Source organism: Agrobacterium sp. LY4 (genome assembly GCF_001526585.1).
Classification (GTDB): Bacteria; Pseudomonadota; Alphaproteobacteria; order Rhizobiales; family Rhizobiaceae; genus Agrobacterium; species Agrobacterium leguminum.
Genome location: NZ_ASYA01000015.1, coordinates 56,028 through 109,510, shown reverse-complemented (window position 1 = coordinate 109,510; position 53,483 = coordinate 56,028). Strand labels below are relative to the sequence as shown.

Here is a 53,483-nt window from a genome sequence, read left to right as displayed (position 1 = left end):
AGCCGGATGAAACTTCAGTGGCAGGTCATACGGTATCCAGAATGCAACCGAAAGATTTATCGGGCGTGGGAGATGAATTTGTCCTTTGACGACATGATTAATGACACAGTGACCCTTGTGAAAAAGGACGGCACCGTCGTCAAGGAAGGCATAAAAGCCCAAGTATCCAAGGGATCGATCATCACATTCGATGCGAGCCTGCCGATTGAGCCAGGCGACCATTTTGTCCGAATCCAGCAAAGTGGGCTTGCGGAAGATTATATTGTCGTCGATCCCGGCTACATGTCCGGCATCGGCGGCAGGGCTGGCATTCCCAACCACTTCCAATCCAAAGTTCGCCGCAGCGATGCACCCATCGCGCCGCCGTCTAAGATCATCAACAACATCCACGGCCCGAATGCTCGGGTAAATATCAACTCGACTGATAACTCGACCAACACGTCGATCACGATTCAGCCGTTGGAAGTCGCGTCCCTCATCGAGAAGATCAAGCCTCATCTTTCCTCGTTACCTGACGACACCAGAACACAAATGCAGGTTCCGATAGAGCTTCTGGAAGCCGAAATCCGATCAGGCAACCCGAAGAGTTCGGTCCTAGTGGAAGGCTCGAAGTCGATGAAAATGATCGCTGAAGGCGCGGCAGGCAATCTGGTGGCGGCCGGTATCGGAGCTATGATCGGGCCTATGTTGGGCGGCTAGGTACGCTCAGCAGGTATTTCTTAGTCGTCGAATTCGGAGCCAGCATGAAGACCATATTGACCGCCGGGCTTATTTTGGCATGCGCGAGTGTGGCTTCGGCCCAGACTTTGCCGGATTACAGTGGATCGTTCCTCTGCAAGCTTACGGCCAGTGCAGGGCTTCGTCTCAACAAGGAAGCGCAGACGTGGAACGGAGTTATCTTCGACGTGCGTAGCCAGTCCATTCTGATGAAGATAGAGACGACGGGAGAGAAAGGCAGTTCGACGATCCACGCGGAATTCGGACGATATCGGATATCGTTCAAAGATTTCGGATCGAAGGATGCTCCGCTTCAGTGTGTCAGCAACTATGCTTCTGCCAAATTCGTCCGAGAAGTGCCGATCATCGACGGTCGTATCGATTGCCGCGCCTTCAGCTCACATTACCAGGTCAATCTGACGGACAAGAAAATCCAGATCATGTTTGACGGCGGCTATATGGATGACTGGAAAGAGAACCAGGATACGCCTTATGTGGCCGTGGGTGTCTGTGAGAAGGTCTCCTGAACATGACAACAGTCGCGGAATACCAAGAATAGGGCAATCGGCGGGCTGGCGGAGCGCGCGGGATTCGAACCGGCTTAAAGGAGGGCTATAGCGTAAACGTAGTTATCATCTTCACCCGGTGCGGCGCGCCATTAAAATCAACTATTTATTGATTTTCGAGTAACCAAGCATGAAGCCTTGAGCAGCTTGCTCTTCGATACGCTTGGAAGCCAACGCTTCTGAGGCCAGGGTATAAGCAATTTCAGACATCGTCATATGGCTTCAGGAAACATCGCTGATCGCACATTTACTGTACGCGCTCGCGCTCGACACAGCCGATGGGTCGCATCTGCTCGAAGCCGCGCCGCGTAATCCAGGCGACATTGAATCAAGCTTTTAATTACATAACCACATCGCTGCCGGTCAGGACAGGTTTCGCCTCCACCTCGTCTTCTGCAAGGCTGGCATTCGCCTGCAGATGCAGGCCCATTACCGCCACGAGGAGAAAAAACCAGACGAAGCCCGAGCTGAGCAAGAATAGCGTTTCCAGAAAGCCGTAGAGCAGGACATAAAGCCAGACGCCGACATAAAGCCGCGTCAGCGGGCTGTTGCGCATGGTATCATCCATTTTGCCGAGATAGTGAAGCGGCAGCAGGCAAATCCACATCAGCACTAGCCCAAGGCCTGGGATGCCGCCTGCAAGCAGCAGGTCGAAATAGCCACTGTGGGAAGCCGGCGCGGTCGTCGCCCAGGTATTGTTTTCGGTGAAGCTCGACATCAAGGCGTCGCTGCGCCAAAAGGCCTGATAGCCGTATCCGAGGATCGGACTTTTGCGGATGTAATCGATGGCGACCACCCAGATATCGGTTCTGCCCGTAAAGCTGGCATCGACACCCATCCTCGTCAGCATCTGCGAAAACACCGGGTCGACCGTGGTGCCGACGGTCACGACGGTGAAGACCAACAGAAGCAGGGCCAAGACCACATAACGCCACTGGGGCCAGTGCACGATGAACCAGCCCGACGCGACGACGATCGGCATCAGGCCGAGCACCGTCTTGCCGCCTGACTTGATCAGGAAGAACAGCGATAACAGCAGCACCAGCAGGCCGCCGATGAAGGACCAGCGCCGGCAGAGATAAATCGCCACGATGATCAGCACCGCCATGACCGAGGCAGCCTCGTTCTTGTGCTGGAAAACCCCGCGCCAGTTACCCGCCAGAAGCGGCTCCAGCGCGTCGCTTGCCTGATGGATAGATCGTGATGGCAGGACGATGACGCCGAAGTAACACAGAAACAGGATAATCATCACGCACCCGGCAAGCAGCGTGGTGAAATGCCGCTCCGTGCGTGGCAATTGCAGAAAGCCGCCGGCAAGCACACAGATGATGGCGCACATGGCAAGCCGCCGCAGCGAAAACGCCGGCGCCTCGCCTACCAGCGAGGTGAAGACAAACCAGCCGAAAATCGCCGCCATCAGCAGGCGCGGCGTGAAGACGAGGGAAAGCGAACGTTCCCTCGCCATGAATACCATGAAACTGAAAAGCAGAATGATCGCGGTGAGTTGGTTCAGCAGGTTGGACCCAGCCGCCATGGCAGAGCCCTGATAGGTCGAGGAAAGCGAAACATAGGGCGAGAAGCCGACCGTGAAATAAAGGAACGTCACATAGAACAGTGTATTCCGCCAATATCCACGCGCCTGTTCTTCGTGCGCTGCAGCCATAAGGGGGGCTTCTCTGTCTTTTTTCATGCGCGCCACATCGTACCCGATGCTTCATTCCGGTAACATGAATATCCCGCCAAAATCCTATTTTTTAGTTATTCCGAATGCACGGATGAATAGCAATGCCTTCATGAAAGAAAGAAGTGTAAGCGGAGAAGCAGGCGCTTTTTTGCAATCAAACAGTGTGCAGATCAGGAGTCGAGTTAGCCCTTTTAGGCCTCTAAATAAAAAGTGGCGCCTTTGCGACGAACTCCCAACTCATCACTTGACTGGAAGATATCAGTTCGGGCTTATTGGATTTCAACTAGGGGATGTTTTTTATTAGGGGGTATCGTGAAGGGCTCATTATTAGCCTGGCTGCTTGCCATGGTTTTGTACGCTGTGGGCTCTCCAGCTCAGGCTGTAAGTATAGACTGCGGAGAGAACCAGTCATTTTCGGCCGGGCTCGGAGGCTGGGGACCATGGTGGAGCGGGTCAGCTCCGGTCGTGGACACGTCCGTCGGCCACACGGATTCACAATCCTTGCGCTTACAGGGCGGTCCTGGCACGGCAAGCAGATACATATTGCCCACCGAATGCCCGCTCGGCATCGCTTATGTGAATTATTGGGTGCGTACCCAAACGGGTAGCGCTCGTATTTACACAAAGCTCGTTGATCAGGTGACCGACGCCGTCCTGTACGATTCGGTCAACGCCGGACCGACCATTGTGGGGACGACTTGGACAAGGATTTCGATTCCCGCCATGATCACCAATGAGACACTCATTGGCATTACCGCCGAGCCGGTTTCGCCGGCAACCAACACAACAGTTTATATTGATGACGTCGTCGTTGCGAATGATGCCTGCGCAAACCAGTCTTTCACGCAAGACACGGGCGGGTTTGTGGTTTGGTGGAGCGGCAATGCGGTGGCCAGAACCTCCCCCGGACGAACAGATAACTGGTCGCTCAAACTGAGCGGTTCTCCATATGGCACCGCCAAGCGAGATATAAGCCCCGGCGAATGCCCTCAGCCATTAACCCGAGTTGCTTATTATGTCCGAGCGGAGACGGGAAGCGCTCTTGTTCACACAAAACTCGTCGATCAGGTAACTGACGAAACACTATGGGATACCAACACCGGCCCGATTGCCGTTTCTTCAACGGCCTGGACGCGCGTCGTTATTGACGTTCCCATGCCGAATACAACATTGATCGGTATTACAGCCGAAAGACAGGATGGCGGTGCGGTCTCGGTGCTGGTCGACGATGTCATGCTGAATCCAGGCATCGCCGCCTCCCCCCCAACGCAGCCAGACAACGTACCTGTTCCCGTTCGCGATGGTTGGGCCCTGACTTTTTCGGATGAATTCTCGAATGGTACACTTGATCCCGCAAAGTGGGTGGCAATCACCACGGGCCCAACATACGGATCTAGCACGGAGGGTTTTGGCGAGACCTGGGGAACGGAGTGCTATAACGCTTCGCAAGTAGCGATCCAAAACGGATCGCTACAGTTGACCGCAAAGCAGCAGTCCGTGAGCTGCCTGGGGATCACGAAATCGTGGCTCAGCGGACTTGTCATCTCGAAGGATCGCTTTTCGCAGGCTTTTGGCCGTCTGGAGGCACGGATCAGAATGCCAGTCGCAAGGGGATCTTGGCCAGCGTTCTGGATGATGCCGCAATTGCAAAAGAACTGGGGAACCTGTGGCATGTACTGGCCCTGCGGAGGCGAAATCGACATTCTTGAATATGTGGGGCAACTCAACTCGACGACCAATGCCACTGAAGACAAAACAGTGCACAGTACTTTGCACTGGGGTACATCGACTGGTGGGCATACACAGGACTCCGGTTCGGCAAATGTTGTCCCCAGCGTCGACCGTTGGACGGTATACGCGGCTGAATGGGATACGACAGGCATCTCGTTCTTCGTCGATGACACCTTTGTCAAAAAGGTCGCGTTTCCCCTGCCCAACAGTTCAGGACTTTACACCGGGGCAGAGCCATTCAATGTTCCATTCTACTTTATATTGAACCAGTCCGTGGGAGGCGCTTGGCCGGGGACACCAGATCCCGCAGATTATCCTAACACTGTCAAAATCGACTATGTTGCGGCATATAAACGTCCATGACCGGTACGTTTATTCAATTGCATGTGCGATGGCTGTATCCAGGAAGAACAACTCTAATCACGTGTTCTTCAGATTTTAGGTATTTTTTGAACGTATACATCATAAATTCTTGTGAGCATCGTAACTACGATAATCCGGTGACTTTTTCGACATGATGCGCCGCGTTGCCTCTATCTGCATTTGAGGCGAAGGACGTGAACGGTTGAGTACTTCAGGAGTGGCAATGCAAAAGGTTTATTCCATCCAGTCTCTGAGGGCGCTCGCGGCGTTTTCGGTCTTGCTGTTTCATATAATCGGCGAACCGTTTACGATTGGAGCGGCAGGTGTGGATGTCTTTTTTGTCATCTCCGGCCTCATCATGGGATCGTTCGCGGCAACGGCGGGGCCGGGAGCGTTTTTATATCATAGGCTGGTCCGTATTGTGCCCCTATACTGGGCCGTGACCCTGGTAATGTGTGTCGGTGCGATGGCGGGCGTTTTTTCAACCTTCACCTTCACGCTCGAACATTTATGGAAATCGCTGTTTTTTATTCCATATGCAGGCGACAACGGCGAGGTGGTTCCCCTGTTGGTCGTGGGCTGGACCCTCAATCTGGAAATGTTCTTCTATATTGTCTTTGCACTTGGACTTGCTTTGCGCGCGCCGCTGGCTGTGACGGTCGGCATCCTGTCCGCCATGGCTTTGGCAGGACAGGTTTTCAACTGGCAATCCCCCTTCATGCAGACCTGGACATCGCCGCTTTTGCTGGAATTTCTTGGCGGCCTCCTGCTGTCGCGCTTCATGTTCCAGGGAATGCAAGCGGGTATCGCTGCGCTTGTCGTATCATTGACGGGTTTCGTTGCCGCAGCCCTGATAAGCGAGCAATCCGGAATGCTGCGCCTGATGACGTGGGGCGTGCCTGCCTTTTTCCTTGTGGCCGGATGCGTGTGGCTTGAGAATGCCGGATCGTGGCCAAAACGCCTGTTTAAACCCATCGAGATTGTCGGGGATTCATCCTACGCCCTTTATCTTCTGCATGGCCTGGTGATTTCAATCGTCCATAAGATACTGGCGCCCGGACTTCTCGCAGGGGTCGTCATCATCATCGTTGCGCTGACGGTGTCGGTCTTTGCGCATTTCCTGTTCGAACGGCCGCTGATCAAGCTTTTCAGACGCAGGTATGGCGGCGGGCCGCGCCGGCAAGACCAAGCCGTACCGGTGCGCTGACGCGAGGATTGGCCGGCATCGCGCATGAACAGCGTCATGCCGATACCATCATCGCCCGCAATATCCTGCACGACCTGGCGTTAGTGGAGAGCTTCGCCTTGAAGAACGGCGCCAGAACCGAAACCGCCTCATCGACGAACGTCTGTCCGTCATAGAGGTCCATGTGATTGGCCCCTTCGACGATGTGAAACGCCTTGTCCGTGCTCGCAGCACGGTCGAAGAGGTCGTCGCTCATCCACTTGCTGCCCGCCACGCTGCCGGCGACGATCTGGATCGGCTGCGTCAGATAGACGTCGGCCATGTGATAGGCATCGTAGGTGATGATCTGATTGAGGCTGCGCAGCGTTGCGAAGCCCGGCGCGGTCGCGCACTCGGCGCGCGGCGTGTGGTAATATTCCCAGGCCTGCCGCAGCTCTTCGTTCGGCGCGTCCTTTTCGGTCAGCGGCGCCAGCGGCATGGTGGCGTAACCCTTGCCTGCGGCGTCCGTCGTGCGGGCGTTCGATCCCGCCTCGACATAGGGCAGCGCGTCGATAGACCTGACGGTGTTTTCCCAGCCATTGCGGAACATCGAACCGATATTGACCGCGCTCACCGTGCCGACCGCCTTGATGCGGCGATCCTGAATGGCGGCATTGGCGGTGTAGCCCGCACCGGCGCAGATGCCCATCGCGCCGATCCGATCCCTGGCGACGTAAGGCAACGTGGTCAGATAATCGATGACGGCGCTGACATCCTCGGTGCTGACATAGGGATTTTCGAGCTGGCGCGGTTCACCGCCGCTCTCGCCCTGATAGGAACGGTCGAAGGCGATGGTGACGAAACCCTGTTCGGCGAGCTTCCTGGCGTAGGTGCCAGCGGTCTGCTCCTTCACGCCGCCGCCGGGATGCGAAACGACGACAGCCGGCCAGGTTTTCGTTTCATCGAAACCTTCGGGGAAATTGATCACGGCCGACATGACGATGGTCGGGTTGTTCGAATTGCTGAAGCTGATCTTGCCCATTTCCAGTCTCCTTCTGTTGAGCCAGCGGCGGTTTGAAATTCTTTCCGGGTATCCGCTTGCCGATGGAGGTAATCTACGTCAGAAAGATTGTGTCGATTAGACAGGGAATTCATATTGGGCCTATCACTGGAGTGATGAATGAGGCGGGATGAGATTGCCGATCTGGCGGCGTTCGTCGTCGTCGCCGAGGAGCGCAGCTTCACCAAGGCGGCAGCGCGTCTCGGCATGGCGCAGTCCGCCCTCAGCCAGATCGTGCGGCGGATCGAGGAAAGGCTCGGTGTGCGGCTTTTGTCGCGCACGACACGGAGCGTCGCGCCGACCGAAGCGGGCGAGCGGCTGATCGCGACGCTCGGTCCCATGCTGCACGATCTCGATGTGGCCGTCGCGTCGCTCGGCGATCTGCGGGATCGACCGTCTGGCACGATCCGCATCACCACCGTGGAGCACGCGGCCAAGACAATCATCGTTCCGGCAATGAAGCGGCTGCTGCCGGACAATCCCGACATCAAGGTGGAAATCACCATCGACTACGGTCTGGCCGATGTCGTTGCCGACCGCTTCGACGCGGGTGTCAGGCTCGGCGGCGACATTGCGAAGGACATGATCGCTGTGCGCATCGGACCGGACACGCCGATGGCGATTGCCGGTTCACCCGATTACTTTCAGAAACATCCGGCGCCAACGTCGCCATCGCAACTCGTCGATCATCGTGCGATCAATCTGCGGCTGCCGACATCCGGCACGCTGAACGGCTGGCGTCTCACACCCGGCGGCCGGGAGACGCGCGTTCGCATCGACGGGCCTCTGGTCCTCAACACCATCGATCTTATTCTGGACGCGACACTGGACGGGCACGGCCTCGCCTATCTGCCGCTCGATCAGGTTCAGCCGCATCTGGATGCAGGCCGACTGATGCGGGTGCTCGGCAAGTTCACGCCCGACCTGCCTGGCTATCACCTCTATTATCCCCACCGGCGGCATCCATCCGCCGCCTTCAGCCTGTTCGTCGAGACCCTGCGGTTTCGCGGGTAACATTGAGAGCGCCGGATGAAACGATCCGGCTGGGGCTGCGTCAAAAGGCCCCTGCCCGAGGGCATGAATTGGCGTTGTTGAAGCAGCCGGTTTGAGGTAGCCCTATCCTCGATAGATTGTATCAAGTAACAGACTGGAAATACTCAAATGATGGATTGGGATTGGGTAGATTTGTTCCCCTTGGTCTTCTTTCCGTTCAAGATTATCGTGTTGGGCACGGGCATGTTCTTCGCCATCAAGTGGCATCACGATCAGGCGAAGAAGGAAAAGGGCCCCAGCGGCCCGTAAGCGCCCGCCGGTCGGGCAGCGAAAAGTTCAGATTTCATCGGATGGATGTTTTCGCGCGTGAACCGGTGCCGGGGAACCCCATGGCGATGGTTGCCGATGCGGATGATCCAGCCGTCGCGAAGATGTTGCGTCTCGCACGGTGGACATCGATTTTGCCAGAACGGCTTTCGATTGCGCCACATCGTCGTTGAACGCCGGCGGGGATGCCTCCCCGCCGAAACGCATGCTGGAAGCGGACCGCCGCTTAGAACTCCTGCCAGTCGCCCTTTGCCGTATCCACAGCAGCATTGCCCGAAAAGGCCGAGGCGATCTTGCGGCCCAGCGCGCGGACCGGGGACGCCACATATTTGTCGCTGCCACCGGCGCTGCGGACCGGCGCAGGCTGGCTCTTTGGCTGATACGCGCCGTCGGCGAGCCGGAACTGGGAGAGCAGCTGGTTGAGCGACGCCACTTCCTTGGCGAGGCTGTGGCTTGCGGCATTGGTTTCTTCCACCATGGCCGCATTTTTCTGCGTGTCCTGATCCATCTGGTTGACCGCCGTATTGATCTGCTGCAGACCGGAAGACTGTTCCTGCGCAGCCTCCACGATGGAGACGACGTGCCGGTTGATTTCCTGCACTTCCGAAACGATGGTCGCCAGCGCCTTGCCGGTGTCGCCCACCAGCTGAACGCCCTGCTGCACCTGATCGTTCGAGGTGTTGATCAGCGCCTTGATCTCCTTGGCGGCATGGGCGGAGCGCTGGGCAAGCTCGCGCACTTCCTGCGCGACGACGGCAAAACCCTTGCCGGCCTCGCCCGCACGGGCGGCTTCCACGCCGGCATTCAGCGCCAGAAGGTTGGTCTGGAAGGCTATTTCGTCGATGACGCCGATGATATTGCTGATCTCATTGGCGGATTTCGCAATCTGCTCCATGGCGACCACGGCGCGGCGCACCACCTCGCCGGATTGTTCGGCGCCCGCCTTGGCACGGCTGACGATCAGGCCCGCCTCCTGCGCACGCTTGGTGGAATCCCTGACCGTCGTGGTGATTTCTTCCAGAGCGGCGGCGGTTTCCTCGACAGCCGCAGCCTGCTGCTCGGTGCGCTTGGCCAGATCGTCGGCGGCAGATTTGATCTCATCCGCACCCGCGCCGATGCCGCTGGCGTTCTGGGCCACCTTGGTCAGGGCCGCCTGCAGCTTTTCGGCGGACATGTTGAAATCGTTACGAACGGCGTCGAGCGTGGCGGTGAACGGCTGGCCGATGCGATAGGAAACATCGCCTTCCGAAAGCTTCGAAAGACCGGCTGCGAGATTGTCGACGGCGAACTTGACGTCGGCCGCTTCCCTTGCCTTCTGCTGCTCGCGCTCCATCCGGTCTTTCTCCGAGAGGCTGCGATTGGCTTCGGTTTCCTGCTCGAGACGAATGCGCTCGATGGCGTTTTCGCGGAAGACCTGCACGGCCTTCGCCATCTGGCCCACCTCGTCGCGGCGCGCCATGCCGTCGATTTCCGTCGCCGTCTCGCCGCCGGCAAGCGACACCATCCGCTCGCGCAGGCGGGCGATAGGGGTTGTGATGCCGCGGGACGCCACGAACAGCGCCAGAATGATGCCGACCGCAAAAGCGATACCGACAACCACCAGCGAGGTGAAGATGGTCGAGTTCGTCTGATCCGTCAGTTCGTCGCTTCCCTCAACGACGCCCTTGGCGAGCTTGTCCAGCAGCGCCGTTAGGGCAACCGAAGTCGCCTGAATGGAGGCGTCCGCCTTGAGCAGCTGGGCAGCGGATTCCTCATTACGGTTTGCCATACCAAGTTCGACAGCCTTGTCCGTCATGGCGGTTATGGCCTGCGACTGCGCGATGAAGGCGTCCATGGCGGCGGACTCTTCGGGAAAAACAGTCTTCACATTATTGAGACGCTGCAGGAGCGCGCCCTTGCTGTCACTGTAGGCCTGCTTGGCGGCCTTTATCTCCGGCCCGTTCACGTCATACGCCATGACCTGATAGGCGCCATAGGCCAGGGCAACCAGATTTCGGTTGGCACGCGCAAGCTCCACCAGAGCGGCGTTGTCGTTGGCGATAAAGAGCGAGTAGGCCGTGTCCGCTTCCTTGTAGCGGGTGGACATGAAGGCGGCTGCGCCAAGGCCGACGATGCAGAGCGGCAGAATGAGCGACAGGATTTTGGTGCGGATACTGGCGTTTTGAAGAAAAGACACGGAAAGCCTCACGTCATTGAAAAAACCGCTCCTTCCCCGTGCCGGAGGTGTTCGGCAAGACTGACATTGCACGTCGAACGCCCCGATCATCGAGACTTCGCTAGCCACATCATAGGCTCTGGCCGCATCTGCATCATGCATGCGCCGCAGAAAGCCGCCTGTCCCTTCCAATACGGGGAGGCCGCTCACCACGGTTGGCGCGGCGGCCCGCCAGCAGGCGGGAACGCCAGGCCAAATTCCCTGAAAAAAGCGGAAGCGAGCGAATTTTCAGCCGTCGCTCCCGGTTTATTTTCCAGTAAAATGATTATAGTCAAAAACTTTACAATTCCTTCACGCCACGGTGGGCAAAGCACGGGTGTTTTTTGCCCCCGGAGACCGGTCGTCAACTGCCCGGCGCAAAGGGCCGCGCCCTTCGCGTGGCCGCCCATCGCTGCAAGATGGCGGCCATGACGCAAGTCCGGCCATGGCGGCGAATATCATCGCGATGTCGCGATAGGCGGCGGCGAAACCGAAACGGGCAATCCATGGCTGGCTTGCCAGCGGCGAGATGAAATGCCCGAGAAACATCGAAGCGGTGACGATGCCGGCGATACGCCCGCGCAGTCTGAGCGGCGCCAGCATGATGGTGGTGGACATGATGCCCGGCATCACCACGCCAAGGCCAAACCCCACCACCGCAAGCGATGACAGCATGGCGACCAGCCCTTCGGCCATGGCGAGCAGCGCAAAACCCGTCGCCATCGACACCAGCCCGGCGGCAATGATGGCGGTCACGCTGGCCCTTGCCCGCAATCGCCCGAAATTGAGCGCCGCCAGCGCCCCGGCCAGATTGAAAATGCCGATGGCGTATCCCGCAATGCTGCCGGAAAACACTCCAAGCTCCCGCAGGAAAAACGGCAATTGCGAGGGAATGGTGTAAAACAGGGCATTGACGAGAAATACCGCCAGCGCCAGCACACCCACCAGCAGCCAGTTGACCGCAAAGTCCTGTTCGCCGCCGGTTTTTATACGGCTGTCGCTTCTGACCGGTTCCGTCAGAAAGAACAGGGCCGCCGGCAGAATGAACAAGGCGACGGCATAGACCGCGAAGGGCGCACGCCAGTGCAGATCCGCCAGCAAACCGCCGGCCACCACAAAAACCACGCCGCCGATCTGGGTAAAAGCCTGTTGCAGGCCGAGATAACGCTCCCGCGCCGGGCCTTCGAAGTAATCGCCCACCAGCGCCGTGCCGATCGTCATGATGGCGCCGATCGCCAGCCCCAGAAAGGCGCGCCCGACGAGCAGGCCGGTAAGACTTTCGGCAAAAAGGCCGGACATGCCGGAAAGGCTGTAGAGCAGGATCGCGCCGAGCAGCAGCCGCTTGCGGCCGAAGCGATCCGCCAGCACACCGGCAATGGGCGCGCAGAAAGCCACGAAAACCGAAGGCAGCGTCAGCACCATGCGGCTCATGATATCCACATGCGGCGTCGACAGGAAAGTCTGCTCGATGGCCGGCAGCGAAGGTGCGACCGTGGTTCCGGCCATGATGGTGAGCGTGGCGACGAACAGCAGCGTCACTTTCAGGGCGAGGGATTTTTCGGCCATCTCACGCCCCCTTGTAAGGCGTTGCGGACCGCGCCTGTTTCAGCGCCCGCGCCCACCAACCAAGCTTGTTCATCATCGTCTCCAGCGCGCCTGCCGCCGGCGCGCCGGCGTCGAACTGGCCGGCGGCATCGACACGATCCCAGGGATTGGCGAAGCTGACGACATCGCGGATCGTCACCGCATGCAGTTCCGCAAAGACGGGACGAAGCTGCTCGGCGGCGCGCAGGCCACCGGAAATCCCGCCATAGGACACGAAGGCCACGGGTTTGGCGCCCCATTCGTCATAGGCGGAATCGATCAGCACCTTCAGCGCGCCGGGGTAACTGCGGTTATATTCCGGTGTGACGACGATGAAGGCATCGGCGCCATCGAGGCTTTTCCGAAGCTCCCGCACCGCGGCGCGCTCGGGCGCGTGGTCCTGCGGCAGATCGAGTTCGCGCGGGTCGATGACCGCAAGCTCCAGTCCCGGCAGGGCGTCGAGCCGCTCCAGCAGCCATTTGCCGATGACATCGCAGAAGCGCGGATTGCGGGCGCTGCCGAAGATGATGCGGATGGAAAGAGTATTATCGCTCATGGAACGTCCTTCAACAGTGTGTTCCATGTCCTGATAATTCCTCAACTATAGTTGAGGTCAATAGCTGCGCAGAAAAAAAGCGGCAGGTTCAAAACCTGCCGCATCCGTCTCTTGCAGTGGCGTGGGGTGCTTCAGGCCGCCGCGCGCCGTAGCGCTGTCGCAACCTTGTGGATATGCGCCGCACCAATGCCGCAGCAGCCGCCGATCATGGTCGCGCCCGCATCCGCCCAGGAGCAGGCAAAACGGGAATAAACATCGCCGGTCAGATCGGCGCGCGTGCCATGCAGCCCTTCATTGGCGGCGGAATCGCCCTGCTCGCCTTCGAAGGCATTGGCGTAGACGCCGATTTCCAGCGACACAGCCTTTTCCGCGAAGACGGAGGCGGCCGTCTCGACGGCGGCCTTCATGACTTCCGGCTTGCTGCAATTGAACAGAAGCGCGGCGGCACCCGATTGCGCCGCCCATTCGGCGGCCGCCCTGACCGTTTCACCGGAGCGAAGCGCGGGCTCGCCGCCGGCCGCAGCCGCATCGTCGTTGAGCGTGAAGGAAATCCAGAACGGTTTGCCGCTCGCGGCAACGGCCTCGCGCACCGCCTCACCCTCGGCGATCAGGCTGAGGGTCTCGCCGAGCCAGACATCGACATGAGGCGCGAGATTGTCGACCAGCACCTTCAGATAGGCCTGCACCCGCGTGGCATCGAAATTCTGCGGCTCATAGGAACCGAAAATCGGCGGCAGCGAACCCGCCACCAGCACCCTGCGACCGGAAGCATCCGCCGCCTCGCGCGCCAGCCTGCCCGAAAGGGCGATCAGCGATGCGCCATCCTTCTGGAAACGCTCTTCGCCGATGTGGAAGGGCACCAGCGCATAAGAATTGGTGGTGACGACATCGGCGCCGGCTTCGATGAATTCCGCATGCACCTGCCGCACGATCTCGGGCGCGTCGATAAGCGCCAGCGCCGACCATTCCGGCTGTTTCAGCTCGGCCCCGAGCCGCTGCAATTCGCGGCTCATGCCGCCGTCGAGGATACGGATTGTGCTCATGGTCATACTCCCTGAATGTTTATCGCCTGACCGGCACCTGCTGTTCGACAAGGCCGAAACAGCGGGCGATGATGGCGGTGAGAATGAGATAGAAGACGGTGACGACGATCAGCGGCTCATAGACCAGAAGCGTATCCTGCCGCACCTTGTAGGCGACGGCGTAGAGGTCCATCACCGTCACGGTGAAAGCAAGCGGCGTGGCTTTAAGCTGCATCACCACCTCGCCGGCAATGGTCGGCAGCGCGATGCGGATGGCGCGCGGCAGCCAGATGCGGCGAATGAGGGTGAAACGGCCCATGCCGAAAGCCCTGCCCGCCTCCAGCTCGCCTTTCGGCACCGCCAGCAGCGCGCCGCGCAGAACTTCCGCCTCATAGGCCGCATAGTTCAGCGTGAAGCTGACGGCCGCGAAGAAGAACCCTTCGCGCAGCACCGGCCACATGAAGCTCTGGCGCAGGCCGGGGATCATCGGCAGAAGCGAGCCGACGCCGTAATAAAGCAGCCAGAGCTGGATGAGCAGCGGCGTGCCCCGGAAGAAGGTGCAATAGGCCCGCGCCAGGATTTTCGTCATCCGCCCGCCGCTCACCTGCGCAAAGGCAAGCCCGATGGCCAGAAGAAACCCGATGCTGACGGAGATGACGAGCAGCGCCACCGTCTGCCATGCACCCGAAAGAAGCAGCGGCCAATATTTCGCGACCCATGAAAAATCCATGCCGTCCCCTCCTCAGGCCAGGGCCGGCTGGCCGCGCCGCACGCGGCGTTCGAGCAGCGAAAAAACGAGGTTCGAAACAAGCGTGATGGCGAGATAAAGCAGGGCGGCGGCGAGGAAAAACAGGAAATATTGCTTGGTGCTGGCCCCGGCGAGACGCGTCGCGAGCGCCAGTTCCTGATAACCGACAACCGCCACCAGGGCGCTGTCCTTGGTCACCGCAAGCCAGAGATTGCCGAGCCCCGGCAAGGCGTTCGGCAAAAGCGCCGGCAAGACCACCCGGCGGAACCGTAAGGCGGGCGACATGCCGAAGGCGCGCGCCGCCTCGATCTGCCCGCTCGGAATGGCAAGGATCGCCCCGCGCAGCACCTCGGTCATATAAGCCCCCTGCACGAAACCCAGAACCGCAACGGCGGCGACGAAACCGTTCACCTCCAGCGGCGGCATGCCGGCGAGCAGCAGCAGTCGGTTGAGACCGTCAGTCCCGGCATAATAAAGCCCGACGATAAGGATCAGCTCGGGAACAGCGCGGATCGCGGTGGTATAGAGATTGAGCAGCAGGCCAAGCGGCCTGTTGCCCGAAAGCTTGCCGAGCGCCCCGGCCATGCCGATGGCAAGGCCGATCAGATAGGCGCCGGCGGAAATGGCAAGCGTCGATGCCGCACCCTTCAACAGGGTGCCGCCCCATCCCGGAGGATAGGGAGACAGAAGTTGCAACGTGGTTTCAAGGCTTGCCATATGCGTGACCGATCAGACCGAATTACTGCCCGTAAATATTGAAGCTGAAGTACTTCCTGGTGATCTCGTCATATTTGCCGCTGGCGCGCACGGCGGCAATTGCCGCATTCAGCTTGGCCTTGAGTTCGGTGTCTTCCTTGCGCAGGCCGCCCGAAACGCCGAGACCGAGGATTTCCTTGTCGTCGGCGACATCGCCCATGTCGGCGCAGCAATCCTTGCCCGCATCGCTCTTCACGAAAGCGTCGAGAACGATGGAATCGCCGAAGACATAGTCGATACGGCCGGCCGCAAGATCCTGAAACGCCTCGTCCAGCGTCTGGTAGGTCTTCTCATCGGCGACACCGGCGAAATATTTCTTGTAATATTCGGACTGGATGGTGGCCACCTGAATGCCGATGGTCTTGCCCTTGACGTCCTCAGCCGTCGCACCCGCCTTTTCGCCCTTGGCGCCGATCAGCTTGCTCGGCGTGTTGTAATATTTATCGGTGAAATCGATGATCTTCTGACGCTCTTCCGTGTTCGACATGGAGGACCAGATAACGTCGAATTTCTTCGTCTGCAGCGCCGGGATGAGGCCATCCCAGGAGAGCTCCACGATCGAGCATTTTTCCTTCATTTCCGCGCAGACGGCGTCCATGAGGTCGATTTCCCAGCCCTGCCACTTGCCGCTGGCATCCTTGGCGAAGAAGGGCGGATAGGCCTCGTTCATGATGCCGAAGCGCACCTCGGCGCTGGCGGTGAAGGCGGAAAACGCAAATGCCGTTCCGGCAAGCAGCGTGGCGAAGAATTTCATTCAAGTCTCTCCTGTTAAAACGGACTGTCAGGCAAAAGGGTCAATTGGCGAGCGCGCCGGTAAATTCCCGGCAGCGGGCGCTCAAGGGGTTTCCGAACACCTGCGCCGGCGGCCCCGCCTCCTCCACCCGGCCCTGATGCAAAAACACGACCTGCGAGGATACATCGCGCGCAAAGCGCATTTCGTGGGTGACAAGCAGCATGGTGCGGCCTTCCTCGGCCAGATCGCGAATGACCTTCAGAACCTCGCCCACCAGTTCCGGATCGAGCGCTGAAGTGGGTTCGTCGAACAGCATCACCGCCGGTTCCATACAGAGCGCACGCGCAATGGCGGCGCGCTGCTGCTGCCCGCCGGAAAGAAATGCCGGATAGGCGTTTTTCTTGTCATAAAGCCCAACCTTGTTCAGCAGGGCTTCGGCCTTTTCGACCGCCTCCTGCCGCCTGACACCGAGAACATGAACGGGCGCCTCGATGACGTTTTCGAGAACGGTGCGATGGGCCCAGAGATTGAAATTCTGGAACACCATGCCAAGGCCGGTGCGCAATTTTTCCACCTGCCGCCAGCTTTTTGGCACGGCCTTGCCGTCGCGGCCGGTCTTTGTGGCGATTTCCTCGCCATTGACGATGACGCGGCCGCGATCCGGCGTTTCGAGAAAATTCATGCAGCGCAGAAAGGTGCTTTTACCGGAACCGGAAGACCCGATGATCGAGATGACATCGCCCTTGTGGGCCTGCAAGGAAACGCCCTTCAAAACTTCATGCGTGCCGAAGCTCTTGTGGATGTCATCCGCCTCGAGCGCGCAGGCGCCTGTATCTGCCATCGATTGACCTAGCCGATCCGTTTTTTCAGTGCCGCCGCGCCAATAGCCGGGGTTTCGCGGTGCGACGTGCACAATAACAAAGACTTGAGCCGCGCATGTTTAGCGAAAATAGCCGCAGACGCGCGCAACAATCGGCTCTTTTACATATTTGCAACGAAAAATCATTTCAAAATATCACCTGGAGCGAACGACAGGGGAAGCCTGCCCCCGCAGCGGTGCCGGGGCAATGCCCGCTCCACCGCCGGGTCTCTCCTGTTCCGCCTCCGCTTCGTCCTCCACCGGGGTGGTCCGCGCAAATCCTATTTTTTAGTTATCCATGATGCACGGGGAAATAACACCGCGATTGTGCGCTTTTCTTCGGGAAGTCGGAGCCCGGAGACAAAGGACAAGACGGAAGCTTGCCAAAATTGACGCCAGACCCCAAAAAATCGCCTACAAAAATTTATCCATATTTCATCCAAAGGTTGCTTGCTTGAGTGTATTTTATTAACCTCGAACGATGCGGCTGATACAGATTAATATCTTGATATAAATATAATTTATCCGAAATACGATACTTTCGATCCCACCGGATTGCAGGTTTTATATCTATATTAATACATTCAAATATACGCTGCCTATGGTTGATTTCGTCAATGCACAAAAGGTGGGGGCCGACGGTGGACGTTCCGATACACACCCATATGGACGATGGCGATAGCGGTCACTTGACACAACGCCCGGTTCAAATCGGTGTGTCCGGCATCCGCCCCATGCGCCGGGAAGACGTCCCGGCTGTCGAGGCCGTGCTCAACAGCGCTTTCAGGAAGACCGGGCAGGAGCGGAACTTCGATTTCGGCTCCTATATCGAAAAACTGTTTTTCGGCAGTCCCGCCTTCAGTCCGGAAAACGGCAGCGTTGTCTATGACGCCGGGGAGAACGGGGTCACCAGTGTCATTCTCGCCGTGCCCATGCGCTTCGTTGCGAATGGAAAAACCATCACCGCACGGCTGCTCTGCGCCTTCGCATCGGACGGGAAACGCGGCGCACTCGGCGCAGCGCGTCTGTCCCGCGGCATGCGGGCCTCCAAACACGACATGTTGTTCTCGGATACGGCTTCACCCGTCAGCGCCGATCACTGGGTGGCGACCGGCGGCAACATGTTGCCGATTGAAAGCCTGCAATGGCACAAGGCGCTCAAGCCCTTCTGCACCATCGCGCTGCGCATGCCGCGCCGTTCGAAACTGGCAAAGACCACGCTGGCGCTCGCCGCGCTCGGATTTGTGGATGGAATCCTGCGACGGTGGAAAAAGGGTCTGAGACCGCAGGAGGCCGCCGGCGCTACGGTGAGAACCGTGGATTACGAAACCTTCCGCCGCAGGGCGCTCGCGATGATCGAGCGTTTTTCCATTCGCCCGGAATGGTCTCACGAGGAATTCCACTGGCTGATCGAGATGAGCAGGGCCAATGAAAGCCTCGGCGAACTGAAAGGCGTGTTGATCGAGAATGCCGAAGGCCATGCCATGGGCGCTGCGCTGTTTTTCGGCCAGCGGGGGAGAACGGCCTATGTGCTCAATCTCGTCTGCGATGCCGGTTGCGAAAACGATGTCCTCAACACCCTGTTCCGCCATTTCGATGACGAGAACTATGCCCATGTCACCGGCATGGCGCAGCCCTTTCTCATCAACGCGCTTTACCGCCAGAACCACATGAGCTTCCGCCATGACGGTTATTTCTGCATGGCGACGCGCGATGACGCCCTGCGGGAAAGGGCGCTGGCCGGCGATATTTATATTGGCGGACTGTGCTCGGAGAGCTGGAGCAAGCTCATCACCGACTATTGAGCCCCTGCCCCGCCTCACGACGGAAGACGGATCGAAACCCTCAAGCCTTGCTGAACCGCCCGACATTGGCCGAGATGAGATGGCGCAGCGCTTTCGCATAACGTTTGGAGCGCGTCTTGGCCGCCAGCGCGCTGGTCCAGTCCACCATCGACCCGTTAATATCGAAATCGCCGAGCTGGCCTTCCGGAATATCGCCCTTTTCGATGCGCTCGACGATGGAGGCGAGCGCCGCATAGAATTCCGGCGAGCGATAGGGCGGATGCAGTGAATACATGCCCTTGCCCGTACCGAGAAAATCGAGGCGATAAACACCCGTGCGCATCATGTTCGTGCTCAGCACCTCCTCGGCGGGCATCGAGACAGGCTGCTGGTTATAGGCATAGGAGCGGATGCGCCGTTTGACATCGGGCTTGAGCAGTTCCAGCGAGCCGATGCGTTTCGCAAAGCGTTCCATATCGATCATGAAAAGCCGGGTGGAAACGGTGGCGAAACGCCAGGTGGGAATGCGCGACGGCAGCTTGCGCGGCGCAGGTATGTTCTTCACGCCGGGCATGCCGACATGGCGGGAAATATCCAGATCGCCGCGCACCGTCGGCGGCCCGGAAAAGGGCGTGATGCACAGCGCATCCGGATTGGCCTTCTGAAGCGCGATAGCCTCGCCGAACCAGCTCTGGCTGCCGCCGCCGAACATCATGTCGCTGTCCATATGCAGCACATAACGGGCATTGGCGCGTTTCAGCCCGTAGAAATAGACATGGAAAGGCCCGCCATCGAAAGCCTTGGCGGGATAGGGGATCGGCGAGCGGGGAAAGAAGGTTTCCGACACGGCGCTGCGCGCCGCATCGCTGTAATCGACGATATCCACATGCAGATGCGGATAGTTGGTCTGCATTTCCTCCAGCATGTCGAAGAGACGCTGACGCGCCGCATCGAAACCGTTGCCCTTGTAGCGGCCGGCCCCCACCTGGCCCGTATCGACGGTGAGGAGAATGCGGTCCACCTGTCCGCCCCAGACCCTGAGCTGATGCGGCAGGGTCAGGGCCGCATGCGGGGCATCGAAGGGGTGCAGGTTGATTTGCAGCGCCTTTTGCACGGGAGGAAGCGGCATTTCAGCATTCATAGTCATGCACCACGGTTCCGGAATTCATTGATGATGGCCATCATGGGTTTTTGGTTGAAACTCCAGTCCAGCGGCAGCGGCCGGTTGGCAGTGCCATCCCGGCGCGGATAGGCCCAGCGGATCCAGCTATATTGATCCGAGATGCCCCATGTGGTGATGGAGGAAAGCGCGCCGCCCGCGGAAGCCGCCTCCAGAAACTCGCGGACCTGGCCGTTGATCAGCATATCGCGCTCGGCCTCCGGCGCGGGCAGCGTCTGGTCCATCACATCCAGCTCCGTCACCAGAACGGCAAGACCGTAACTGCGCATTTCCGTCGTGAAGGCGGCAAGCTCGTCCTTGGCGATCGGCCAGCCGCCGCGCAAATGCCCCTGCAGCCCGACGGCGTTGATCGGCGCGCCCTTCTCCAGCAGTTCGAGAATGAGATTGCGGAAGGCCGCGCGCTTGGCCGGCGATTTCTCGGCGGCAAATTCCACGTCATATTCATTGAGCACGAGCTGCGCCTTAGGATCGACCGCATGGGCGATCTCGAAAGCTTTCTTGATGGCGTCCGGCCCGGCGCCGTAATACCAGGCATCGCGCCGCGCGCGCACATTGCCCGGCACATCGGGGATCGGCTCATTGACCACGTCCCAGCTATGGATCACGTCCTTATAACGCTCCATCACCGTGACGATATGGGTCTCCATCAGCTTCTCGACCTTCACGCCACCGCCGATGCTCGCAAGCCAGGGCGCGTTGGAGGCATACCAGATCAGCGGATGACCGTGCATGGAAAGCTTGTGCTGACGGGCGAAATTGGCGATTGCATCGGCGGCGGCGAAATCGAACGCCTCCGCCGAAGGCCGCAGGACCTCCCATTTCATTTCGGTAACGGGGGTGATACGCGAGCAATATTTCACCACCGCTTCGCCGATGCGGCTATCGGCGGTGAGATCCGGCAGGTAAACGGCCGCGCCATACGGGGCGGTTTTGCTCGCCGCTTTCTTCTGCGCGGCAAAGGCCGGGCCGGCCACGGCATGCAGCAGGCCAGCGCTTGCCGCACCGCCCATAAAATTCCGCCGCCCGATCCGCATGCACCCGCCTCCGCAACCTTTATTCCCAAAACATAACATTCCGATCATAGGAAAAGGATATTAAAGATTTGCAAGGTTAACCGACGTTATACCACGTCATAATTGGCCAGACCCGCTTAATGCGGTAGTAACTTCGCTGTGCGAATTCTTGGCCCACGCCGCATGGAGTTTGAAGTCTTGGTTTCCGTTTCGATTGTCATTCCCGTTCGCAATGGCGAGCGTTACATCGTGGAAGCGATCGAAAGCGTGTTGCTGCAGGGCGAGACCATCGGCGAAGTGCTGGTGGTCGATGACGGCTCCACCGACACCACCGCACAAAAGGTGGAAAGTTTTTCCGACCCTCGCGTCAAATTGCTGGCCCGGCCGCAGGGAAGGCAGGGCGTTTCCGCCGTGCGCAATTTCGGCCTGTCGCAGGCGCGCGGCGAATGGACGATGTTTCTCGATGCCGACGACCGCCTGAAACCGGGCGCCATCGCGGCCCTTTGCGCCGGCATTTCCGGGCCGGATGTCGTCGCCGTTTATGGCGATTACGAGCGCATCGATGAAAACGGCGTCAAGATCGGTCGGCGCAATCTCATTCGCCGCCGGGAAAAGCCCGATGGTTTCATTCTCCAGCCGCTGCTCGGCGGCAACTTCATCGTCAATGGCGGCATCATGCTGGTCAGGACCCGCATCTTTCAGGAATTCGGCGGTTTCGACGAGACTTTGCGTTATGCCGAAGACTGGTATGGCTGGTGCAGGCTCGCCGCCGCCGGCCGCTTCGTTTACCTGCCCGGCTGCCATGTGCTGGATTACCGCGTGCACAGGACGAGCGTGATGATGAACCGGCTTTTGACCTTCCGGGATTGCGAACCGGCAATCGAGGCCGTGTTTTCCGACCCGGCCATCGTCGCTGCCGTTTCGCCGCCGGAGTTGCGACGGCTTCGCCGCCGATCCGAAAACCATATGAATGCCTATACCGTGGCGCAGGCCTTCCGCGCCCGCCGCTACCGCGAGGCCTTTTCGGCGCTGGCCGATACCTTCCTCAATCGCCCGCGCCAGAGCCTCAGGGCCGTCGTTTTTTCCGCCGCAGCGCTTGCCGGAATTTAGGAGTTTCCATGTCCGAGATCATGCCGGAAGCGGTGGTGTGCATTCCGAGTTTCCGCCGGCCGGAAGGCCTGAAAAAGACGCTTCGGTCACTCGCAGCCCAGAAGGTCGATTTTCCCTTCGCCATCGTCGTGGTGGATAATGACGGCGCGGGCCAGGCGGGCCTTGCGGTCGCGCGCGCCTTTTTCGCCGAAAGCGGCATGGCCGGCGAGGCATTGGTCGAACCGACGCAGGGCAATTGTTACGCCATCAACACCGCCTTCCGCACCGCCCGGCAAAGCTATGCTTCGGCTGAGTGGTTCCTGATGATCGATGACGACGAGGCCGCCTCCCCCGGCTGGCTTGCCGAAATGGTTTCGGCGGCGAAATCCTTCGACGTCGATATCGTCGGCGGCCCGGTCAACCGGGAATTCGACGCGCCGGCTTCGAAGGCGGTTCTCTCGCATCCGCTGTTCGGCTCCATCGAAGCGCCGACAGGCCCCGTCGAGCAAATCCACGGATCGGGCAACTGCCTGATCTCACGGCGGGTTTTCGAGACGCTGGCGAAACCGGAATTCGACGTGCGCTTCAATTTCCTCGGCGGCGGCGACATGGATTTCTTCACCCGCTGCCGCAAGGCCGGTTTCAAATTCGCCTGGAATGCGCAAGCGCTCATTATCGAATATGTGCCGGAAAACCGCATGGCGCCGCGCTGGATCATGGAGCGCTCGCTCCGAACCGGCATCATCAATTACAGCATCGACCGCGCGCGACGCCCCGGCCTGAAAGGCGGGCTGCTGCTTGCCGCCAAAAACGCCGTCAGCCTGTGCCTGTCTCTTGTCCGCGCCGTTTCCACCTTCGCGAAAACCGGAACCCTGCTGCCAGCCACGCATCCGCCGCTGATGTCCATCGGCCGCGTGATGGCAAGCCTCGGCATCACGCTCACGCCTTACAAGGCGCCGGCGAAGAAGAGCTGAAGCAGGATAGTTTCGGCTCAGCTAAGGTTTTTTTGCCTGCCGAGCGAGATCGTATTCGTGAACCGTTTCTGGAAACCGAACGACGCCAAGGCCGTCGCGAGGACGAGGAGCGGCACGAGCACCGGCCAGAAGAAACAAAGGACAATGCCGGTGACGCGATAAAAATCCCAGTCCTTGTCGCGGCGGGCGCCTTCGATATAGGTCATGGCGAGAGAGGTAACGGTGCCAATTCCATATATAAAAAGAGAAATGGACGTAATCACCATTGGTGGCCTCAATAAATCTATGATTCGAATAAATTTGTAATATTGATGCAGTGTAGCGCAGATGTTCGCAGTTGCAACGGATTTCAGCGACGCAGCGCATCCATTCAATAAGTTAGGAAAATCTTATATTGTCGGGCGGGAGGCGCAGGCGCGCTTTATTCTTCGCGCAGCAGCAGCTTGTCGCGATGATCTAACGACCTTGCCCCGAAGCCCCGAACCGATACTTCAGCAGCGAATATATGGCGATCGGATTGGTCAGCAGGTAACGTTTTCCGAGCCGCTTCGGCTCAAGCATGGCCCGGTAAAGCCATTCCAGCCCCATATCCTGCATCCATTGCGGCGCCCGGCTGTTCTTGCCGGCGAGGAAATCGAAAAGGCCGCCGCAGGTCTTGATCACGGCGATGCCGGAAAGCCTGTCCAGATTGCGCGAGACGAAACGCTGCTCCAGCGGTATGCCGAAGCCAACCCAGAGAATATCCGTCCCGGATGCCGCGATATCGGCAAGGATCGCCTCCTCCTCGGCCCGGCTGAAATAACCGTTGCGCCGCCCCGCAAATATGAGGCGCGGATAAAGCCTCTGCATTTCCTCGACCGCCGCGCGGTTCACCTCTTCGGAGCCGCCGAGGAAATAGAACCGGCTGCCCGTCTCTTCGGCGCGCTTCGCAACCGCATGAACGAGATCCGTGGTCGCAACCCGTTCTCTCAATGCCTTCGGGCAGAATTTACGGGAAAAGATCACCAGCGACATGCCGTCCGCATGAATCTGGTCCGCCTGCCGCAGCATGGCGTCGAACTCCCGGTCATGATGGCAGAGCGCGATGACCTGACCGTTTGCCGATGTCGAATAAAACGGTCTTGCACCGGCCGCACGCGCCGTCGTCGCGCGCAGGATGAAATCCCGCGCCGTTTCGTCGATGGTCGCGTCGGTAATGGGCAACGCCGCAAGCGGAATAACCGGCCAGACCTGGCCAGTCCCCTCCGCATCCGGCATCTCTCTCCCTGTCATAATCTGTCCGGTGTCCAAGATAGGCATCGTTTCATTGTTATATTCACGCTTATGCTTAGGGTATAAGGCTTCAAACACTACGAAGAACTATCATTAATATTTTTATAAATCCCCGTATGCGGCAGCCATTTTACACGCCTGAAGGTTGTGCGCCACATTTTCCGCCTATTCCGGTTTTCCAGCCGATGGGTTAAGGGACGCGGAAATCAAACCACGGAAGGGCTCCGGCCATGGAAACAATCTCGATCGACAATCGCGGCGATTTCGGCCTCTGGGCGATAGAACGGGCGAAAGAAATCGTCGCCAACGAAGCGTCCGATCTTGCCATTTCGGTTCGCGACGGTGACGAGGTGGGCATTCGCGATGCCGGCAATGCGCTGGGCGCGGCCATCGCCGCCGCCCTGCTCGAAGTTTATGACGGTCTGATTTCGGAAGAATAAGGCGGCACGCAGCCGCTTTGTCTTACCGCGCCGCGACATCCGCGTGATCGTCCCGGCGAAGATAACCCCAGAGGCCGAGCGCCACGGCAATTGCGAGACCGAGGAACAGGCCGCCCATGCCGCCGGCAATCAGGAAGGTCAGCTTGCCCGGCGGCCAGCTTCTGGAATTGGGCGCAACCGGCTGCGAAATCACCCGTACATTGGTGGAATCGATCGACTGCTGTTCGGCAAGCTGGCGCGAGCGGGTGAGATAGGTTTCATAGATCGCCGCCGCCGAGCGGGCGTCACGATCGAGATCACGCAGCCGCACCTGCGCCTCATTGTCGGTAAAGACATTGGCCCGTTCCGCCACCGCTTTCAGCCGCAGGGCATCGAGTGAGGAGCGCGCCTCCGCGACATTGATCTTTGCCGCTTGAAGGATACGCCGCGCCTCATCCGCCATTCCCTGTTCCAGCATCGCCCGCTCCGCCCCCGCGGTCGCAAGACGCGGATGGCGCGCGCCATAGGTCAGCGTCATCGCACCGATCTGCTGTTGCAGCGTGCTGTATTGTGCGCGGATCGTATTCATCGTTTGGCTGTCGAATATGGCGTCGCTCTGGGTGCGGTTCTGCGCAATCGCCGCCTCCATCTGCTTGAGGCGCGATTCTTCCTGAATGAGGCGCTGCTGGGTCGCAAGCACCTGAGCGTTCAGCTCACCGGAAGCCAGATTGCTGACGAGCTGGCCGTTATTTTCCTGCAGGCCGTTCTCGCGGCGGAAATCGGCCACGCGCTTTTCGGCGGCGGTCACATTCTCGCGCATTTCCTCAAGCCGCTTCCTGAGATCGTCAACGACGCGTTGACTGCTATCGGAGTTTGTCTGGAATAGCTCGCTTTCGAAGGCCTTCACGATGGCCTTGGAGACAGTCACGGATTTTTCCGCGTCATTAGTCCAGACCGAAAGCGTCACGACAAAGGAGCGCGGGTCGCGTTCCGCCGCCACCCGATCGCCAAGCGAACGAAGCGCGCCGACCCGGTTGTCGTCATCTTGCGGTTTGGATGAGAACATCGCCTTCAGCCGGGCGAGCGGCGGCGGACTGATGAATTCAGGGTCCTGATCGAGCTTCAGCTCGTCCACCACCCGCGCCAGCACGTTGCGCGAGGTGATGGTGCGCAGCTTGCTTTCCACCTCGAGGATTTGCGTGTCGCGCTGCTGGTTGGGCGAAAACACCCCGTCATTGACGACATTCAGGTTGGAGGGATTGACGACGATATCCGTATAGGCCTTGTAGCGCGGCGGCGTCATATAGGCATAGGTCAGCGCGCCGGCGACGCAGAGAACGATTGCCAGCACGATCCAGACGATGCCTTTGCGAAGCCAGAGGATGACGTCATCCACACCGATCCTGTCGATATGTTTCAGGCCCGGCAGCGCAGCCGCCAGACTGCCGCTCGGCGAAGCCGCCTTCACCGGCGTCTCGGCCGCGGCCGGCTCGGCGACGGTCTTCGCCGGTTTCGGCTCCAGATGCTCCTTCAGCACCGTGCGCTCGAATACCTCGTCCTCATCCACCAGATCGTCCAGCAGCGAACCATGGGTTCTCGCGGCAGGCGCCGTTTTTTCATCGAGCGGACGTGCCTGCTTATGTCCCGCCTTTTGAAGCCTGTACATCAGCCAATCCAACTCGAACGAACCACAAAAAGGCCGGCAACAGAGGGTTCCCATCGTCGCCAGAGCCGCTATCGACGGACAAGTTTAAATATGACGGGTGAATTTTAGGTTACCCGCATCAGTCCCGCCATCATCGCCTATTCGCGGCCACGTTGAAAGGGATGATTGACTTGAATGGATCGATACGGTTCTTTCAACCGTTATATTTTTGCATTATCCATTTGACCCTCAAAGATTTTATCGAAACGGAGTTTGGAATGAGCCTGAAATTTGGAACGAGCGGCCTTCGCGGCCTCTCCGTCGATCTGAAAGGAAAAGCCTCGGCCGTTTATGCCACGGCATTTGCGAGGCACCTTCTCACATCGGGCCAGGCAAAGGCGGGCGATCCCATTCTCGTCGGCCGCGATTTCCGCGATTCGAGCCCGGATGTTTCCGCCACCTGCATCGCCGCGCTCAAAAAAGCCGGCCTGACCCCGTTCGATTGCGGCACGGTGCCGACACCCGCGCTGGCGCTTTACGGCCTGTCGTTGAAGGCGGGCGCGCTGATGATCACCGGCTCGCATATCCCGGCCGACCGCAACGGCATCAAGTTCTACCGCCCGGACGGTGAAATCGACAAGCAGGACGAGACGGCGATTGCCGCTCTTGCCGCCGAAATCGAAGCGGAAGGCATCAGCGACGAGGCGGCGACCGCCGAGGACCATTCCGCCACCGCAGCCGAACTTTTCTACGAGCGCAACATCGCGCTGCTGCCGGAAAAGGCGCTCTCCGGCCTCAAGATCGGCGTTTACCAGCACAGCACGGTGGCGCGCGATCTCTTTGTCGACGTGCTTGCCCATTATGGTGCGGATGTCGTTCCGCTCGGCCGCTCCGAAACCTTCATCCCTGTCGATACCGAAGCGGTCTCGTCGGAAACGCTGGCCCTTCTCAAGAAATGGTCGCCGGAGCACGGTCTCGACGCCATCGTTTCCGCCGATGGCGACGGCGACCGTCCCCTGCTGACCGATGAAAACGGCGTGCCGCTGCGCGGCGACCTCATCGGCCTGATCACCGCCAATTTCCTCGGCGCCGGCGTGGTCGTCACCCCCGTCACCTCCAATTCCGGCATCGAGGCGAGCGGTTCGTTCGACGTCATCCGCACCAAAGTCGGCTCTCCCTTCGTGATCGCGGGCATGGCTGAGGCGCTCGCCGCCGGCAAGAACGGCGTCATGGGTTTCGAGGCCAATGGCGGTTTGCTGACGGCCTCCGCCTTCACACTTAACGGCAGGGCGCTTTCGCCGCTGCCGACGCGTGACAGCTTCCTGCCGGTTCTCGCCGTGCTGCTTCTCTCGGCAGAACAGAAAAAGCCGCTGTCGCAGATCGCCGCCGCCTATAACCTGCCGGTCGCCGCCGCCGACCGCCTGGAAAATTTCGCGCAGGAAAAGAGCGCCGCCCTGATGACGCATCTGCGCGCCTCGCGCAGCAATCTCGAGGCCTTCCTCACACCGGTCGGCACCGTGAAGGCGCTGAGCGACATCGACGGCCTGCGCGTCGCGCTCACCGATGGCAGCACCATCCATTTCCGCCCTTCCGGAAATGCTCCCGAAATGCGCTGCTACGTCGAAGCCGCCAATCAGGATGAGGCCGAAACGCTTCTGAACAAGGGGCTCGATCTCATCCGCAATTTTGGGTGAGAGTGGATGCCGCATACGCGATGGTGTAAGCTGCGCGCATGAAGAGAACGGACGCAATCAGGAAACTCAAGCGCCACGCCCATGCAGTGAAAAGCATGGGCGTGACGTCGCTCTATCTTTTTGGATCGACGGCCCGCGATGAGGCCCTTGCCTCCAGCGATCTGGACATCTTCATCGACTATGATCCGGGCCGCCGTTTTTCGTTGATCGATCTCGTCGGTATCAAGCAGTTTCTGGAAGAAGAATTGGCCGTGGAAGTCGACGTGACGACACGCAACAGCCTCCACCCGTTGCTCCGGAATGACATCGAACAATCCGCCGTACGGATATTTTGATGACCAGACGCAGGGCCGGGCCGGTTCTCGCCGAAATTCTGGAGGCCATAAACGGTATTGAGACCCACACCGCAGGCGGATGACGTCGTTTGGGCCGTGGTCACCGAACATGTGGCGCCGCTCAAAATCGCTGTTGAGGCTATCCAACGATCCGTCGAAAGTGAAAGCTGAGGACTTATCAGCGCGGTGTCGCAAATGTCGCACCCCGCCCGTGCCCTGTTGCTCTTCCGGCTCCATGGAGCGATAAGGACCGGAGGGCCACGAGAGGCGGATTATGAGCGGCGAGACCATTACCCTTTATGAAGCGATAGGTGGCGATGCGACCGTCAGGGCGCTGACCCGGCGCTTCTACGAATTGATGGATACCCTGCCGGAAGCGGCGCGCTGCCGCGCCATCCATCCCGCCGATCTTTCCAGCAGCGAGGCGAAGTTTTACGATTATCTGACGGGATATCTTGGCGGACCGCCCGTTTATGTCGAGAAACACGGCCATCCGATGTTGCGGCGGCGTCATTTCGTCGCCCCCATCGGCCCCGCCGAGCGGGATGAATGGCTGCTCTGCTTCCGACGCGCCATGGACGAGACCATCGAAAATCCGAAGCTGCGCGAGATCATCTGGACGCCGGTGGAGCGGCTGGCCTTTCACATGCAGAATCAGGAGGCGGACAGCCAATGACCACGCAGAGCGCGACCATCGCAAGCCTGCCCCGCGAAAGATTGCGGGCCTTCATTCTGTTGCTAGGCGGCCTGCTGGGCGCGGCCGGTGTGATGCTTGCAGCCGCCGCCACCCATACCGGCGAAACCTATATGCTCGGCAATGCCTCGGCCATGGCGCTGGCGCATGCGCCGGTGCTGGTGGCGCTCCATATCGGCGCGGATCGCATCAGAACCGCCATTCCGGCAGGCCTCATCCTCGGCCTCGGCACGGCGATCTTTGTCGGTGATCTCGTTACCCGGCATTTTTCCGGCCACAGCCTCTTTCCCTACGCCGCACCCACGGGCGGCCTCGGCATGATCGCCGGATGGCTGGTGCTGTGCGCGGGAGCGTTTCTGAAGCCGAAGGGCTAGAGCGCGTCCGGTTTAAACCGAACCGTTGGGCGTGCCCTACCTCTCTGTTTTACGCATTTTCCGGGCGCAAAACCGCGTCGCACTTTGACTGGAAATGCTTCAGCTTCAGCCCTTACGCCGCGTCCAGCGAAACGAGAGGATATTGCGGCCCTCTTCGGCCGCCGCGCCGATCTCGAAGGACGGCGTTTCACCCGGCTGGCGGGTACGCAGATAGGGAAAGGTCACGACATTGCCGCCGCTTCTGGCAAGGCGGTTGCGCCTTTCGCGTTCACCGATGATTTCATAGATATCCGTCAGGGCCGGATCGGCAGCCTGCTCGGCCATCTTGTGCAGTTCCACACGGCAGGCTTCCGCCGCCGGCTCTTCACCCTTAAAATTATTGCGCTCGTCGCTCATCGCTGGAGGTCCGTTCATTCATGGTCTGCAGCGCCCGCTCCAGACTGGATTTGCTGCCGTTGCGCAGCGGAATGAACGTCTTGCCGAATTTCTTGCAACCGGACTTCACCCGCAGACACGCATCGTGGCTGATACAGTCGATCGGGCAGAAAACGCAGTCGACGGAGGGAAGCACGGTATCGATGCGCGAGACGGCTTCACGCAGGCCGCCATCGTGATGAATGAGCTCCGCGCCGAAATTGCTGGCGATCTGGCGAAGATGCGCAACCTGACAGTCACGGCCGCCGACATAAAGAAAGCTTTTCGGACCGGAAAGCTGCTGTTCGGCCACGTCCTTTTCGGTCTGTGGCGCGCCCTTGCCCTGCTTGCCGCCACGTTCGGCCTTCTTCTTTTCCTTACGTGCCATTCCCTCACCTGCCGGTTGATTTTTCAATGCCCCGGACGTTCGGGATGCCGGCACCATAATAAAGATGAGTTTTGGAGTAAAGTATAAAGGTGATAATTTTCCTCATGTTTTGACATAAAGAATCGATCACATATTCGCGAGAATGGTTTCGTTCAGCCGTTTATCCGCAATCCGCCCATGAAAAGCTGCTCCAGATGCCGGGCCGCATCCTCAAAACGGCCCTCGCCGCCATTCTTCTCACCCAGCACCGCCCGCACCTGCACATCGAAATCCGCATAATGCTGCGTGGTCGACCAGATGGAAAAAATAAGATGATAGGGATCGCATTTGGCCATCCGCCCGGCCTTCACCCAGGCGCGGATCACCTCGGCCTTTTCATCCACCAGTTGTTTCAGCGGCCCCTTCAGCTCATCCTCGATATGCGGCGCGCCCTGCAGGATTTCATTGGCGAACAGGCGGCTTTCACGCGGGAAATCGCGCGACATTTCCAGCTTGCGACGAATATAGGAGCGGATCTCGCTTTCGGGATTGCCCTTGGCATCGAAAGCGCGCAGCGGGTCGAGCCATGTGTCCAGCACCCGCTCGATCAGCGCGCGATGCATCGCCTCCTTGGTGCGGAAATAATAAAGCACGTTCGGTTTCGACATGCCGGCCGCCTCGGCAATCTGGTCTATGGTGGAGCCGCGAAACCCGTTTGTGGAAAAAACACTGAGCGCGGCTTCAAGAATCGCTTCCTGCTTTTCTTCCTGAATGCGGGTCCGCTTCTGTGTTTTCGCTGCGCGCGGTATGGCCATTCTCAGCTCTCTGTTTCTTTTCCATGCAATTGCCGTTACAGTATGCTTAAAAAATAATCTACGCGTACAGTTTAGGCAAAATTACTGCGATTCGTCACGAAAATCCCTTGCTGACGCCACCGCGAATTTGCAATGTTTACCAGCCGGTCAATTTATCCCCCATCGCCATCACAAGGCAATGGCTGTTATCTTAACCGGCAAAAAAGGGAACGGCACAAGCTTTGCTTCGATAAAAACAAAACAGATGAGGACGACACTTCATGGCGGCGGGTAAGAACTTGACGGTCAATGGCGACCGTCTGTGGGACAGTCTGATGGATATGGCGAAGATTGGCCCCGGCATTGCCGGCGGCAATAATCGCCGCACGCTGACGGATGAGGATGCGGAAGGCCGCCGCCTGTTCCAGCGCTGGTGCGAAGCGGCGGGCCTGACGATGGGCGTCGACCGCATGGGCACCATGTTCGCCACCCGCCCCGGCGCGGACCCGGACGCGCTTCCCGTTTATATAGGCAGCCACCTCGACACCCAGCCGACCGGCGGCAAGTTCGATGGCGTGCTCGGCGTATTGGCCGGGCTGGAGGTGGTGCGCAGCCTGAATGACTTGAACATCAAAACCAAACACCCGATCACCGTCACCAACTGGTCAAACGAGGAAGGCGCGCGCTTTGCGCCGGCCATGCTGGCCTCCGGCGTCTTCGCCGGCATCCACGATCTCGATTACGCCTATGGCCGCACCGATACCGACGGCAAGACCTATAGCGAAGAGCTGAAGCGCATCGGCTGGCTGGGCGAGGAAGAGGTGGGCGCGCGCAAAATGCACGCCTATTTCGAATATCACATCGAACAGGGGCCGATCCTTGAGGCGGAAAGCAAACAGATCGGCGTCGTCACCCATTGCCAGGGCCTCTGGTGGCTGGAAGTGACGCTGACCGGCAAGGAAGCCCATACCGGCTCCACCCCGATGGCCATGCGCGTCAATGCCGGCCTTGCCGCCGCCCGCATTCTCGAAAAGGTGCAGGAGGTGGCCATGGCCCACCAGCCGGGCGCCGTCGCCGGCGTCGGCCAGATGATCTTCACACCCAATTCCCGCAATGTGCTGCCCGGCAAGGTGGTCTTCACCATCGACCTTAGAACCCCCTCACAGGCGAAACTCGACAGCATGCGCGCCATCTTCGAACGCGAGGTGCCGCAGATCGCCGAAGAGCTCGGCGTCGGCTGCTCGATCGAAGCCATTGGCCATTTCGATCCCGTCACCTTCGACCCCGTTCTGGTCGGCCGCGTGCGCTCTGCTGCCGAAAAACTCGGCTACAGCCACATGGACATCATCTCCGGCGCCGGCCACGATGCCTGCTGGACGGCAAGGGTCGCACCCTCCACCATGATCTTCTGCCCCTGCGTGGATGGGCTTTCCCACAATGAGGCCGAGGAAATTTCGCCGGAATGGGCCGCCGCCGGCTGCGACGTGCTGCTGCATGCGGTGCTTGAGACTGCGGAGATCGTGGAATGACCGCCACCATCATCAAGAACGGCACCATCGTCACCGCCGACCTCGCCTACAAGGCCGATGTGAAGATCGAAGGCGGCAGGATCACCGAGATCGGGCCCGATCTGACCGGCGGCACGGTACTCGATGCCACCGGATGTTATGTCATGCCCGGCGGCATCGATCCGCATGTGCATCTGGAAATGCCCTTCATGGGCACCTATTCCGCCGATGACTTCGAGAGCGGCACGCGCGCGGCGCTCGCCGGCGGCACGACCATGGTGGTGGATTTCTGCCTGCCGGAGCCTGGCCAGTCGCTTCTCGACGCGCTGGCGCGATGGGACAACAAGGCGACGCGCGCCAATTGCGATTATTCCTTCCACATGGCCGTCACCTGGTGGGGCGAGCAGGTCTTCGATGAGATGAAGACGGTGGTTCGGGAAAAAGGCATCAACTCCTTCAAGCACTTCATGGCCTATAAGGGCGCTTTGATGGTGAATGACGACGAGATGTTCGCCTCCTTCTCGCGCTGCGCCGAACTGGGCGCCATTCCCTTCGTGCATGCGGAAAACGGCGATATCGTCGCGCAGATGCAGGAAAAGCTGATGGCGGAAGGCAATGTCGGGCCGGAGGCGCATGCCTATTCCCGCCCACCCTCCGTGGAAGGCGAGGCCACCAACCGCGCCATCATCATCGCCGATATGGCGGGTGCGCCGCTTTATGTCGTCCACACCTCCTGCGAGCAGGCCCATGAAGCGATCCGCCGCGCCCGCCAAAATGGCATGCGGGTCTATGGCGAACCGCTGATCCAGCACCTGATCCTCGATGAAAGCGAATATGCCAATCCCGACTGGGATCACGCCGCGCGTCGAGTGATGTCGCCGCCCTTCCGCAACCGGCAGCATCAGGACAGCCTCTGGGCGGGCCTCGCCTCCGGCTCGCTGCAATGCGTGGCGACCGACCATTGCGCCTTCACCACCGAACAGAAACGCTTTGGTCTTGGCGATTTCCGAAGGATTCCGAACGGCACCGGCGGGCTGGAAGATCGCATGCCGCTGCTCTGGACCCATGGCGTGGCGACCGGCCGCCTGACGATGAACGAATTCGTCGCCGTCACCTCCACCAACATCGCCAAGATTCTGAACATCTACCCCAGAAAGGGCGCGATCCTCGTCGGCAGCGATGCCGATATCGTCGTCTGGGATCCGGCGCTGGAAAAGACCATCCGCGCGGCGAGCCAGCAATCGGCCATCGATTACAACGTGTTCGAAGGCCAGAAGGTCAAAGGCCTGCCGCGCTACACCCTGTCGCGCGGTCTCGTCAGCATCGAGGAGGCCACCATCGAAACGCAGCCGGGTCACGGCCAGTTCATCGCCCGCGATGCTTATCCAGCCGTCAGCCGGGCGCTTTCCACCTGGAAGGAACTCGTCGCGCCGCGCAAGGTGGAGCGCAGCGGCATTCCGGCATCGGGTGTATGACCGTGAGCGCCGGGCCGAAACGCGAAATCGTCATCGCCGCAGCCGTTCTCCTCAATGAGCGGCGGCAGATGCTTGTCGTGCGCAAGCGCGGCACCACGCAATTCATGCAGCCGGGCGGCAAGATCGATCCAGGCGAAACGCCGGAACAGGCGCTTCACCGCGAACTTGCCGAGGAAATCGGCCTGACGCTGCCCGAAAATGCCGCCCGTTATGAAGGCGTCTTTCGCGAGGAGGCCGCCAATGAGACGGGGGCGGACGTCGTCGCCCATACATTCATCGCGAGGCTTCATGCCGATGTGGCCCCGCAGGCGGAAATAGAGGAAGTGCGCTGGCTCGATCTCGACGGCCACACCGGCGTAACGATCGCAAGGCTTACGGAAACCCAAATGCTGCCGCTGGCGCGCGCGGCCCTGACGGAAAGCGAAACCAAGCCCAGATGAACCAGGCCTCCCCCTATTCCGTCGTTTCCGCCAGAAATCTCGGCCTCACTTTCGAAACGGGCGATGGCCCGGTGCACGCACTCTCCAATGTCGACCTGGAGGTTGGCAAAGGCGATTTCGTCTCCTTCATCGGCCCTTCCGGCTGCGGCAAGACCACCTTTCTGCGGGTCATCGCCGATCTGGAAAAACACACATCCGGCGACATCACCGTCAACGGCACGACGCCGGAAAACGCCCGCCGGGACCGCTCCTACGGTTACGTTTTTCAGGCCGCCGCCCTTTATCCCTGGCGCAGCATCGAAAAGAACATTGCACTACCGCTCGAAATCATGGGCTATACCAAGGCCGAGCAGCGCGAGCGCATCGAGCGCACGCTCGATCTCGTCAATCTCAACGGTTTCGGCAAGAAATATCCATGGCAGCTTTCCGGCGGCATGCAGCAGCGCGCCTCCATTGCCCGCGCTCTCGCCTTCGATGCCGACCTGCTGTTGATGGACGAACCCTTCGGCGCACTGGATGAGATAGTGCGCGATCACCTCAACGAACAACTGCTGAAACTCTGGGATACGACCGGCAAGACCATTTGCTTCGTCACCCATTCCATCCCCGAAGCGGTCTATCTTTCGACCAAGATCGTCGTGATGTCGCCGCGGCCGGGCAGAGTGACGGATGTGATCACATCGACGCTGCCACGGGAAAGGCCGCTGGACATCAGGGAGACGCCGGAGTTTCTGGCGATTGCGCATCGGGTGCGTGAGGGGTTGAAGGCGGGGCATAGCTATGAGGGGTGAGGTCAGCGCCAGCATTACCCCCCTCTGCCCTGCCGGGCATCTCCCCCTCAAGGGGGGAGATCAGCAAGAGGCGCGACCACCGCTTCATTCGCAAACGTTAAGACGGGCGAGACCTCACCACGAGTCGATCTCCCCCCTTGAGGGGGAGATGTCCGGCAGGACAGAGGGGGGTAAGCGCCACCCACAAGGCACCGCTAAGCCCCACCCGCGGCAAAAGCGGCGGAGCGAAAACCCATGACCCTCCTCCGCCACCGCCTCCTCCCCATCCTAACCGTCCTCCTCGCCATCCTCATCCTCTGGCACCTCGCCGTCGTCTACCTCAACATGCCTTTCGCCCGCGATCAGGCCACCCGCGCCGGTCAAACGCCGGGCTTCTTCGAGCTCCTGCCGCAAACCTTCGCCCAGGAGCGCCCGGTTCTCCCCGCCCCGCACCAGATTGCCGCAGAATTGTGGGACACCACGGTCAACAAGGCCATCACCTCCAAGCGCAGCCTCATTTACCACGCCGGCGTTACGCTCTCGGCCACGCTGCTCGGTTTCGCCATCGGTGCGGTACTCGGCATCCTGCTTGCCGTCGCCATCGTGCATAACCGCGCCATGGACCGCTCCGTCATGCCGTGGATCATCGCCAGCCAGACCATCCCCATCCTTGCCGTCGCGCCGATGATTATCGTCGTGTTGAATTCCATCGGCATTTCCGGGCTGCTGCCGAAGGCGCTGATCTCCACCTATCTTTCCTTCTTTCCCATCGTCGTCGGCATGGTGAAGGGTCTCCGAAGCCCGGAGACGATCCAGCTCGACCTGATGCACACCTATAATGCCTCGCCCGGCCAGATATTCTGGAAGCTGCGCTGGCCCGCAGCGCTGCCCTATCTCTTCACCTCGCTGAAGATCGCCGTCGCCATTGCGCTGGTCGGCGCCATCGTCGGTGAATTGCCGACGGGCGCTGTTGCCGGGCTCGGCGCGCGCCTGCTTTCCGGTTCCTATTACGGCCAGACGGTGCAGATATGGGCGGCGCTGTTCATGGCCGCCGGTGTGGCGGCACTTCTGGTGTCGATCATCGGCATCGCCCATGCCGCCGTCCTCAAGAGAATGGGAGCCCGGCCATGACCCATCCCGGCTGGTTTTTCGGCGCGATCCTGTTCTGGCTTGCCGCCTGGGCCTTCAACGAATGGCTGGTGCGCCGCCGTTTCTCCACACCAGCGGCAAAGCGCATCGGCCGCATCGCCGTGCCCCTCCTCTTCGGGCTGGCGATCCTCGCGCTCTGGGAAGGCGTGGTGCGCGGTTTTTCCGTGCCGCCCATCCTGCTGCCGGCTCCGAGCGCCATCCTCGCGCGGCTCGCCGGCTCCCTGCCGATCCTCTGGGCCGATTTCCGCCAGACCTTCATCAAATCGGTACTGACGGGTTATGTGCTCGGCTGCGGCCTCGGCTTCCTCGTCGCTATCCTCATCGACCGGTCGCCTTTCCTCCAGCGCGGGCTGCTGCCCATCGGCAATTTCGTCTCGGCTCTGCCGGTCGTCGGCGTAGCACCCATCATGGTCATGTGGTTCGGCTTCGACTGGCAGTCGAAAGTCGCCGTCGTCGTCATCATGACCTTCTTCCCCATGCTGGTGAATACGGTGCAGGGGCTTGCCGCTTCCAGCCACATGGAACGCGACCTGATGCGCACCTATGCCGCCGGCTGGTGGCAGACATTGGTGAAGCTGCGCCTGCCCGCCGCCTGGCCGTTCATCTTCAACGCGCTGAAGATCAACTCCACGCTGGCGCTGATCGGCGCCATCGTCGCGGAATTCTTCGGCACGCCCATCGTCGGCATGGGTTTCCGCATCTCGGCGGAAATGGGCCGCAGCAATGTCGATATGGTCTGGGCCGAAATCGCGGTCGCCGCGCTCGCCGGCTCCGGCTTTTATGGTCTCGTGGCGCTCGCAGAGCGGGCCGTCACCTTCTGGCATCCGTCCGTCCGTGGGGGACGAACGTAATAACGAAAAAGGGAACAGCGATGAAAATGAAACTTGCATCCATGCTTCTTGCCGGCGCGTCACTCCTGACCGCATTCGGAGCGCAGGCCGCCGACAAGATCACCCTGCAGCTGAAATGGGTGACCCAGGCGCAGTTCGCCGGATATTACGTCGCCAAGGACAAGGGTTTTTACGAAGCCGAAGGCCTCGATGTCGACATCAAGCCCGGCGGCCCGGACATTGCGCCCGCGCAGGTTCTGGCCGGCGGCGGTGCTGACGTCATCGTCGACTGGATGCCATCCGCGCTCGCCACCCGCGAAAAGGGCGTGCCGCTGGTCAATATCGCCCAGCCGTTCAAATCGTCAGGGATGATGCTGACCTGCCTGAAAGAAACCGGCATCACCAAGCCGGAGGATTTCAAGGGCAAGACGCTGGGCGTCTGGTTCTTCGGCAATGAATATCCATTCCTGTCGTGGATGGCGCACCTGAAAATCCCGACCACCGGCGGGGCCGATGGCGTGACTGTTCTCAAACAGGGCTTCAATGTCGATCCGCTGCTGCAGAAACAGGCCGCCTGCATTTCCACCATGACCTATAATGAATATTGGCAGGTCATAGATGCCGGCATCAAGCCGGAGGAACTCGTCACCTTCAAATACGAGGCGGAAGGCGTGGCGACGCTGGAAGACGGGCTTTACGTTCTGGAAGACAAGCTGAAGGACGCCAAGTTCAAGGAAGACATGGTCAAATTCGTCCGCGCTTCCATGAAGGGCTGGAAATGGGCGGAAGAAAACCCTGACGACGCCGCCGATATCGTTCTCGAAAACGACGCCTCCGGCGCCCAGACCGAAAAACACCAGAAGCGCATGATGGGCGAAGTGGCAAAACTGACCGCCGGCTCGAAGGGCGCCCTCGACAAGGCGGACTATGACCGTACCGTCAAGACGCTGCTGGGCGGCGGCTCCGATCCGGTCATCACCAAGGAACCGACAGGCGCCTACACCACCGAAATCACCGATGCGGCGCTGAAATAGTCGGACCGACCGCCAAATCACCGAACGCGCGGTATTTCCGCGCGTTCGGATTCACGAAGAAAATTTAAGACCTCTCCTCCGTCATGCCGGACTAGATCCGGCATCCAGCCACGGCGCGTCTGCGCCGTTATCAGTGTCTCTCGCGATCAAGGACTTGATCGCGCTGGACCCCGGATCTCGTCCGGGGTGACGGTATACGGATGATACGTTTTGCCAAAACGCACAGATTTTGCGAAACTTTACGAACGATGCGAACATGCAGCCGGCCGGACACTCCATTGGTAACCCATTTGACGAATTACAATATCTCGACCTATACAAAAATGTATATCAACCATCGCGGCTATGCGGATTGATTTGTACGACAACAAGAATTACAGTCCCGCCCACAAGACTGCCAAATTTGATCTTGTAAAATAAGCACAGGGCAAAGGTGCTTAAGATTCGCGTTGAGGGGCGTTTGAATCGGGAGGATCGAAAAGGAAGTATTGTGATCCCTTGTTTCACATTCGCTATCGCATGACCTTTTAAAAAAGAGCCCTGGGGCTGCAGGACATGCGATCGGATATTGCGCGAGCCAAGACACATGCAGCATAAAGTCACGTTTAACCGCTTTGTATTCCTTCTTCTTTCCGCAACGGCGCTTCCCCTCTCCGCAGCCGCCGAGGGAGAGGCGCAGGCGCCGGCCAAACAGCAGAACCTGCCTTCCATCATCGTCGCCCATGCGGCAAAACGCGATCTCGTGGACCGCATCATCGCCACCGGCACGATCCGCCCCGTGGACGAGATTTACGTCCAGCCGCTGGTCGACGGCCTGTCGATCGACACGCTGAACGCCGATATCGGCGACCGGGTGGAAGCGAATGCGGTTCTGGCCGTGCTGTCTTCCGACAGCCTCGTGCTGCAAAAGAGCCAGCTTGAGGCCAACAAGGCCAAGGCCGAAGCCTCCGTCACCCAGTCGAAGGCGCAGGTGCTGGAAGCGCAGGCCAATCTCAATGACGCCCTTCGCCAGCGCGACCGCGCCGCCAAGCTCGGCCAGAGCGGCTCCGGCTCCGTCTCCGAGACGGAAAAGACCGAAGCGGCCGCTCAGGTGGCGCAGGCCCGCCTCGATGCGGCCAAACAGGCCGTTTCCGCCGGCGAGGCCGACATCAAGGTCGTTGACGCGCAGATCGACGACATCGATCTGAAGCTGACGCGCACCGGCGTGAAAACCCCGGTCGCCGGCATCGTATCCGCCAAGAACGCCAAGGTTGGCGCAATCGCCAGCGGTGCGGGCAATCCGCTGTTCACCGTCATCAAGGACGGCGCGATAGAACTGGTCGCCGATCTCTCCGAGACCGATATCCAGAAGGTCAAGGCAGGCCAGAAAGCCTATTTGACGGTTGCCGGCGGAGCTGAGAAAATAGAAGGCAAGGTGCGCCTCGTTTCACCCACCGTCGACCCGACGACGCGCCTCGGCTCCGTGCATGTGGTTCTGCCGACCGACAGCCCGGCGCGTTCCGGCATGTATGCCAGCGCGGCGATCATCGTCGAGGAGACGAATGCGCTCGCTTTGCCGCTGTCGGCCGTCACCTCCGGGCGTGAAGGCTCCACCACCCGCAAGGTGGAAGGCGACGTCGTCAAGCAGGTGAAGATCGAGACCGGCATCGAAGACGGCGGTTTTATCGAGATTGTCAGCGGTCTTGCCGCTGGAGACAAGGTTGTCGAGAAAGCTGGAGCATTCGTGCGTGATGGTGACCGGATAAGACCGGTGGAAGCCCAGACGGCTGCGTCCAACTGACTGAGGGAATGAGATGAACTTTTCCGCATGGTCAATCCGTAACCCGATTGCGCCGCTGCTCGGCTTCGCGCTTTTGATGATCCTCGGCATGCAGGCGTTCAACACCCTGCCCATCACCCGTTTTCCGAATATCGACGTTCCCGTCGTGGCCGTCACGGTCACCCAGAGCGGCGCTTCGCCGTCCGAGCTGGAAATGCAGGTGACGAAGGAGATCGAAGACGCCGTCGCCGCCATCAGCGGCGTCGACGAAATCCAGTCCACCGTGGTCGACGGACAGTCGACGACAACAGTTGTCTTCCGCATCGAAAAGCCGACGGAAGAGGCGGTTCAGGACACCAAGGACGCCATCGACAAGATCCGCAGCGATCTGCCCGCCGATATCGAAGTGCCCGTCGTCAGCAAGATCGACGTCGAGGGACAGGCGATCCAGACCTTCGCCGTCTCCTCACCCAACATGACGCTGGAAGAACTGTCCTGGTTCGTGGATGACACGATCAAGCGTTCGCTCCAGGGCCAGTCCGGCATCGGCAAGGTCGACCGTTACGGCGGCGCGGACCGCGAGGTGCGCGTGTCGCTGAGCCCGGAAAAGCTCGACGCCTATGGCATCACCGCAACCGAGGTGAACAGCCAGCTGCGCGGCACCAATATCGATCTCGGTTCCGGCCGCGGTCAGGTCGGCGGCAACGAGCAGACCATCCGCACGCTCGGCGACACGCGCGATGTGAGCCAGCTCGCTAACACCACGATTGCGCTTTCCAACGGCCGTTTCGTCAAGCTTTCCGAGCTCGGCACGGTCACCGACACCTATCAGGAACAGAAATCCTTCTCGCGCTTCAACGGCAACCCCGCCGTCACCTTCGCGGTGTTCCGTTCCAAGGGCGCGAGCGAGGTATCGGTCGCCGAAACCGTGGCGGCAAGCCTCGATGAGGTGCGCAAGAATCATCCGGATGTGTCGATCGAAATGGTCGATGACGCCGTCTATTTCACCTATGGCAACTACAAGGCCGCGCTCGACACGCTGATCGAAGGCGCGATCCTCGCCGTCATCGTCGTCCTGCTCTTCCTGCGCAACTGGCGCGCAACCCTGATTGCCGCCGTGGCGCTGCCGCTTTCCGCGATCCCGACCTTCTGGATCATGGATATCATGGGCTTCTCGCTCAACCTCGTCAGCTTCCTGGCGCTCACGCTCGCCACGGGTATTCTCGTCGACGACGCCATCGTGGAAATCGAGAATATCGCCCGCCATATCAAGATGGGCAAGACGCCCTATCGCGCGGCACTCGAAGCGGCGGATGAAATCGGCCTCGCCGTCATCGCCACCAGCTTCACCATCATCGCCGTCTTCGTGCCGGTGTCGTTCATGCCCGGCATTCCCGGCCAGTACTTCATCCAGTTCGGCCTCACCGTCGCCTTCTCGGTGTTCTTCTCGCTCGCCGTGGCCCGTCTCATCACACCGTTGATGGCGGCCTATCTGATGCGCGCCGAAGATGCGATGGACGATCACCACGACAATGACAGCCGGTTGATGAAGGCCTATACGCGCATGGTGACCGCCACCACCCGCAAGTGGTGGGCGCGATATCTGACGCTGCTCGGCGCCATCGGCTTTCTCGTCGCTTCCGTCATTCTGCTTGCCGGCGTTCCGGGCAGCTTCCTGCCGCCGGACGACGCCTCACGCGTGACGCTTTCGGTGGAACTGCCGCCCAATGCGACGCTCGACGAAACCGACCGCACGACGACCCAGATTTATCATGCCCTGCGTGACATCAACGGCGTCGAAAGCGTCTTCATCCTCGGCGGCGCTTCGCCCAAGGGCGATCTGGAGCTTCGCCGCGCCACCGTCAACGTCATCCTCCAGCACATCGACCATTCGCTGCTCAAGCTGGTGGTCAACAAGGGGCTGGGCTCCATTCCGCTCATCGGCCAATACTTGCCGAAGGTGGAGGAAAAGGGTCGCACACGTCCGCAATGGGATGTGGAACGGGATATTTTCGCACAGGTGCGCGGCATTCCGGATGTCCGCATCATCAAGCTGAACGACCGTGCGGAACGCGAGCTCTCCTTCAACTTCCTTTCCACCAATGAGAAGGATTTGAACGACGCCGTCGGTATTCTCGAAAGCCGCCTGCGCGCCTCGCCCATCCTTGCCAATGTCAGCTCGGAAGGTGCATTGCCCCGCCCCGAACTGCAGATCCGCCCGCGCAAGGATGAAATCGCCCGTCTCGGCATCACACCGCAGCAGATTTCGCAGACCGTGCGTGTCGCCACCATCGGCGATATCGATGCGCAGCTGACGAAGATTTCGCTGGATGACCGGCAGATTCCGATCCGCGTGCAGGCGTCGCTCGATACCCGCCGCGATCTCGCCACCATCCGCGCGCTGAAGATCAAGACCGCCTCCGGGTCGCTGGTGCCGCTCTATAGCGTTGCCGATATCGACTATTCGGAAGGTCCAAGCTCAATCAAGCGCAACGACCGCAACCGCGTCGTCTCCATCGGCTCCGACGTTCCCTTCGGCACGGCGCTCGATACATCGACGGCCGAGTTCAAGCGCATCGTGTCGGAAACCGATCTGCCGGCAAGCGTGCGCCTTGCCGAAAGCGGCGACGCCAAGGTGCAGGGCGAAATGCAGCAGGGCTTCGTCAACGCCATGCTGCTTGGCCTGATGCTGGTGCTGGTCGTGCTCATCCTGCTGTTCAAGGATGTCATTCAGCCCTTCACCATCCTGTTCTCGCTGCCGCTTGCCATCGGCGGCGTGGCGGTCGCGCTCATCATCACGCAGAACGCGCTGTCCATGCCCGTTCTCATCGGCATCCTGATGCTGATGGGCATCGTGACGAAGAACGCCATCCTGCTGGTGGATTTCGCCATCGAAATGCGCCGTCACGGCATGGAACGGGTGCACGCCATGGTCGAGGCCGGCCGCAAGCGCGCCCGCCCGATCATCATGACATCCATCGCCATGTCGGCAGGCATGTTGCCCTCGGCGCTCGGCGTCGGCGAAGGCGGTTCGTTCCGCGCGCCGATGGCGATTGCGGTGATCGGCGGCATCATCGTCTCGACGGTGCTGTCGCTCATCGTGGTGCCGGCCTTCTTCCTGATCATGGACGACCTTTCGCGCCTGCTCGCCCACCTTTTCGGCCGCTTCGTCGGCAAGAAGGAAGAGGAGGAAGAGGCCCTCTCCAACGAGAAACTCTCGGAGATCGCCCGCGAAAACAGCCTGGCGCTCTCCTCGCTGGAGGCGCGCGTCGCCAGCATGGAAAAGGGCGCCGGCGACAAGGCCGCGGACAAGGGCAGCAACATATTGCGGTTACCGCCGCTTGCTGCGGAGTGAAGCTCGCAGAATAACGATTGAGACGCCGGGCCCTGTGCCCGGCGTTTTCTTTTGGGGGTGTTTAAAGGGCAAAACGTCGCCGCCTGTTTCTTCTCGCCGAGGGGGAGAAGGTGGCCCGAAGGGTCGGATGAGGGGGCTACGTTGCCGAATATCTTTACCCTTGCCCCCTCATCCCGCTGCCGCGACCTTCTCCCCCTCGGGGAGAAGAAATATGCGGCACTCACCCGCGCCATATTTCCCCCTGTGCTTCTAAGCCCGAATGGACGAACCATTTCCTCCCCGTAACGACTGCAATCCTGTTTGATCGAAATCAATTCGATTTCCAGGTGAACTGCTAATCTCCCTCGCATCGGGAATTGCCGGTCGAAGGATAATGCGATGAGCTCTTTTCAGATAGGCGTGCGGGAACACGAACATCCCCGGTTTCGTATCGCTTCGGACAGCCCGGCAAAAGGTATGAGCGGGAGCCGGATGGACGTGAACAAGACCGTGAAGCTGAGCAACAGGGACAGGAACATTCTGCTGCGCGCACCCTTGATCGGGATAGCGGATGATGCGGCGGCGTTAAGCTGATGGAGGCGGCGACCATCACCAATGTGAACGCCCGCCATGTGCTCTTCAAGGAAGGCGAAGCGGCGCAGCATTTTTACTGCGTGCTGTCGGGTTATATCAGGCTTTACCGGCTGGACCGGCACGGGCGCGAGGCGGATGTGCGCGTCAGCGGCCCCGGCGATACCTTCAATGAATGCCTGATTTTCGGCAGCGATACCTATCGCTACAGCGCGCAGGCGGCGGAAAGCTGCACCGTGGCGCGGTTCGAACTTGCGAGAATCCGCAGCCTGATCGATCAGGAGCCGGCAATCGCCAAGGCCGTCATGCGCTGCCTGTCCAACAGCCTGCTGGCCACCATGGATTGCATCGCCAACGACCGGCTGCAGACGGCGCCGCAACGTGTCGCCCATTACCTCATCAATCAGGGCCCGCGCGACGCGACATCCTTTTCGCTCCGGCTGCCCTTCCAGAAAAGCCTGCTCGCCGGCAAGCTCGGCCTCGCGCCGGAAGCGCTGTCGCGCGCCTTTTCGGCACTGAAAAAGGCTGGCGTTACCGTGCGCGGACGCATCGTGCAGGTCAATGACGTCGCCGCACTGAAGCAGATCTGAAAATACCGGGAGAGGATGAAGGGCGGGATGCCATCAGGCATTCCGCCCTTCTGCATGTCCGAAATCGGAAAATCAGTCCGGTTGCGGCACGAAGCGGAAGCTGTCGCCCTGCCGCTCGACACGGAAAAATCCGCCGAGATGACCGCCGGAAACCAGCCAGCCGCGATCGGCGGCCTCGGCCAGCGCCTTGAGGCGTATTTCAAAAGCAAGCGCGGAATCGATATCGTAGACGAAACCGACGCCGGGATCCTTCACCTGCAACGCGCTGACATGCAGCACGTCGCCCCATAATAACAGCCGCTCATCGCCATTGCCGATCAGATAACCGGTATGCCCCGGTGTATGGCCGGGCATGGCGACGGCCTCGATACCCTCGGCGACCGCGCCCATGGGGATCGGCCGCAGCATCGGGCCGCAAATGTCGAGCAGCCGCGCGGCAAGGTCGAAACCGCCCTGCCGGGCTGGCGGCAGGCTCTTGCGCGCCTCCGCGCTGCTGAAAAAGCCGAGATCGGCCTCGGGAACCCATATGTCGGTATTGGGAAAATAAGGCTGGTCGCCGTCGATGAGGCCAAGCGCATGGTCGCCATGAATATGGGTGAGGATGACACGCCTCACATCGGCCGGCTGAATCCCGGCGGCAATCATCGCCGCGCGGGCATGGCCATAGGCCGCACCCCAGGCTGTGCCGCAACCGGCATCGATCAGCCAGATGCCGTCAGGCCCGGACAGCGCGAAACAGTTGACGTCCATGTCCACCGTTTCGCCCTGATGGCCGGCAAGGACCGCAGCCAGCGCTTCGGCACCCTGACGGTGAATGAGATGGCCGACCGGCGCCTTGTAGACACCGTCGACAAAACGGGAAACCTCGTAAGCGCCGAAACGGCGGGAGATAGCCATATTTCAGAGACCGCCCTGCTCTTTCAGGAAACCGACGATGCGATCCACGCCGTCGCCGCGTTTCATATCGGTGAAGACGAAGGGCATGGCGTTGCGCATGCGGGTCGCGTCGCTGTCCATGACGGTGAGGTCAGCGCCGACATAGGGTGCAAGGTCCTTCTTGTTGATGACCAGCAGGTCCGAGCGGGTGATGCCCGGCCCGCCCTTGCGCGGAATTTCCTCACCCTGGCAGACGGAGATGACATAGATGGTGATATCGGCCAGATCGGGCGAAAAGGTCGCCGCGAGATTGTCGCCGCCGGATTCGATGAAGACCACGTCGAGATCGGGAAAGCGCGCATTGAGCCCGGCAATCGCCTGCAGATTGATCGTCGCATCCTCACGAATGGCGGTATGCGGGCAACCGCCCGTCTCGACCCCGACGATACGCTCGGACGGCAGCGCCTGCATGCGCACCAGCGCCTCGGCATCTTCCTTGGTGTAGATATCGTTGGTGACGACCGCGACCGAATAATCCGCGCTCATCGCCTTGCAGAGCTTCTCCGTCAGCGCCGTCTTGCCAGAACCGACCGGCCCGCCAATGCCGACGCGCAGCGGCCCATTACCCGATTTCATCACTCTGTTCCCTTCGATATGCTTTGGTCTTGTTTCACCATAGTCCCTCAACGGGACGCTTCAATATATGCAAGGACCGTGCCGCCCTTTCATGACCGGAAAAGCCGGGTGCCCTGCGTTTCATGGCGCATGGCTGCCGTATCGGCGATGATCGTCGCGCTGCCGAGATCGTCGAGCGTGGATTGCATCGCCCGCGCCGCCATCGCCGCGATGATCGCCTCGCTTGCGGCCAGAATGGTAACGCCATCCTTCTGTCCCGCGACCCCGAGGCGGATGCCCGCTGAAACGATCTGCGAAGCGCCGCCATGCAAAAAGGCGGCAATCGTTTCCCTGAGCGGCACCGCATGGCCGGCGGCGACCGCGCCGACGGCGATGGGATAGGGAACGTCTTTCGGCAAGAGGTCCAGAACCGCATGCGGCCATGCCCCGGCGGCGGCAACGAAAGCATCGCCCAGAAGCACCGTCTCGCGGTATCGCTCCGCCGAACCGGCCAGCGCCCGCGCCAGATCGGTGGTTTCGCTCAAGACGGCCGCATCCCCGGCGCTGCGCCAGGCATGCGCCAGAAACACCGCATCGTTCCACAGGCTGCCGTGGCGCAGCAGCGTTTCGAGCCAGTCGCGCAGGGCCGCCGCATCGCCGACGCGCCGATCCTCCACCGCCTTTTCAAGCCCGCCGGAATAGGAAAAACCACCGACGGGAAAAGCCGGCGACATCCAGGCCATCAGCCGCAGCAGCGCGGCGACGCCGCGATCTTCACTCACGGCTCAGCCGTGATCGTGATGGTGATGCCCGTGGTCATGACCATGGGAATGGCCGCCATGGGCGTGGTAAGCGCCGCGCGCCGGCTGGAATGGCTCTTCCACCTCACGCACGGTGGCGCCCAGACCTTCCAGCATGGCGCGGATGACGTGGTCGCGCAGGATGAGAATGCGTTCCTCCTCGATCTGCGCGGAAAGGTGGCGGTTGCCCAGATGCCAGGCAAGTTCGATCAGGTGAAGACGGTCCTTCGCCTTGATTTCGAACAGCTTTTCATCCGCCGCGCGGACCTCTATCAAGTCGCCGTTCTCCACCACCAGAAGATCGCCATGGGCAAACAGCACGGCTTCCTTCAGGTCCAGCATCACCATCTCGTCATTTTGCAAATGCAGCAGCTTGCGGCGCAGATGCCGCTGGTCATGCGCCAGGGTGACATAGCCGGAAGCTTCGTCGGCGGGAGTTCCGGCCGGATGATAGGAGGTGACGCGCAGCATGGGATGATCCGTTTCAGAAACAGTCTTGGGGGTCTGATTTTTGCCGGATAGGCGGGGTGATTTCAAGGTGAATGAATGCAAGGTATGAAAAAGGCCGGCATTGCCGGCGTAAAGACTTGAGGCGTCCGGCAACTTCTCCTCCGTCATGCCGGACTGGATCCGGCATCCAGCCACGGCGCGTCTGCGCCGTGAGAGTAGTCCGAGATGACGGTGTGCGGATAAGGCGGCACCGCGAAAGACAAGCACGTCCCAGAAAACGAAAAAGCCCGGCATTGCGGCCGGGCCTTCGTAAAATCGCAAAACCAAAATCAGGCCGCAGCGCGTGCCTTCAGGTTTTCCAGAATGTTCTGCGGCGCGGAAACGCCATAGGGGTCGGATTCGCAATTGTCCGAATAGCCCTCTTCCTCGAACCACTGCTCGACGACGCCATCGTTGACGACGGCGGCGTAACGCCAGGAACGCATGCCGAAACCGAGATTGTCCTTGGCGACCAGCATGCCCATCTTGCGGGTGAACTCACCCGAACCATCCGGAATGACCTTGACGTTTTCGAGGTTCTGGCCCTTTGCCCAGGCATTCATGACGAAAGCATCGTTGACCGACAGGCAATAGATGTCGTCGACGCCGAGCGCGCGGAACTCGCCCGCCAGCTTTTCGAAATCGGGCAGCTGGTAGGTCGAGCAGGTCGGCGTGAAGGCGCCGGGCAGCGAAAACAGAACGACCTTCTTGCCCTTGAAATAATCGTCGGAGGTCATGTCCTGCCAACGGAACGGATTGGGGCCGCCGACGGCCTCATCGCGAACGCGCGTGCGGAAGGTTACGGCGGGCACTTTTTTGCCGAGCATGTCTTGTCTCCTGTTCTGGCGTTTTACGAGGATCGCTTGGGATCGATCCGCGCGGAATTCTTTTGCCGTTTCCATAGCGCAAGACGCGCTGCGGTGCAGCATAAAAATAGGCTTTGCCGGAGGAAAACCGCAGCTTGCGAGGATCAATTATGCAGCGCCACCGACCAGCGCAGAAATGGCGGCAACGGTGTCCACCAGCCGGTGCGAATGCCGGCCTCTCGCAACATGGCGGCCGACCATGTGTTGCAGCCGACAAGGGCGTTGAACCGGCCATTCGCCTCGAAAAACGCATCGGTCAGACCATAGGAAACGCCGGGTATCAACCGCACCTTGCCCCCGGGCCCGCCCCCGCCATCGTCCCGCAGAAAACTTCCGCGAATGGCGGCCATGAGGCGCCGATAACCCGCTTCGGAAATGCGAAGGCGCTCTACCCCGGCAAGATCGGCGGGAAAATCCCCTGTCACATCCACATGCATCACCGACCGGTCGAGCGTCAGCGAGCGCAGGACCGGCATGGGTTTCAGATCGGCCCAGGTGGGTGTCTCGGTATAAAACGACCGGCCGCCCCAGCCGAACACCAGATAGGCCGCCGCCGGATGGTTGACGGCAATGCCGCCCTCCTGCAATTCGGAAAAGTCCCGTCGCAGATCGTCATCAACCGACAGGGCGATATCGGTATGGATCGGGTTGGATAACAGCAGGATTTCGCGGCCCGCCGCGCCGCCGCTCACATCCCCGGCGAAAAACGGGCGCGGCACGACAGTGCCGAGCAGAAGCAACAGGAGGATCAGCAGCATGCCGCCGCCGATCCGCCTTGTGAGAATTCTCAACACGAAATGCCGTCAGAACAGGAAATAACGCTGCGCCATCGGCAGAACCGTTGCCGGTTCGCAGGTCAAAAGCTCGCCATCCGCCCGCACTTCGTAGGTTTCCGGATCGACCTCGATATGTGGGGTGAGCGAATTGTGGATCATCGACGCCTTGGAAATGCCGCCGCGGACATTCTTCACCGGCAGCAGCTTCTTGGCAACGCCGAGGCGCTGGGCAAGGCCCGCATCCAGCGACGCCTGCGACACGAAAGTGACCGAAGAATTGGTGCGCAGCTTGCCATAAGCGGCGAACATCGGCCGATAATGCATCGGCTGCGGCGTGGGAATGGAAGCATTCGGATCGCCCATCGGAGCGGCGGCAATCGAGCCGCCGAGCAGCACCATCTCCGGCTTCACCCCGAAAAAGGCCGGGTTCCACAACACCAGATCGGCGCGCTTGCCGACTTCGATAGAGCCGATCTCGTGGCTGACACCCTGGGCGATGGCGGGGTTGATCGTATATTTGGCGATATAGCGGCGGACACGGAAATTGTCGTTTTCGCCCGTCTCTTCCTTCAGGCGGCCGCGCTGACGCTTCATCTTGTCGGCCGTCTGCCAGGTGCGGATCGCCACTTCGCCGACGCGGCCCATGGCCTGGCTGTCGGAAGAGATGATCGAAAACGCGCCGATATCATGCAGAATATCCTCCGCCGCGATGGTTTCCTTGCGGATGCGGCTTTCGGCAAAGGCAATGTCTTCGGGAATGGACGGCGACAGGTGGTGGCACACCATCAGCATGTCGAGATGTTCGGCGAGCGTGTTGACGGTATAGGGCCGTGTCGGGTTGGTGGAAGACGGAATGACGTTGGGATTGCCGCAGACCTTGATGATATCGGGCGCGTGCCCGCCGCCCGCCCCTTCGGTATGGAAGGCGTGGATGGTGCGGCCCTTGATGGCGGCGACCGTATCTTCCACGAAGCCGCTTTCATTCAGCGTATCGGTGTGGATCATCACCTGCACATCGTATTGATCGGCCACCGTCAGGCAATTGTCGATGGCGGCCGGCGTCGTGCCCCAGTCCTCATGCAGCTTCAGCGACGACGCGCCGGCAAGGATCATCTCTTCCAGAGGGGCCGGCAGCGAGGCATTGCCCTTGCCCGCCAGCCCAAGATTCATCGGGAAGGCATCGAAGCTTTCGATCATGCGTTCAATGTGCCAGGCGCCGGTGCAGGTGGTGGCAAGCGTGCCATGCGCCGGGCCGGAGCCGCCGCCCAGCATGCAGGTGATGCCGCTCATCAGCGCTTCTTCGATCTGCTGCGGGCAGATGTAGTGGATATGCGCATCCATGCCGCCGGCCGTCAGTATCCTGCCTTCGCCGGCAATCGCCTCCGTCGATGGGCCGACGATAATCGTCACACCCGGCTGCGTATCGGGATTGCCCGCCTTGCCGATGGCGTGGATGCGGCCGTTCTTCAGGCCCACATCCGCCTTGTAGATGCCGCTATGGTCGACGATCACCACATTGGTGATGACGGTATCGACCGCGCCTTCGGCCCGCGTCGCCTGGCTTTGGCCCATGCCGTCGCGAATGACCTTGCCGCCGCCGAATTTCACTTCCTCGCCATAGATCGTGTGGTCCTTCTCGATCTCGATGAAGAGTTCGGTATCGGCAAGACGCACCTTGTCGCCAACGGTCGGGCCGAACATGCCGGCATAGGCGGCGCGGGAAATCTTGTAGGGCATGGGCTCAGGCTCCTTCGGACGCGGAGAAAATCGATGTGGGAGAAATTCGTGTCAGCCGGCCCTCGCCCGCGAGGGCTTCGACCAGCTGTTGTTCGGCGGTAAATGGATGGCCACTCCAGCCCTGATGGCCGAAACCGGCAATCGCCACCTCGTCGCCATCGTCGCTCACGCTCTCAAGAACATGGGCGATGGCGAAAAGGCCGGTGCTGGGGCAGACATAGGGCATGGGCGCATAGGCTTCGAGCGCGGCATCGAGCCTTTCATGCACACCGCGCGGAATGACCATGTGCCCCTTGCCGGCTTCTCGTGCGATGGCGGCAAAGCCGGCGGTATAATCGGCGCAGAAATCGGTCAGTTCCGGCCAGCGTGCGCGTATGTCCGGTTCCATTTCGGAAAACTTGGCGGGATCACGCACCGACCAGATGGCGGAGGCCTGCCGCACGCCGTCGCTTTCGCGCCAGTCTGTCCCTTCCGCCATCTCGCGGCCCGGCCGCCCGGTATTGCACACCGCCACCACATCAGTGCGTGTGCCGCCCGGCCCCAGCGACCGGCAATCATTGAAGCGGATGACGATATCGGAACAATCGATGAAATCAGCAGCACCCGGCGGCAGTTCCCCGTTTCCAACGATCGTGATGCGCCGCCCCATGCGTTCAGAAACCTTCCGACAACTGACGCAACTCTTCCGCCCGCTTGCCGCTCATCTCGGCAAGGCAGGAGGAAATCAGCATCGGTTCCATCGAGCCGCCGCGCGCCTGAAAGCCTGAAAGCGCGCAATTGGCGTCACGAAACGCCACCCAGGCGCGCTGGGCAGTCACCAGCGCGTCGGTCGCACCTTTGCCGTTTGCATCCGCCGTCTTGTCGCGCTCGGTGAGCAGCTTGCGCAGCTTCTGATATTCGACGTTCAACTGCTTGTCGGCCTTTTCGTAATCCTTGCCGGCGCAGATGGTCATGTCCGCCTGCGTCTGCGGAGCCTTGCAATCCGGCTCGCCCTGCGCGGCGGCCGGCATTGACAGGCCGGCGGTCGCGCAGAGAAGCACGGCCGCCATAAGGACATTTTTTCGGCTCATCTCCATCGCTCAGGCCGCCGCGCCATCGAAAGCCTGCGGCTTCAACGCCCGGGGATCGACACCATCGAGACAATTGGCATTGACCGCCACCATCGGCGTGCCATCCGGCCCATCGGCATAAGCAAAGCTCTCGATGCCGCAGGTGGAGCAGAAAAGATGATGGATCTTGTGTTTGTTGAAGAGATATTCCGCCAGCTTGTCCTCCCCGGAAAGCAGCGTGAATTTCTCACGCGGCGCGAAGGCCAGTGTGGAACCGAGACGCTTGCAGCGCGAACAATTGCAGATGACGGTATGGTCGAGATCGGCATCGACCTCGAAGCTCACATCGCCGCACTGGCAGCTTCCATGATAATGCGCCGTCGCCATTTCATAACCTCCCCATGACCTGTTGACGGAAACCGTAAACCTCGCGCTTGCCGGAAAGCGGCACCAGCGTCACCTCCCGTTTCTGGCCCGGTTCGAAACGAACCGCCGTGCCGGCGGGAATATCGAGACGCATGCCGCGTGCCTTGTCGCGGTCGAACAGCAGACCCGCATTGGTCTCGAAGAAATGATAGTGGCTGCCCACCTGCACCGGCCGGTCGCCCGAATTGGCGACTTCGATGGTCACGGTCGGCTGGCCGGCATTGAGTTCGATGCTGCCCTCTGCGGCAATGATTTCGCCTGGTTTCATGGTGACCTCTAATTTTTGCACAAGGGAATAGTGTTCGCCAGTAAGAATATCGCGCCACTTCCGCCAATAAGTGATCGCCAAAATAAATCTCTGGATGACCTAAGAGAAGTTTCTGTTGATTTTTTCTCTTTTTCTTTACGATAGAATTGCGTCCATCCTAAGAAAACTGGATGTCGAGCTTCTATTCCCTGAAGATAGTCGTTATGCACGCCGATAACGCGATCCAACGCCCTATATCGCAGATACCCGAATAAGCTAAGAGCAAACGGGACAATAAGACTTAAAGTGGCATGACCAAACTCGAACTTTAAGTCTTTTATTAAAAAACCATAGACCGCAGCCATCGCAAGCAGGATTAAACTTTCGTTCTTCTCCATGATGTCGATGTTGGTTTTGAGCATATCTCGGACATACTTATATTCCTCGATCGCTAACTGCTGGCCATTTTCGTCTGGACTTACCACCATGCCCCCTCACCGTATCGGTTCGTGAACGGTCACCAGCTTGGTGCCATCGGGAAACGTCGCTTCCACCTGCACATCATGGATCATCTCGGCCACACCTTCCATCACCTGATGGCGGGAGATGACATGCGCGCCGGCTTCCATCAGCTCGGCCACGGCACGGCCGTCGCGGGCGCCCTCGACCACGAAATCGGTAATCAGCGCAATCGCTTCGGGATAGTTCAGCTTCACGCCGCGTTCCAGCCGGCGGCGCGCCACCATGGCGGCCATGGAAATCAGCAGCTTGTCTTTTTCTCTTGGGCTAAGGTTCATCGTGGTCCCGCAGCTTGGAACCTGTTCCGCAAACATGGTTGCGGCAAGCAGATTCGACATGTTGACAGACCCCGAAGGCCGCCGGTTGCCGACGATCCGAAGGGTTTACAGATTCCAGACTTTCGGCACTGGCGCGCCGTTTCGCAAGAGCGAAATGATCGGAAAAAGCAATTTTCTCAAGGAGAAACCATCGGCGGCAGAGACCCGAACGACAAGCTT

At 60.1% G+C, this 53,483-nt stretch carries 53 protein-coding genes and 3 pseudogenes (1 of these 56 only partly in view); 24 read left to right on the top strand and 32 right to left on the bottom strand.

Annotated features, from left to right (window positions below):
- On the top strand, positions 1-699 hold a 699-nt coding region (locus L904_RS15390; protein WP_245289722.1), incomplete at its 5' end, for a hypothetical protein.
- 44 nt (positions 700-743) lie between these two features.
- Positions 744-1,244, top strand: a complete 501-nt coding sequence (locus tag L904_RS15385) for a hypothetical protein (protein WP_020808877.1) — start codon at positions 744-746, stop codon at positions 1,242-1,244.
- A 379-nt stretch (positions 1,245-1,623) separates the two neighbouring features.
- On the opposite strand, the gene uppW is transcribed toward L904_RS15385, so the two are convergent.
- A complete protein-coding gene (gene uppW, locus L904_RS15380; RefSeq protein ID WP_049832264.1) occupies positions 1,624-2,946 on the bottom strand; it encodes a Wzy-type polysaccharide biosynthesis protein UppW in 1,323 nt (440 codons plus the stop codon).
- Positions 2,947-3,510: 564 nt separating this feature from the next.
- Between uppW and L904_RS15375 the strand changes: the two genes are divergently transcribed.
- The gene (locus tag L904_RS15375) at positions 3,511-5,061 is read left to right on the top strand and encodes a family 16 glycosylhydrolase (RefSeq protein ID WP_020808874.1); all 1,551 of its coding nucleotides are present in this window, start codon (positions 3,511-3,513) and stop codon (positions 5,059-5,061) included.
- 223 nt (positions 5,062-5,284) lie between these two features.
- Positions 5,285-6,268 carry a polysaccharide biosynthesis acyltransferase UppZ gene (uppZ, locus tag L904_RS15370; protein ID WP_020808873.1) on the top strand — a complete coding sequence of 328 codons (984 nt, stop codon included), beginning with the start codon at positions 5,285-5,287 and terminating at the stop codon, positions 6,266-6,268.
- 34 nt (positions 6,269-6,302) lie between these two features.
- Here the strand turns inward: uppZ and L904_RS15365 are convergent, their stop codons facing one another.
- The gene (locus tag L904_RS15365) at positions 6,303-7,268 is read right to left on the bottom strand and encodes an alpha/beta hydrolase (protein WP_020808872.1); all 966 of its coding nucleotides are present in this window, start codon (positions 7,266-7,268) and stop codon (positions 6,303-6,305) included.
- Between the two features lie 138 nt (positions 7,269-7,406).
- On the opposite strand from L904_RS15365, the gene L904_RS15360 reads away from it, so the two are divergent.
- Both L904_RS15360 and L904_RS27805 read left to right on the top strand, forming a co-directional pair.
- A complete protein-coding gene (locus tag L904_RS15360) occupies positions 7,407-8,300 on the top strand; it encodes a LysR family transcriptional regulator (protein WP_020808871.1) in 894 nt (297 codons plus the stop codon).
- Between the two features lie 147 nt (positions 8,301-8,447).
- Complete coding sequence (locus tag L904_RS27805; protein WP_020808870.1) at positions 8,448-8,588, top strand: hypothetical protein; 141 nt, start codon at positions 8,448-8,450, stop codon at positions 8,586-8,588.
- A gap of 244 nt (positions 8,589-8,832) precedes the next feature.
- Here the strand turns inward: L904_RS27805 and L904_RS15355 are convergent, their stop codons facing one another.
- The 8 genes and pseudogenes from L904_RS15355 to L904_RS15320 all read right to left on the bottom strand — a co-directional run bounded on the left by L904_RS15355 (position 8,833) and on the right by L904_RS15320 (position 17,040).
- Complete coding sequence (locus L904_RS15355; protein WP_031233422.1) at positions 8,833-10,782, bottom strand: methyl-accepting chemotaxis protein; 1,950 nt, start codon at positions 10,780-10,782, stop codon at positions 8,833-8,835.
- A gap of 382 nt (positions 10,783-11,164) precedes the next feature.
- A pseudogene (locus tag L904_RS15350) lies at positions 11,165-12,366 on the bottom strand (MFS transporter).
- A gap of 1 nt (position 12,367) precedes the next feature.
- A complete protein-coding gene (locus L904_RS15345; protein WP_031233421.1) occupies positions 12,368-12,940 on the bottom strand; it encodes an NADPH-dependent FMN reductase in 573 nt (190 codons plus the stop codon).
- A gap of 131 nt (positions 12,941-13,071) precedes the next feature.
- Positions 13,072-13,983: a homocysteine S-methyltransferase family protein gene (locus tag L904_RS15340; RefSeq protein ID WP_031233420.1), complete on the bottom strand. Its 912-nt coding sequence runs from the start codon at positions 13,981-13,983 to the stop codon at positions 13,072-13,074.
- A 19-nt stretch (positions 13,984-14,002) separates the two neighbouring features.
- A complete protein-coding gene (locus tag L904_RS15335; protein WP_020808864.1) occupies positions 14,003-14,692 on the bottom strand; it encodes an ABC transporter permease in 690 nt (229 codons plus the stop codon).
- Between the two features lie 12 nt (positions 14,693-14,704).
- Positions 14,705-15,427, bottom strand: a complete 723-nt coding sequence (locus L904_RS15330) for an ABC transporter permease (protein ID WP_035262440.1) — start codon at positions 15,425-15,427, stop codon at positions 14,705-14,707.
- Positions 15,428-15,449: 22 nt separating this feature from the next.
- Positions 15,450-16,220, bottom strand: coding sequence for a transporter substrate-binding domain-containing protein (locus tag L904_RS15325; protein ID WP_020808862.1), 771 nt, complete (start codon positions 16,218-16,220; stop codon positions 15,450-15,452).
- A 40-nt stretch (positions 16,221-16,260) separates the two neighbouring features.
- Entirely contained in the window at positions 16,261-17,040 is a 780-nt protein-coding gene (locus L904_RS15320) for an ABC transporter ATP-binding protein (RefSeq protein WP_020808861.1), read from the bottom strand.
- Between the two features lie 752 nt (positions 17,041-17,792).
- On the opposite strand from L904_RS15320, the gene L904_RS15315 reads away from it, so the two are divergent.
- On the top strand, positions 17,793-18,863 hold the full coding sequence (locus L904_RS15315) for a hypothetical protein (protein ID WP_059762587.1): 1,071 nt from the start codon (positions 17,793-17,795) through the stop codon (positions 18,861-18,863).
- A 40-nt stretch (positions 18,864-18,903) separates the two neighbouring features.
- Here the strand turns inward: L904_RS15315 and uppG are convergent, their stop codons facing one another.
- Both uppG and uppI read right to left on the bottom strand, forming a co-directional pair.
- Complete coding sequence (uppG, locus tag L904_RS15310; protein ID WP_035262347.1) at positions 18,904-19,983, bottom strand: polysaccharide biosynthesis glycosyltransferase UppG; 1,080 nt, start codon at positions 19,981-19,983, stop codon at positions 18,904-18,906.
- Between the two features lie 2 nt (positions 19,984-19,985).
- Positions 19,986-21,056, bottom strand: a complete 1,071-nt coding sequence (uppI, locus tag L904_RS15305; protein ID WP_020813672.1) for a polysaccharide biosynthesis UDP-hexose transferase UppI — start codon at positions 21,054-21,056, stop codon at positions 19,986-19,988.
- Positions 21,057-21,233: 177 nt separating this feature from the next.
- Between uppI and uppH the strand changes: the two genes are divergently transcribed.
- Together uppH and uppJ are read left to right on the top strand one after the other, a co-directional pair.
- Positions 21,234-22,145, top strand: a complete 912-nt coding sequence (uppH, locus tag L904_RS15300) for a polysaccharide biosynthesis endo-1,4-beta-xylanase UppH (RefSeq protein ID WP_245267414.1) — start codon at positions 21,234-21,236, stop codon at positions 22,143-22,145.
- Positions 22,146-22,153: 8 nt separating this feature from the next.
- Positions 22,154-23,098: a polysaccharide biosynthesis UDP-hexose transferase UppJ gene (uppJ, locus tag L904_RS15295; RefSeq protein ID WP_020813670.1), complete on the top strand. Its 945-nt coding sequence runs from the start codon at positions 22,154-22,156 to the stop codon at positions 23,096-23,098.
- A gap of 17 nt (positions 23,099-23,115) precedes the next feature.
- Here the strand turns inward: uppJ and L904_RS15290 are convergent, their stop codons facing one another.
- Together L904_RS15290 and uppL are read right to left on the bottom strand one after the other, a co-directional pair.
- Complete coding sequence (locus L904_RS15290; RefSeq protein WP_020813669.1) at positions 23,116-23,364, bottom strand: hypothetical protein; 249 nt, start codon at positions 23,362-23,364, stop codon at positions 23,116-23,118.
- Between the two features lie 190 nt (positions 23,365-23,554).
- Positions 23,555-24,355, bottom strand: coding sequence for a polysaccharide biosynthesis UDP-hexose transferase UppL (gene uppL / locus L904_RS15285; RefSeq protein WP_003520571.1), 801 nt, complete (start codon positions 24,353-24,355; stop codon positions 23,555-23,557).
- 245 nt (positions 24,356-24,600) lie between these two features.
- Between uppL and L904_RS28155 the strand changes: the two genes are divergently transcribed.
- Positions 24,601-24,810 carry a hypothetical protein gene (locus tag L904_RS28155; RefSeq protein WP_020813667.1) on the top strand — a complete coding sequence of 70 codons (210 nt, stop codon included), beginning with the start codon at positions 24,601-24,603 and terminating at the stop codon, positions 24,808-24,810.
- 22 nt (positions 24,811-24,832) lie between these two features.
- Here L904_RS28155 and uppM read toward each other — a convergent pair whose 3' ends face one another.
- Positions 24,833-26,455, bottom strand: a complete 1,623-nt coding sequence (gene uppM / locus L904_RS15275; protein WP_031234601.1) for a polysaccharide biosynthesis protein UppM — start codon at positions 26,453-26,455, stop codon at positions 24,833-24,835.
- A 257-nt stretch (positions 26,456-26,712) separates the two neighbouring features.
- Between uppM and uppO the strand changes: the two genes are divergently transcribed.
- The 4 genes from uppO (at position 26,713) to L904_RS15255 (ending at position 29,531) form a co-directional block, all read left to right on the top strand.
- Entirely contained in the window at positions 26,713-28,128 is a 1,416-nt protein-coding gene (gene uppO / locus L904_RS15270) for a polysaccharide biosynthesis phosphomannomutase UppO (protein ID WP_031234600.1), read from the top strand.
- Positions 28,129-28,166: 38 nt separating this feature from the next.
- On the top strand, positions 28,167-28,463 hold the full coding sequence (locus tag L904_RS15265) for a nucleotidyltransferase family protein (RefSeq protein ID WP_031234599.1): 297 nt from the start codon (positions 28,167-28,169) through the stop codon (positions 28,461-28,463).
- 274 nt (positions 28,464-28,737) lie between these two features.
- The gene (locus L904_RS15260) at positions 28,738-29,139 is read left to right on the top strand and encodes a group II truncated hemoglobin (RefSeq protein ID WP_020813663.1); all 402 of its coding nucleotides are present in this window, start codon (positions 28,738-28,740) and stop codon (positions 29,137-29,139) included.
- Positions 29,136-29,531 carry a DUF423 domain-containing protein gene (locus tag L904_RS15255; protein WP_020813662.1) on the top strand — a complete coding sequence of 132 codons (396 nt, stop codon included), beginning with the start codon at positions 29,136-29,138 and terminating at the stop codon, positions 29,529-29,531. Before L904_RS15260 ends, L904_RS15255 begins: the two co-directional genes overlap by 4 nt.
- A 105-nt stretch (positions 29,532-29,636) precedes the next feature.
- Here L904_RS15255 and L904_RS15250 read toward each other — a convergent pair whose 3' ends face one another.
- The 3 genes and pseudogenes from L904_RS15250 to rutR all read right to left on the bottom strand — a co-directional run bounded on the left by L904_RS15250 (position 29,637) and on the right by rutR (position 31,127).
- Positions 29,637-29,927 (bottom strand): hypothetical protein, encoded by a 291-nt coding sequence (locus tag L904_RS15250; RefSeq protein WP_020813661.1) that lies wholly within the window; start codon positions 29,925-29,927, stop codon positions 29,637-29,639.
- Positions 29,908-30,231, bottom strand: a pseudogene (locus L904_RS15245) (DUF2325 domain-containing protein); the annotation flags it as partial. The pseudogene L904_RS15245 and the gene L904_RS15250, both read right to left, overlap by 20 nt.
- Before the next feature lie 254 nt (positions 30,232-30,485).
- Positions 30,486-31,127, bottom strand: a complete 642-nt coding sequence (gene rutR, locus L904_RS15240) for an HTH-type transcriptional regulator RutR (RefSeq protein WP_020813660.1) — start codon at positions 31,125-31,127, stop codon at positions 30,486-30,488.
- A gap of 260 nt (positions 31,128-31,387) precedes the next feature.
- On the opposite strand from rutR, the gene L904_RS15235 reads away from it, so the two are divergent.
- The 10 genes and pseudogenes from L904_RS15235 (at position 31,388) to L904_RS15190 (ending at position 44,586) form a co-directional block, all read left to right on the top strand.
- Positions 31,388-32,635 (top strand): Zn-dependent hydrolase, encoded by a 1,248-nt coding sequence (locus L904_RS15235; RefSeq protein ID WP_020813659.1) that lies wholly within the window; start codon positions 31,388-31,390, stop codon positions 32,633-32,635.
- Complete coding sequence (hydA, locus tag L904_RS15230) at positions 32,632-34,089, top strand: dihydropyrimidinase (RefSeq protein ID WP_020813658.1); 1,458 nt, start codon at positions 32,632-32,634, stop codon at positions 34,087-34,089. Before L904_RS15235 ends, hydA begins: the two co-directional genes overlap by 4 nt.
- Positions 34,086-34,529: an NUDIX domain-containing protein gene (locus L904_RS15225; RefSeq protein WP_020813657.1), complete on the top strand. Its 444-nt coding sequence runs from the start codon at positions 34,086-34,088 to the stop codon at positions 34,527-34,529. The genes hydA and L904_RS15225 overlap by 4 nt, the downstream gene beginning before the upstream one ends.
- Entirely contained in the window at positions 34,526-35,320 is a 795-nt protein-coding gene (locus L904_RS15220) for an ABC transporter ATP-binding protein (RefSeq protein ID WP_020813656.1), read from the top strand. Before L904_RS15225 ends, L904_RS15220 begins: the two co-directional genes overlap by 4 nt.
- A gap of 234 nt (positions 35,321-35,554) precedes the next feature.
- A complete protein-coding gene (locus L904_RS15215; protein ID WP_020813655.1) occupies positions 35,555-36,430 on the top strand; it encodes an ABC transporter permease in 876 nt (291 codons plus the stop codon).
- Positions 36,427-37,299, top strand: a complete 873-nt coding sequence (locus L904_RS15210; RefSeq protein WP_020813654.1) for an ABC transporter permease — start codon at positions 36,427-36,429, stop codon at positions 37,297-37,299. Before L904_RS15215 ends, L904_RS15210 begins: the two co-directional genes overlap by 4 nt.
- A 20-nt stretch (positions 37,300-37,319) precedes the next feature.
- Complete coding sequence (locus tag L904_RS15205; protein WP_020813653.1) at positions 37,320-38,312, top strand: ABC transporter substrate-binding protein; 993 nt, start codon at positions 37,320-37,322, stop codon at positions 38,310-38,312.
- Between the two features lie 586 nt (positions 38,313-38,898).
- Positions 38,899-40,092, top strand: a complete 1,194-nt coding sequence (locus L904_RS15200) for an efflux RND transporter periplasmic adaptor subunit (protein ID WP_020813652.1) — start codon at positions 38,899-38,901, stop codon at positions 40,090-40,092.
- A 13-nt stretch (positions 40,093-40,105) separates the two neighbouring features.
- Positions 40,106-43,426 carry an efflux RND transporter permease subunit gene (locus L904_RS15195; RefSeq protein WP_035260477.1) on the top strand — a complete coding sequence of 1,107 codons (3,321 nt, stop codon included), beginning with the start codon at positions 40,106-40,108 and terminating at the stop codon, positions 43,424-43,426.
- Between the two features lie 471 nt (positions 43,427-43,897).
- A pseudogene (locus tag L904_RS15190) lies at positions 43,898-44,586 on the top strand (Crp/Fnr family transcriptional regulator).
- Between the two features lie 72 nt (positions 44,587-44,658).
- Here L904_RS15190 and L904_RS15185 read toward each other — a convergent pair.
- From L904_RS15185 to L904_RS15120, 14 genes are all read right to left on the bottom strand, one after another.
- Positions 44,659-45,483, bottom strand: coding sequence for an MBL fold metallo-hydrolase (locus tag L904_RS15185; RefSeq protein ID WP_020808775.1), 825 nt, complete (start codon positions 45,481-45,483; stop codon positions 44,659-44,661).
- A gap of 3 nt (positions 45,484-45,486) precedes the next feature.
- Positions 45,487-46,098 (bottom strand): urease accessory protein UreG, encoded by a 612-nt coding sequence (gene ureG / locus L904_RS15180; RefSeq protein ID WP_003520595.1) that lies wholly within the window; start codon positions 46,096-46,098, stop codon positions 45,487-45,489.
- Positions 46,099-46,187: 89 nt separating this feature from the next.
- Entirely contained in the window at positions 46,188-46,859 is a 672-nt protein-coding gene (locus tag L904_RS15175) for an urease accessory protein UreF (RefSeq protein ID WP_020808774.1), read from the bottom strand.
- A gap of 3 nt (positions 46,860-46,862) precedes the next feature.
- Positions 46,863-47,348 carry an urease accessory protein UreE gene (gene ureE / locus L904_RS15170; protein ID WP_003520598.1) on the bottom strand — a complete coding sequence of 162 codons (486 nt, stop codon included), beginning with the start codon at positions 47,346-47,348 and terminating at the stop codon, positions 46,863-46,865.
- Positions 47,349-47,656: 308 nt separating this feature from the next.
- Positions 47,657-48,193 carry a peroxiredoxin gene (locus tag L904_RS15165; protein ID WP_003520599.1) on the bottom strand — a complete coding sequence of 179 codons (537 nt, stop codon included), beginning with the start codon at positions 48,191-48,193 and terminating at the stop codon, positions 47,657-47,659.
- Between the two features lie 143 nt (positions 48,194-48,336).
- Complete coding sequence (locus L904_RS15160) at positions 48,337-49,026, bottom strand: TIGR02117 family protein (protein ID WP_020808772.1); 690 nt, start codon at positions 49,024-49,026, stop codon at positions 48,337-48,339.
- Between the two features lie 9 nt (positions 49,027-49,035).
- Entirely contained in the window at positions 49,036-50,745 is a 1,710-nt protein-coding gene (gene ureC / locus L904_RS15155) for an urease subunit alpha (RefSeq protein ID WP_020808771.1), read from the bottom strand.
- A gap of 4 nt (positions 50,746-50,749) precedes the next feature.
- Positions 50,750-51,394, bottom strand: a complete 645-nt coding sequence (locus L904_RS15150) for a hypothetical protein (RefSeq protein WP_020808770.1) — start codon at positions 51,392-51,394, stop codon at positions 50,750-50,752.
- A 4-nt stretch (positions 51,395-51,398) separates the two neighbouring features.
- Positions 51,399-51,815 carry a lysozyme inhibitor LprI family protein gene (locus L904_RS15145; protein WP_031233387.1) on the bottom strand — a complete coding sequence of 139 codons (417 nt, stop codon included), beginning with the start codon at positions 51,813-51,815 and terminating at the stop codon, positions 51,399-51,401.
- Between the two features lie 9 nt (positions 51,816-51,824).
- The gene (locus tag L904_RS15140; protein WP_020808768.1) at positions 51,825-52,181 is read right to left on the bottom strand and encodes a GFA family protein; all 357 of its coding nucleotides are present in this window, start codon (positions 52,179-52,181) and stop codon (positions 51,825-51,827) included.
- A gap of 1 nt (position 52,182) precedes the next feature.
- Positions 52,183-52,488, bottom strand: a complete 306-nt coding sequence (locus L904_RS15135) for an urease subunit beta (protein WP_020808767.1) — start codon at positions 52,486-52,488, stop codon at positions 52,183-52,185.
- Positions 52,489-52,496: 8 nt separating this feature from the next.
- A complete protein-coding gene (locus L904_RS15130; protein WP_020808766.1) occupies positions 52,497-52,955 on the bottom strand; it encodes a hypothetical protein in 459 nt (152 codons plus the stop codon).
- Between the two features lie 6 nt (positions 52,956-52,961).
- Complete coding sequence (locus tag L904_RS15125; RefSeq protein ID WP_031233386.1) at positions 52,962-53,264, bottom strand: urease subunit gamma; 303 nt, start codon at positions 53,262-53,264, stop codon at positions 52,962-52,964.
- A 105-nt stretch (positions 53,265-53,369) separates the two neighbouring features.
- On the bottom strand, positions 53,370-53,483 hold the final stretch of the coding sequence (locus L904_RS15120) for an urease accessory protein UreD (RefSeq protein ID WP_020808764.1). 738 nt of this gene lie beyond the right edge of the window; 114 of the gene's 852 nt are visible here — the last part of the coding sequence; its start codon lies beyond the right edge, outside the window — the gene reads right to left on this strand; it ends in the stop codon at positions 53,370-53,372.

What these genes read in the sequence shown, in the direction of transcription:
- L904_RS15385 (WP_020808877.1), top strand. Translation starts at nt 744, where the DNA reads ATGAAGACCATATTGACCGCCGGGCTTATTTTGGCATGCGCGAGTGTG.
- uppW (WP_049832264.1), bottom strand. Translation starts at nt 2,946, where the DNA reads ATGGCTGCAGCGCACGAAGAACAGGCGCGTGGATATTGGCGGAATACA.
- uppZ (WP_020808873.1), top strand. Translation starts at nt 5,285, where the DNA reads ATGCAAAAGGTTTATTCCATCCAGTCTCTGAGGGCGCTCGCGGCGTTT.
- L904_RS15365 (WP_020808872.1), bottom strand. Translation starts at nt 7,268, where the DNA reads ATGGGCAAGATCAGCTTCAGCAATTCGAACAACCCGACCATCGTCATG.
- L904_RS15360 (WP_020808871.1), top strand. Translation starts at nt 7,407, where the DNA reads ATGAGGCGGGATGAGATTGCCGATCTGGCGGCGTTCGTCGTCGTCGCC.
- L904_RS27805 (WP_020808870.1), top strand. Translation starts at nt 8,448, where the DNA reads ATGATGGATTGGGATTGGGTAGATTTGTTCCCCTTGGTCTTCTTTCCG.
- L904_RS15345 (WP_031233421.1), bottom strand. Translation starts at nt 12,940, where the DNA reads ATGAGCGATAATACTCTTTCCATCCGCATCATCTTCGGCAGCGCCCGC.
- L904_RS15340 (WP_031233420.1), bottom strand. Translation starts at nt 13,983, where the DNA reads ATGAGCACAATCCGTATCCTCGACGGCGGCATGAGCCGCGAATTGCAG.
- L904_RS15335 (WP_020808864.1), bottom strand. Translation starts at nt 14,692, where the DNA reads ATGGATTTTTCATGGGTCGCGAAATATTGGCCGCTGCTTCTTTCGGGT.
- L904_RS15330 (WP_035262440.1), bottom strand. Translation starts at nt 15,427, where the DNA reads ATGGCAAGCCTTGAAACCACGTTGCAACTTCTGTCTCCCTATCCTCCG.
- L904_RS15325 (WP_020808862.1), bottom strand. Translation starts at nt 16,220, where the DNA reads ATGAAATTCTTCGCCACGCTGCTTGCCGGAACGGCATTTGCGTTTTCC.
- L904_RS15320 (WP_020808861.1), bottom strand. Translation starts at nt 17,040, where the DNA reads ATGGCAGATACAGGCGCCTGCGCGCTCGAGGCGGATGACATCCACAAG.
- L904_RS15315 (WP_059762587.1), top strand. Translation starts at nt 17,793, where the DNA reads ATGCGCCGGGAAGACGTCCCGGCTGTCGAGGCCGTGCTCAACAGCGCT.
- uppG (WP_035262347.1), bottom strand. Translation starts at nt 19,983, where the DNA reads ATGAATGCTGAAATGCCGCTTCCTCCCGTGCAAAAGGCGCTGCAAATC.
- uppI (WP_020813672.1), bottom strand. Translation starts at nt 21,056, where the DNA reads ATGCGGATCGGGCGGCGGAATTTTATGGGCGGTGCGGCAAGCGCTGGC.
- uppJ (WP_020813670.1), top strand. Translation starts at nt 22,154, where the DNA reads ATGTCCGAGATCATGCCGGAAGCGGTGGTGTGCATTCCGAGTTTCCGC.
- L904_RS15290 (WP_020813669.1), bottom strand. Translation starts at nt 23,364, where the DNA reads ATGGTGATTACGTCCATTTCTCTTTTTATATATGGAATTGGCACCGTT.
- uppL (WP_003520571.1), bottom strand. Translation starts at nt 24,355, where the DNA reads ATGCCGGATGCGGAGGGGACTGGCCAGGTCTGGCCGGTTATTCCGCTT.
- L904_RS28155 (WP_020813667.1), top strand. Translation starts at nt 24,601, where the DNA reads ATGGAAACAATCTCGATCGACAATCGCGGCGATTTCGGCCTCTGGGCG.
- uppM (WP_031234601.1), bottom strand. Translation starts at nt 26,455, where the DNA reads ATGTACAGGCTTCAAAAGGCGGGACATAAGCAGGCACGTCCGCTCGAT.
- uppO (WP_031234600.1), top strand. Translation starts at nt 26,713, where the DNA reads ATGAGCCTGAAATTTGGAACGAGCGGCCTTCGCGGCCTCTCCGTCGAT.
- L904_RS15265 (WP_031234599.1), top strand. Translation starts at nt 28,167, where the DNA reads ATGAAGAGAACGGACGCAATCAGGAAACTCAAGCGCCACGCCCATGCA.
- L904_RS15260 (WP_020813663.1), top strand. Translation starts at nt 28,738, where the DNA reads ATGAGCGGCGAGACCATTACCCTTTATGAAGCGATAGGTGGCGATGCG.
- L904_RS15255 (WP_020813662.1), top strand. Translation starts at nt 29,136, where the DNA reads ATGACCACGCAGAGCGCGACCATCGCAAGCCTGCCCCGCGAAAGATTG.
- L904_RS15250 (WP_020813661.1), bottom strand. Translation starts at nt 29,927, where the DNA reads ATGAGCGACGAGCGCAATAATTTTAAGGGTGAAGAGCCGGCGGCGGAA.
- rutR (WP_020813660.1), bottom strand. Translation starts at nt 31,127, where the DNA reads ATGGCCATACCGCGCGCAGCGAAAACACAGAAGCGGACCCGCATTCAG.
- L904_RS15235 (WP_020813659.1), top strand. Translation starts at nt 31,388, where the DNA reads ATGGCGGCGGGTAAGAACTTGACGGTCAATGGCGACCGTCTGTGGGAC.
- hydA (WP_020813658.1), top strand. Translation starts at nt 32,632, where the DNA reads ATGACCGCCACCATCATCAAGAACGGCACCATCGTCACCGCCGACCTC.
- L904_RS15225 (WP_020813657.1), top strand. Translation starts at nt 34,086, where the DNA reads ATGACCGTGAGCGCCGGGCCGAAACGCGAAATCGTCATCGCCGCAGCC.
- L904_RS15220 (WP_020813656.1), top strand. Translation starts at nt 34,526, where the DNA reads ATGAACCAGGCCTCCCCCTATTCCGTCGTTTCCGCCAGAAATCTCGGC.
- L904_RS15215 (WP_020813655.1), top strand. Translation starts at nt 35,555, where the DNA reads ATGACCCTCCTCCGCCACCGCCTCCTCCCCATCCTAACCGTCCTCCTC.
- L904_RS15210 (WP_020813654.1), top strand. Translation starts at nt 36,427, where the DNA reads ATGACCCATCCCGGCTGGTTTTTCGGCGCGATCCTGTTCTGGCTTGCC.
- L904_RS15205 (WP_020813653.1), top strand. Translation starts at nt 37,320, where the DNA reads ATGAAAATGAAACTTGCATCCATGCTTCTTGCCGGCGCGTCACTCCTG.
- L904_RS15200 (WP_020813652.1), top strand. Translation starts at nt 38,899, where the DNA reads ATGCAGCATAAAGTCACGTTTAACCGCTTTGTATTCCTTCTTCTTTCC.
- L904_RS15195 (WP_035260477.1), top strand. Translation starts at nt 40,106, where the DNA reads ATGAACTTTTCCGCATGGTCAATCCGTAACCCGATTGCGCCGCTGCTC.
- L904_RS15185 (WP_020808775.1), bottom strand. Translation starts at nt 45,483, where the DNA reads ATGGCTATCTCCCGCCGTTTCGGCGCTTACGAGGTTTCCCGTTTTGTC.
- ureG (WP_003520595.1), bottom strand. Translation starts at nt 46,098, where the DNA reads ATGAAATCGGGTAATGGGCCGCTGCGCGTCGGCATTGGCGGGCCGGTC.
- ureE (WP_003520598.1), bottom strand. Translation starts at nt 47,348, where the DNA reads ATGCTGCGCGTCACCTCCTATCATCCGGCCGGAACTCCCGCCGACGAA.
- L904_RS15165 (WP_003520599.1), bottom strand. Translation starts at nt 48,193, where the DNA reads ATGCTCGGCAAAAAAGTGCCCGCCGTAACCTTCCGCACGCGCGTTCGC.
- ureC (WP_020808771.1), bottom strand. Translation starts at nt 50,745, where the DNA reads ATGCCCTACAAGATTTCCCGCGCCGCCTATGCCGGCATGTTCGGCCCG.
- L904_RS15150 (WP_020808770.1), bottom strand. Translation starts at nt 51,394, where the DNA reads ATGGGGCGGCGCATCACGATCGTTGGAAACGGGGAACTGCCGCCGGGT.
- L904_RS15145 (WP_031233387.1), bottom strand. Translation starts at nt 51,815, where the DNA reads ATGAGCCGAAAAAATGTCCTTATGGCGGCCGTGCTTCTCTGCGCGACC.
- L904_RS15140 (WP_020808768.1), bottom strand. Translation starts at nt 52,181, where the DNA reads ATGGCGACGGCGCATTATCATGGAAGCTGCCAGTGCGGCGATGTGAGC.
- L904_RS15135 (WP_020808767.1), bottom strand. Translation starts at nt 52,488, where the DNA reads ATGAAACCAGGCGAAATCATTGCCGCAGAGGGCAGCATCGAACTCAAT.
- L904_RS15130 (WP_020808766.1), bottom strand. Translation starts at nt 52,955, where the DNA reads ATGGTGGTAAGTCCAGACGAAAATGGCCAGCAGTTAGCGATCGAGGAA.
- L904_RS15125 (WP_031233386.1), bottom strand. Translation starts at nt 53,264, where the DNA reads ATGAACCTTAGCCCAAGAGAAAAAGACAAGCTGCTGATTTCCATGGCC.